Consider the following 57671-nt stretch of genomic DNA (forward strand, 5'->3'; position numbering starts at 1 on the left):
TAACGCCGAAGTTCAGCCGCCAGAACGGAGCGCAGCGGAGTGATGGTCGGCTGCAACTTCATGTTATGCCGCATCTGCCTGCTACTCAACGACTGAGCGATTTGTGTGCGCTTTTACAACATTCGTTGTGTGCTTGAGCAAGTCTAGACCGCCCGGCAGGCCGTGCCCCGGAATGACGAACTGTGCTTCCGGGTAGTGTTGTTGAATCCGCTCAATGGAGGTGGGCCATTCAGCCAGATCGGCATCGGCCACGTTCCCCGCAGACGTGCGTGACAACTCATAAATCGCACAACCACCATAGAGCACACTCGCAGACGGGACGTACACAACTAAGTTGTCGGTCGAATGCGCAGCACCAGGATAGAAGAGTTCTACTGGACCGAAGCGCACTGCGTCCCCGCTCGATGAGAGTCCTTCTAGAGAGTGCGTGGGAATCTCGTTCCCCTCTACCTCGGCTAGCCGGCGTGTCGACGGTGATGCGTACGTTGCCACCCCAGCCGCCCGAAGGACATCAACGCCGCCGACGCGGTCGTCATGAAAGTGCGTGGAGACTGCACGCGTTACAGGAAGTCCAATTTGCTTCTCAATCTCCGCGAGAAGTGCCGCTGTGTTTTTCGCACCCCACGCTGTATCAATCAAAAGCAACTCATCACCATCACGGACAATGAGACCATTGGACGGGTAGACTGCGCCATCAAACGACTGCGTTGCGATATGCGACCAAACACCATCGGCAATCTGGTAAAGCCGGACCTCCCCGACCGGAATTTCGCTGACTGTCGGATACTCACCGCTAGAATCTACGGAAAAAGCGAGCGGACTCGCAATAGCCATGATAGACGCGGTCAAATAGACCAATAACTTACTCAAAAGTTTGAACATCAAAACTCCATGGGGGTGAGTGCGGCATAACGCCGAAGTTCAGCCGCCAGAACGGAGCGCAGCGGAGTGATGGTCGGCTGCAACTTCATGTTATGCCGCATCTGCCTGCTACTCAACGACTGAGCGATTTGTGTGCGCTTTTACAACATTCGTTGTGTGCTTGAGCAAGTCTAGACCGCCCGGCAGGCCGTGCCCCGGAATGACGAACTGTGCTTCCGGGTAGTGTTGTTGAATCCGCTCAATGGAGGTGGGCCATTCAGCCAGATCGGCATCGGCCACGTTCCCCGCAGACGTGCGTGACAACTCATAAATCGCACAACCACCATAGAGCACACTCGCAGACGGGACGTACACAACTAAGTTGTCGGTCGAATGCGCAGCACCAGGATAGAAGAGTTCTACTGGACCGAAGCGCACTGCGTCCCCGCTCGATGAGAGTCCTTCTAGAGAGTGCGTGGGAATCTCGTTCCCCTCTACCTCGGCTAGCCGGCGTGTCGACGGTGATGCGTACGTTGCCACCCCAGCCGCCCGAAGGACATCAACGCCGCCGACGCGGTCGTCATGAAAGTGCGTGGAGACTGCACGCGTTACAGGAAGTCCAATTTGCTTCTCAATCTCCGCGAGAAGTGCCGCTGTGTTTTTCGCACCCCACGCTGTATCAATCAAAAGCAACTCATCACCATCACGGACAATGAGACCATTGGACGGGTAGACTGCGCCATCAAACGACTGCGTTGCGATATGCGACCAAACACCATCGGCAATCTGGTAAAGCCGGACCTCCCCGACCGGAATTTCGCTGACTGTCGGATACTCACCGCTAGAATCTACGGAAAAAGCGAGCGGACTCGCAATAGCCATGATAGACGCGGTCAAATAGACCAATAACTTACTCAAAAGTTTGAACATCAAAACTCCATGGGGGTGAGTGCGGCATAACTTTGTTTTAGGGCGACTGCCCTGCTGCGTAACATCGTTGCTGCTGCGTAACATCGTTGCTGCTCCATAACATCAAACATCGACCCACGGCGTAACGCGCTTGCTGCTTGGATGCCCGAGGCATAGACTGTACAAAAAAACAGTCATAACAAGCCATGAAAACCGCCACTGCGCCGTTACCACCGCTGCGTTCGGTCAAGGTTCTGGACCAGTTGCGTGAGCGCATACGCTACTTGCATTACAGTTTACGAACCGAACAGGCTTATGTCCACTGGGTTCGTGCCTTCATCCGTTTCCACGGTGTGCGTCACCCGGCAACCTTGGGCAGCAGCGAAGTCGAGGCATTTCTGTCCTGGCTGGCGAACGAGCGCAAGGTTTCGGTCTCCACGCATCGTCAGGCATTGGCGGCCTTGCTGTTCTTCTACGGCAAGGTGCTGTGCACGGATCTGCCCTGGCTTCAGGAGATCGGAAGACCTCGGCCGTCGCGGCGCTTGCCGGTGGTGCTGACCCCGGATGAAGTGGTTCGCATCCTCGGTTTTCTGGAAGGCGAGCATCGTTTGTTCGCCCAGCTTCTGTATGGAACGGGCATGCGGATCAGTGAGGGTTTGCAACTGCGGGTCAAGGATCTGGATTTCGATCACGGCACGATCATCGTGCGGGAGGGCAAGGGCTCCAAGGATCGGGCCTTGATGTTACCCGAGAGCTTGGCACCCAGCCTGCGCGAGCAGCTGTCGCGTGCACGGGCATGGTGGCTGAAGGACCAGGCCGAGGGCCGCAGCGGCGTTGCGCTTCCCGACGCCCTTGAGCGGAAGTATCCGCGCGCCGGGCATTGTCGTTTTCAGAAGGCGACTGCACCAGTTCACTGGGCTGGCCGCCGTGTGTGCATAGAACTTCTGACCGGGAACGGTCAGAAGTTCTATGCACGAAGCGCCGCGAGAGATCGGAATTGCTCAGAACTCTTGTGCACGGCGCGACAAAGCCGGAACCGCCGAAAATTCCGGCGATCAACCGGCAAGCTGCTTGATGCGCTCGGCCAGGCGGCCGAAAGCCTCGTTCACGTATTCCAGCACCTTGGGTTCTGCGCCCTGCGTGCGCAGCGAGTCTTTGAAGGCTTCCAGGTCGGACAGCCATTGCCGATGCAGGCGGCCCAGCTCGTCGAGCTGAGGCCGGAAGTCTTGGAGACTGCCGCTCGCACGAAACGCCTGGTAGCCACGCTCAAGCGTGGCCGCCGTGGTCAGCAGTTGCGCGCCCATTTGCTTGTGCTGTTCGGAGAACTCGGCCATGCCGTCATAGGGCCGCGAAGCCTTGCGGCGCTCGGCTTCGGATGCCTCTTCCATGATGCGGGCGTAGCGGTAGAACCCTGGGAACTCGCGGGACAGCGCCATGAGCTGCTGATCGGATGTGCCGACCCAAATCCTGTGCAGGTCAGGCCCGTACCCCATCATGCGATTGATGATGGCATGGGCCTCGCTGACACCCTGGGCGGCAAGCTGCTGCATGTGTTGGTCGATCTTCGCGGCCAGTCGGCGGAATTCGTTCATGCTCATGTCCGTCACAAAAGGCGCGTTGATTGCCCTTGCGCCGTGAGAAGTGCCACCGCCTTCTTATCGAAGGAAACGAAGGTTTCCCCGCCAAGCCAGTTGCCTTCGTAGGCAATGACGCCATCGGCAAAGTCTCCGCCCGCGTCGAGCACCAGCAAGCCAGCCTCCACGGCAGGCCGGTTCACTTCCACATTCGCGGCGGCCAGTAGTGCCCGGATCGCGCTGGCCGCGTCGGCTTGCTGGAAGCCGTAGACACGCAGCAGCACCCAAACAAATTCGCATAGGCACGGCAGCGCGACCGCGATCAACTCGGCGTCGGTCAAGACTGCGGCGGCAACGTCCGCTTGTGCGGGATCGTCACGCACAACCGCACGCACAAGGACGTTGGTATCGACTGCGACCTTCATTGCTTACCTGCCCAGCCTTGCGCCGCCGCCTCGTTGATTTCTTCGATGGTGGCAACCTTCTGCGTCTTGCCCGCGAGCAGGCCGACAAAGCTGGCTATCGTCCCTGCGGGCCGTGCCGCCTTGAGCACGCCCCGACCGTCTGGCAACAAGTCCAGCTCGATCTTGTCGCCTGGCCTGATGCCGAGGTGTTGCAGTACGTCCTTCCGAAACGTCACTTGTCCCCGTGCGGTAACGGTCAATGTGGTCATGGTGGTTTGCCCTCGCAATCAAGGTTGATGCTTCACATAGTAATGCAAAAATGCCTTACCGTCAATGTCCGTCAAACGATCATTAGTCGGCCATGCCGGACACTGTCCAGCAAAGTTATTGCACAACGGGTTGTCGGACATTAAGATAGGCGGACGGAATGACGGACAAGAGAGGCGGCAAATGGCACTGATCGGCTATGCGCGGGTATCGACGGCGGAACAGGACACCGCCTTGCAGACGGATGCGCTACGCAAGGCAGGCTGCGAGCGCGTTTTCGAGGACACGGCTTCCGGGGCCAAGGCCGACCGCCCCGGCTTGGCTGATGCGCTGGCCTACCTGCGCGACGGCGACGTGCTGGCCGTCTGGCGGCTGGATCGGCTCGGGCGCTCTATGCCGCACCTAATCGAAACGATAGGCGCGCTGGAAGCGCGAGGCGTCGGCTTCCGTTCTCTGACGGAAGCCATCGACACCACCACGCCAGGCGGGCGGCTCATCTTCCACGTGTTCGGCGCGCTGGGCCAGTTCGAGCGCGACTTGATCCGCGAGCGCACCAAGGCCGGGTTGACTGCCGCCGCCGCTCGTGGGAGGAAGGGCGGGCGAAAGCCGGTTGTCACCGCCGACAAGTTGCAGCGAGCGCGGGAGCACATCGCCAACGGGCTTAATGTCCGAGAGGCCGCTACACGGCTCAAGGTGAGCAAGACGGCCCTGTACACCGCGCTGCAATCCACCAGTGCAGCCGACTCCTGATATTCCGTGCAGTCGTCTTCTGAAAATGACATAATTCCTATTTAATCTGCGCTAGAATGAGGCATGTTTAACCGAATCTGACGTTTTCCCTGCAAATGCCAAAATACTATGCCTATCTCCGGGTTTCGCGTGACGGCCAAGACCCGGAAAACCAAAAATACGGTTTGCTCGAATACGCGAACGCCAAAGGCTTCGCGCCGCTACAGATCGAGGAAGAAATTGCCAGCAGAGCAAAGGACTGGCGCAAGCGCAAGCTCGGAGCAATCATCGAAAAGGCCGAGCGTGGCGACGTGCTACTGACGCCGGAGATTACGCGCATTGCCGGTTCCGCCCTCGCCGCCTTGGAAATTCTCAAAGCGGCGAGCGAGCGCGGCCTAATCGTCCATGTGACCAAACAGAAGATCATCATGGACGGCAGCCTACAAAGCGACATCATGGCAACCGTGCTTGGCTTGGCTGCACAGATCGAGCGGCATTTCATTCAGGCACGTACCACCGAGGCGCTACAAGTCGCCAGAGAGCGCGGCAAGACGCTCGGGCGACCCAAGGGCAGCAAATCGAGCGCCTTGAAGCTGGACAGCCGTATTGATGAAGTACAGGCATACGTGAACCTTGGCTTGCCGCAAAGTCGCGCAGCCGAGTTGTTAGGCGTCAGCCCTCACACCTTGCGCCTGTTCATCAAACGCCGGAACATCAAACCCACAAACACTAGACCAACCATCACCATGCCGGGGAGGGAACAACATGCCTAAGAAGGAGTCGCCTCAGAAAACGGAAAATAAAGCACGCTAAGGCGTAGTTCCCTCGGGCTACACCGCGTCCGCACTGCGCGGTTCTTTCTTCCCTTGCAGTGACGCAATCAGCGGGCAGGAAACGTTCCCCTTCCGCGCATGGCAGGCGCACACCAAATCAGACAGCACGGCCTCCATGCGCGCCAGGTCAGCCATCCTCTCGCGCACGTCCTTGAGCTTGTGCTCGGCCAGGCTGCTGGCTTCCTCGCAATGGGTGCCATCCTCCAGCCGCAGCAGCTCGGCGATCTCATCCAGGCTGAAGCCCAACCGCTGGGCTGATTTCACGAAGCGCACCCGCGTTACATCCGTCTCGCCATAGCGGCGAATGCTGCCGTAAGGCTTGTCCGGTTCCGGGAGCAAGCCCTTGCGCTGATAGAACCGGATGGTCTCCACATTGACCCCGGCCGTCCTGGCGAAAACGCCAATGGTCAGGTTCTCCAAATTGTTTTCCATATCGCTTGACTCCGTACATAACTACGGAAGTAAGCTTAAGCTATCCAATTCAGATTCGAAAGGACAAACGTATGTCTGAACCTCAAAACGGGCGCGGCGCGCTCTTCACTGGCGGGCTGGCCGCCATCCTCGCCTCGGCTTGCTGCCTCGGGCCGCTGGTTCTGATCGCCTTGGGGTTCAGCGGCGCTTGGATCGGCAACTTGACGGTGTTGGAACCCTATCGCCCCATCTTTATCGGCGTGGCGCTGGTGGCGTTGTTCTTCGCCTGGCGGCGCATCTACCGGCCGTCAGCCGCCTGCAAACCGGGTGAGGTTTGCGCGATTCCCCAAGTGCGAGCTACTTACAAGCTCATTTTCTGGGGCGTGGCCGTGCTGGTTTTGGTCGCGCTCGGATTTCCCTACGTCGTGCCATTTTTCTATTGATCACAGGAGTTCACCATGAAAAAGCTGCTTTCCGCCCTTGCCCTCGCTGCCGTTGTTGCCCCCGTGTGGGCCGCCACCCAGACCGTTACGCTGTCCGTACCGGGCATGACCTGCTCGGCCTGTCCGATCACTGTCAAGAAGGCGATTTCCAAGGTCGATGGCGTCAGTAAAGTTGACGTGACCTTCGAGACGCGCGAAGCGGTGGTCACCTTCGATGATGCCAAGACCAGCGTGCAGAAACTGACCAAGGCTACCGAGGATGCGGGCTACCCATCATCAGTCAAGAACTGATCATGAAAGACCCGAAGACACTGCTGCGGGTCAGCATCATTGGCACAACCCTCGTGGCGCTGTGTTGCTTCACCCCTGTTCTGGTCATTTTGCTCGGTGTGGTCGGCTTGTCCGCGCTGACCGGCTATCTGGACTATGTGCTGCTGCCTGCGCTGGCGATTTTCATCGGCTTGACCATCTACGCCATCCAACGAAAACGCCAAGCCGATGCCTGCTGCACACCGAAATTCAATGGAGTAAAAAAATGACCGAAATCACCGTGAATGGCATGACCTGCACATCCTGCGCCACCCATGTCAAAGATGCTTTGGAAAAGATTCCCGGCGTGAATGCCGCTGTGGTGTCCTATCCAGAAAGCCGCGCGCAAGTCATGGCAGACACCGCCGTGAGCCACAACCAACTGCTGGCCGCCATCGCCGCATTGGGTTATCAAGGCTCGATCCGGGTTGGTGATTTCAAAGATGAACCAAAAATCCGTGATGCACTTGAGGGCGCCGGTTTGCATATCGCCATCATTGGCAGCGGCGGGGCCGCGATGGCGGCGGCGCTGAAGGCCGTCGAGCAAGGCGCGACGGTCACGCTGATCGAACGCGGCACCATCGGCGGCACCTGCGTCAATATCGGCTGTGTGCCGTCCAAGATCATGATCCGCGCTGCCCATATTGCCCATCTGCGCCGGGAAAGTCCGTTCGACGGCGGTATTGCGGCAACTGTGCCTGCGATTGACCGCAGCAAACTGCTGGCCCAGCAGCAGGCCCGTGTCGATGAACTGCGGCACGCCAAATACGAAGGCATCCTGGACGGCAATCCAGCCATCACCGTTTTGCACGGTGAAGCGCGTTTCAAGGACGACCAGAGCCTGGTCGTCCGTTTGAACGAGGGTGGCGAGCGCGAGGTAACGTTCGACCGCTGCCTGGTCGCCACCGGTGCCAGTCCGGCCGTGCCGCCGATTCCGGGCCTGAAAGAGTCACCCTACTGGACTTCCACCGAAGCGCTTGTCAGCGACACCATTCCCGCACGCCTGGCCGTGATCGGTTCGTCGGTGGTGGCGTTGGAACTGGCGCAAGCCTTTGCCCGGCTCGGCAGCCAGGTCACGATCCTGGCACGCAGCACCTTGTTCTTCCGGGAAGACCCGGCCATCGGCGAGGCCGTGACAGCCGCTTTCCGCGCCGAGGGCATCGAGGTGCTGGAGCACACGCAAGCCAGCCAGGTCGCCCATGTGAACGGCGAATTCGTGCTGACCACCGGACACGGTGAATTGCGCGCTGACAAGTTGCTGGTTGCCACCGGTCGGGCACCGAATACGCGCAGCCTCGCGCTGGACGCGGCGGGGGTCACTGTCAATGCGCAAGGGGCCATCGTTATCGACCAAGGCATGCGCACGAGCAACCCGAACATCTACGCGGCCGGCGACTGCACCGACCAGCCGCAGTTCGTCTACGTGGCAGCGGCCGCCGGCACCCGTGCCGCGATCAACATGACCGGCGGCGACGCAGCCCTCAATCTGACCGCGATGCCGGCAGTGGTGTTCACCGACCCGCAAGTCGCCACCGTGGGCTACAGCGAGGCGGAAGCGCACCACGATGGCATCGAGACCGACAGTCGCACGCTGACACTCGACAACGTTCCGCGAGCGCTTGCCAACTTCGACACACGCGGCTTCATCAAGCTGGTCATCGAGGAAGGTAGCGGACGGCTCATCGGCGTGCAGGCGGTGGCCCCGGAAGCGGGCGAACTGATCCAGACGGCGGTGCTCGCCATCCGCAACCGCATGACGGTGCAGGAACTGGCCGACCAGTTGTTCCCCTACCTGACAATGGTCGAGGGGTTGAAGCTTGCGGCGCAGACCTTCAACAAGGACGTGAAGCAGCTTTCCTGCTGCGCTGGATAAAAAAAGGAGGTTTTCAATGAGCGCCTACACCGTGTCCCGGCTGGCCCTTGATGCCGGGGTGAGCGTGCATATCGTGCGCGACTACCTGCTGCGCGGATTGCTGCGTCCGGTGGCGTGCACCCCGGGCGGCTATGGCCTGTTCGATGATGCCGCCTTGCAACGGCTGTGCTTCGTGCGGGCGGCCTTCGAGGCGGGCATCGGCCTGGACGCGCTGGCGCGGCTGTGCCGGGCGCTGGATGCTGCGGACGGCGATGAAGCGGCCGCGCAGCTTGCCGTTCTGCGCCAGTTCGTCGAGCGTCGGCGCGAAGCGTTGGCCGATCTGGAGGTGCAGTTGGCCACCATACCGACCGAGCCGGCACAGCACGCGGAGAGTCTGCCATGAACAGCCCCGAGCGCTTGCCGTCCGAGACGCACAAACCGATCACCGGCTACCTGTGGGGCGCGCTGGCCGTGCTCACCTGTCCCTGCCATTTGCCGATTCTCGCCATTGTGCTGGCCGGCACGACGGCCGGCGCGTTCATCGGAGAGTACTGGGGTATCGCAGCCCTCACGCTGACCGGTTTGTTCGTCCTGTCTGTGACACGACTGCTGCGGGCCTTCAAAGATCGATCATGAGCGCTTCCCATTGAGACAAACCACGCTGTCGCTACGTTGCCTCATGCCGGCATCAAATTCGGCTGAGTAGCTTCTCGCCATCTGGACGTAGCTCACCCTTGGGTGAAACATGCCGATACAGGGTCTGCCGCGTGACGCCAAGTTCCTGGCACAGGTCGCCGACCTTGGTCTCTGGCTGACCCATTGCCGCCATCGCCAGCCGCAGCTTGGCGGCGGTCATCTTGAACGGCCGGCCGCCTTTCCGCCCGCGCGCGCGGGCCGAGGCTAGGCCGGCAATCGTGCGCTCCGCGATCAACTCGCGCTCGAACTCGGCCAGGGCGGCGAAGATGCCAAAGACCAGCTTGCCGGCGGCGGTCGTGGTGTCGATGGCCGCGCCGTGCCCGGTTAATACCTTCAAGCCGATGCCGCGCCCAGTCAGGTCGTGCACGGTGTTGATGAGATGTCGCAGGTCGCGTCCGAGCCGATCCAGTTTCCACACGACCAGTGTGTCGCCAGTTCGCAACGCCTTCAGGCAGCTCGTCAAGCCGGGCCGATCCTCGCGCATGCCGGATGCCTGGTCCTCGTAAAGATGTACTGGATCGACCCCGGCGGCAATCAGCGCGTCGCGCTGCAAATCGGTAGCCTGGGAGCCGTCCGCCTTCGATACCCGCATGTAGCCTATCAGCATGTCGTACCTGTCACATATACGTTCGATTATGTGACAGTTTGCATCGGGAAGCTCTGCACGTCAAAATTTGTCACTTAACCCGTCATTCTGTCTAAGGCATGCAAAGGGTAGGCTAGGCTCATAATGTGACAGAAATTCCGGGGGGATGCCTTCCTTCGCGAAGGTGGCGCGCAACTGTTCCAAGGAAGCGGGGTCGCGCCGACCATAGGAAGCCAACGCGAACAGCGAGCGTGCCGTCTCGGGGTTGTGTCGTGCTTCAATGATGGCCTCATCAATGGCCTGGATTGCACGCTGCCAGTGATCGACGGGTTCGGGCTTCGGCGCTTTCGCCGGCAGGCCACTGGTGAACCCGGTTTGGGGCTCGGACCAGAATAGCTTTGCGTGCTCGCCTGGCGGGCTTATATCCCTCACCTCAATCAAGCTGATTGCCGTTGCCGCCGCCTCCAGCATCTGCAACCGTACTGCCGGGTTCAGGGTTTCATACGGTCGCCACAGACTTTGCCCAGCACGCAGCGGATGCCCGCAGCATTCCCAGATTTGGCGGAGATACCCCGCGTAGGTGCCGCACGTCGAAAGCGGGGTGTTCAGCTCATCGAGCAGCGTGCGTAGCAGCCTAAACCACAATCCGGCGTGGATGCGTCGGCGCGGCAACTCCACGTGGCCGGTCGTCAGTGCCTGCCAGGTACGCTGGTCCATCGCCGCAATCGCGTCGCTGGCAGTGCGCGGTTCGGCGTCGGCGTTCTCCCAGCCGAGAAACCGCCCTGGCACGCCCCAATAGGATTCCAGCCAGCAGCCATGCAGTGGGCAGCTCAGCATCAGGGGCAGCTTCCACGCGAGCAGTACGGCTTGGTTCTCCGGATCGTTCAGGCAGAGCGGACAGGCGCGGTGTATCGGTTGGGTGGGCAGCCAGGCACGCCAGCTCGTGATGGATCGCGTCTTACGGCGGAGTCTCGGCAGCAGTACCGAGAGCTGGAACGCATAGGTTTCCAATGCGGCTGGAATCTGATCATCAAGGCTGTCCAGTAGCCAAGGCACCCAGCCGGCGAAACTCATGCAGCGCAGCCGATCCAGCTCGATACCGCTCCGCTGGGAGAGCATCGCCAGCAGCGCCAGTGGTGGCGCGGTGTCCAGGTCATCAACCTGGCCGTGACCAAGATCGTGCTCCAGCAGCTCGGACACTTCCATGTGATAGCAAAGGGCCACGCGGTTGAGCCACGAAGACAGGGCTTCGGCTTCCCTGGGTGCCGGATGCAGTGGCCAGCGTGGCGCTGGCTTCACATCAGTTCCCGCTCGAATTGCCGCCGCCGCTCGCTGGGACCGGTGTAATCGGCCATGCTGAGCGTGCGGTGGTTGATCGCTTCCTCACCACTCTCCACGGCGGCCACGGCCGCCGCCATCAAAAGGTGCGCCAGCTCGCCAATAGTGCCCTCGCTGCGCGTGAGCAGGTAGCGAGCCATGTCCAGCGTGGCAATCGACGAAGGTCGCCGCAGCGGGAGCGAAGCCGCGAAGCTGGCCAGCAGTGAACAGCAATCGTCGTTGGCCTCCCACACCGGCAGCATCATCGGCTCGAAGCGATTTTCCAACTGGTCATCCGAGCGGATGGCCAGGTAGGCGTCGCGTGTGCCCACACCGACCAGCGGGATGCGCAATTCGTTGCCGAGGAAGCGCAGCAGGTTGAGGAATTCCCGGCGGTTGACGCTGTTGCCGGCCAGGACGTTGTGCAGCTCGTCGATCACCAGCAAACGCACACCGAGCTTGCGCAGCAGTGTCAGCGCCAGTTGCTCTATTTCCGGCAGCCGTGGGCGCGGTCGCAATGGTGCTCCCATCGCCGCGAGCAGCGCGACGTAGAAGCGGATCACCGATGGCTCGGACGGCATCTGCACGACCAATACCGGGATGTGCTCCTGGTCGGCGTCGGAGCTGGCCGGGTGGGCGCGGCGGAACTTCTCGACGATCATCGACTTGCCGTTGTTGGTTGGACCGACCAACAGCAGGTTGGGCATGCGTTGTTTGTTTGGCCACGTATACAGGGCTTCCAGCCGGTTCAACGCCTCGACTGCTCGCGGATAGCCGATCCAGCGGTCGGCGCGAAGGCGATGGATGCGCTCGTCCGCCGGGAGACGGGCCAAGCCCTGGGCCGCCGGCAGCAGGTGGGACAGGTCGATGATGGGATATTCGTCCACGGCTACCACTCCTCAATCTGGTCGAACGGTTTGGCAGGTGGCTGGTTGTCCGCCTGCGGGTCTGCCATGTCCGTGTCCGCTGGTGGCGTGGTTTTGACAGGTTGTTCCGTTGACTTGAGATGCTGGCGTCGATCCGCGTCGCGCCGCGCCTTGCGCGTGGCTTTCTGCGCAGTGGTCACGATTTCGCGCATCTGCCCGATCATGCGGAACAGCGCCGACTCATCCACCTGTTCGCGCCCTTGCTGCCGCAATTTCGCCAGCGCCTGCCGTTGTTCCCAGAGGGTGACAGCCGGGTGCGACAAGGTACGGTATGGAATTTCCAGATAGTGCTGCCCCTCCGGCTCCAGCACCCAAATGCGGCTGATGTCGCGTGGGTCGCGCCGGATCAGGAACGCAGGCAGGCGGTCGCGCCGAGCTATCCACGGCTTGAGCGCATCGGCGTAGTAGTGGATGTGGTCGATGACGAAGCCAGTGCGGGTCAGGGTGCGGCGGAGGACGGGCAGGAAATCGACCAGAAAAGCCGTGGTGCGAGTGATGACGGTTGGAACGCCGGTACGCGCGACAGCTTCGGCCCAGCGTGCGGCCGGCGGTTGGAGCAGGCCGTTGTGCACGGAGCCGTGATAGGTGCCAACCGCCAATGCGAGCCAGCGTTCCAGCTCGCGCAGTGTCAGGGCGGCCATCTTCTCGGAGGCGTATTCCCCGCGCTGGTCAGGGTTGGAGAAGGTCGTCCCCGGCAATTCGTCGTGGATCATTTGCATCGCCGTGCCGATGATCCGTTCCACGATGCCGCCATAGTGCGGCTGCCCGAGAGGCCGATAGTCCAACCGGATGCCATGCTGCTCGCAGCCACGGCGTAGCGCCTCGCTCTTGAATTCGGCCGCGTTGTCCAGGTAGAGCAGCGCGGGCTTGCCGCTCATCGGCCAGTCCATTTCCACGTCCAACCTTTCCAACCAAGGGCGCTTGTCGCAACCGGCGTGTGCGAGGCACAGGCCGACCGAGACGGCAGATGGCGCTTCTAACGTGACCACCATGCCAACCACGCAGCGGGTGAACACGTCGATGGCGAGGGTCAGGTACGGACGGCCAATCGGTTGCCGGTCGCGCTCGTCCACCACGATCAGGTCGATGACTGTGTGGTCGATCTGTACCTGCTCCAGCGGTGCGGAGACTGGCGGAGGAACACCGCCAACACCTTGCAGGATGCGGGACGCATCCTGGCCTTCCCGAAGTCGAGTGGTCTTGAGTGGATCAAGGCTGGCGATCCGCAACGCGACCGTGTTGCGCGCCGGCATCCGCAGCTTTTGCAGCTTGCACACCCGCGCAACTTCACGGTGGAACGCCGCCAAGCTGCGCTTCTGCTTGGTCAGGAAGCGCTTTTGCAGTAGCTCGCGGATGATTCGTTCGACCGACTCCGGCAAGCGGCCTTTACCTTTGCCACCGCTCGACTGTCCAAGAGCCAAATCAGTGACCAGCCCCGAACCTTGCCGGGCACGGCGGATCAGGACGTAGACCTGCCGCCGGGACAGACCCAGCGCCTGGGCTGCTGCGTCGGCCGCTTCATGCCCGACCGTCTCCGACTGCGCCAACGGCCCAATGATCTCCGCGCGGCAGCGAGCACGCTCCCATGCCTGTTCTGACAGGGTGGCTACGCCGCGCTCGGCAATCGGTACGGTATCGGTCGCCATGCTCGCCTCGCTTTGGTGCACACGAGTATTGAGCATAGACGAGTTTCGTGCAGAGGAGTCCTGATATCGGGCTGTCAGGAGCCGTATGCACAGCAGGCTTCATGTCTCGTTGATTGGTGCAGTCGTCTTCTGAAAATGACAAGCACAGCGGCGGCTGACAGCCTGTCGCAAAACAAATGTTTTACGACACCTCCTTGAGGTTGCCGCGTTTACATCATTACCTGAACAGGTATAAAATTCCGTCATGACAAACAAAGAAAAACCGCTCGAATGGATCGCGAGCAGCCACAAGGATTTGATGGCGTTGCCGTCCGACGTGCGTCGCCGTTTCGGTTACGCGCTCTCGTTGGCGCAGATAGGCGATCAGGATGACGCAGCAAAGGTGCTCAAGGGGTTCGGTGGTGCCGGCGTGCTGGAGGTCGTCGAAGACGATGCCGGCGGCACCTATCGAGCGGTATACACGGTCAAGTTTGCGGAAGCGGTGTTCGTCCTGCACTGCTTCCAGAAGAAGAGCAAGAGCGGAATCGCCACGCCAAAGGCCGACATGGACATCATCCGCGCTCGGCTGAAGGTGGCCGAGGTATTGGCACAGGAGCTACGAAATGCAAAAACGAATCATTGAAGGCGTCGAGGTTCAGCGCAGCTCGGGCAACGTCTTTGCCGACCTTGGACTGCCTGACGCTGAAAAGCTCAAGATCAAGACCGGCCTGGTGGTCGAGATCAGGAGGGCCATGCGCGCCCTTGGGCTGACTCAACAAGCGGCGGCCAAACGCATGGGCATCCCGCAACCGAAGGTGTCGGGCATGATGCGCGGCGACTTCACCAATCTATCCGAACGCAAGCTGATGGATTGTCTGAATCGCCTCGGCTACGACATCGAAATCAAGGTACGGCCAGCAGCCGAGCCGATCGGGCATCTAACGCTCGCAACCGCTTAATCGGAGCTCTCCTGATGGCAGCCCGCATCACCGACGACGAATGGGACGAACTGACTCCCGAGAATTTCGATACCACGGCACTGCTGCGTGCAGTCGATGCCGTGGACGTGCTGCGCGGCGATTTGAATGACAGCGCAGACGGCGCACCTCCGCAACTGCGCACCGACCTGTTGAAGCTGCATCAACTGGCAATGGCCGCGTTCAACGAGGGATCACGCAGCCGAGTGGCTGAGCTATTTGATCTCGCCGTGGATCTTCAGGATCAGGTTGATCATCTGATGACCTCGCTGGAACAAGTGCAAGAAACCCTGTCCCGGTTGACGGCGCTCTACCCAGAAAGCCTGTCCTGAATGTTCTTGGAGACAACCACATCATGAGCCGCAGCCGCCGCAAAACGCCCATCGTTGGGCACACGACCTGCCGTAGCGAGCGCGAGGACAAGAAACTCTGGCATCAGCGCTGGCGAACCCACGAGCGCACCGCGCTGGCCAGCGCGTCGCCGGAAGCTCTATGCGCCCATCTGCCTCTACTGGAAAACCAGGTCAGCAACGTCTGGTCGATGGGTAAGGATGGCCGCTCCTACTGGCCCATCAAGCGCCAGGCCGCCACGGCGGATCGCATTGCCAACCACAAGGGACGCAATCCGCAAGAGCGCGCCTCCCTGAAAAAGCGTCTGCTGCGCAAGTGGATGAGCAAATGAACCTGTCCACCATCGAGGCGCTGGCTATCGCTTGGGCGCGAATCGCTGAAGAAGCAGAACTCCCAGCCGGCTACGAGGGCACGGCGACGCCAGAGGCGCATCGGGCCTGCGAGGTGATCCAGGAGCGGATTCGAGAGCACGTCGTCGCCACCAATGACATGCGGCTGTTCGGCCTGCTGCACCTGCTTGGGCAGGCGTCGCTGCGCATGGAGCAAGCGCTGTGGCCGGAAGAATATGCGCGGATGACCCGCGAGGTCGAGGAAGCTCTCCGAGAGGCCGACGACCCCAACGCCAAGTCGTACACCCACGAAGAAGTCATGCAGGCGATGCAGGAACGCATCGACCGAGCGCGAGACAAAGCCATGTTGATCGGCTGACGGAAATTTCGGCGGTTCCGGCTGATCCAAGAATCTTGGCGTGACCTTACCTCCGCTCTACCGCTGGGTGCCAGCCTCGGCGCACGCCTAACCACCCAACTCAGAAAGGAAAATAAGTTGGTAAAACGCATTCCCGTATCCGAGCTTCGTCTCGGCATGTACATCCACAAGCTCGCCGGCTCTTGGGTTCGACACCCATTCTGGCGCGGCAGCTTCCTGCTGACCGAGCCTCAGGATCTCTCTGCCATTCGAGAATGTGGCGTCGGGGAGGTCTGGGTCGACTTGGCCAAAAGCCAAGTCGACCCAGAGAGCCCAGAGAGCCCAGAGAGCCCAGAGAGCCCAGAGAGCCCAGAGAGCCCAGAGAGCCCAGAGAGCCCAGAGCCCAGAGCCCAGAGCCCAGAGCCCAGAGCCCAGAGCCCAGAGCCCAGAGCCCAGAGCCCAGAGAATTGTCGGAGGAGCAATCTCTGCCGTCTAGTCCACTAAGCAAGAAAAGTGACGGCGCAACCTCAATGGAGAGCGAAATGTGTTATGCACGGAAACTCTGTCTTGCGGCCAAGTCCCAAGTCATGGACATGTTCCAGGAAGCCCGGCTTGGCAAGGCCGTCGACCCAAGCACGACGTTGCCGCTGGTCGGAGAAATCGCTGCCTCGGTGCTGCGCCAACCTCATGCCCTCATCAGCGTCGCACGCATCAAAACGCACGACGATTACACCTACCTGCACTCGGTTGCCGTCTGCGCCCTGATGCTATCGCTGGCCCGGCATCTCGATCTAGACGAGGAGCAAACGCGCCTGGCTGGCATCGGCGGACTGATGCACGACCTAGGCAAGGCCGCGATGCCGCTGGAAGTGCTTAACAAACCAGGCAAGCTCACCGATGCCGAGTTCGCCATCATGAAGCGCCACCCTGTGGAGGGCGCAAAGATGCTGCGCGCAGGCGGGGCCGAGCCCGGGGTGGTGGACATTGCCCTGCACCATCACGAGAAGATCGACGGAACCGGCTACCCGGATCGCTTGGCCGGTGACGCCATTTCACTCCTGGCCCGCATGGGCGCAATCTGCGACGTCTATGATGCCGTGACGTCGGAGCGAGCCTACAAAAAGCCGTGGGACCCGTCCGCGGCGATGCGGCAGATGGCCAAGTGGGAGGGCCATTTCGACAAACGCATCTTCCACGCCTTCGTCAAGGCCGTGGGCATCTACCCCGTCGGCTCCTTGGTTCGCCTGTCCTCTCAGCGTCTGGCCGTTGTCGTTGAGCCGGGAATGGAATCACTGCTGACTCCCAAGGTTCGCGTGTTCTTCTCGCTACGCTCGAGAGAGCCGATCCCGATGCAGACCATCGACCTGGCGGCCACGAGTTGCAAGGACAGTATCACTGGCCCCGAAGACCCGACGCTCTGGAACTTCAAGAACCTCGACGACTTGTGGATGGAATAGCCCCCACAAAACGACGGCCCCGTGAGGGAGCCGTTGAACATCGTCGAGCGATGCCCGTCCAGGGAGGGATGGCCGAGCTCGATTCTCCAGAAGGTAGCTGGTGACACGAGTGTTGAGCCCACCCAACTAGGGTGACGGAAATTTCTGGGGTTCCGGCTTACATCCCCAAGATGAATCCTGTGCAAATGGGCTTGAGCTTTGATGAAACCGTCGCTGAAGCTGCTTTCGGCGGTAGCGAGAGCTGGTGCTCGCTTGAATATACCCATGATGCCTATAAGGCGATGCTTGACACTGCCGCTGCCCGATTGCATGACGTACCCGCCGAAGTCCGACCGCTGTTCGAGCAGAGCATCGAATCATGTCTTCAAGCATTGCTTCAGGAAAAGCGCTGCGGTACCGACACCGTTCAAACTGGCTCGTTTATGTGGCGATCGGCATTGCCTGTGTCCATGGATCAATGGGCGGATTTGTCATTCCTTGCAGACGCTGGTGGCGTGAATGGTTGCCGTTTCAAGCAGCGCCGCGCACCGCGCTCGCAAACCTTGGGCATCCATGTTCCTGGCGTCGGCTCAATAGTCGTGCAGGCCTGGCTGAAAAGCGCTGAACAGCGTTGCTGGTGTGAGTTCGTACCGTGGGAGTCGAGTTTCTTTCGGACCAGTCATCGTGACGTTGTCCACCTGCATAAGCTTGACTCTCACCGCTGGGATGGTGCTGTTTGCCCTGCAGCGTTCGCAGAGGCGGGCGACAAGGTCCCGACTGTTCCAACGGTGAAGGTTAATGGCCGACAATTTGTGATCATGGGCGCTTCATATTCCCGTGAGTTTCGGGATAGCCATGGTTGGACGTTCGTTCGGCATTGTGACTGGCCGATGCAGACTTACAGCTATGCGGAGCTGTGCAAATTGTGGGATGCAGGTGTCCTGGAGCGAGGCGATTGCCGCGGCCTAATGGCCAAGGTGCAGGGTGAGCTGTGTGTAATGGCTGAGATGGTCATGCTCTACGACGATAAAGTCTTACCGTAAGCAGAGCGAAGCCCGGTCGGCGGCTACCGGTTCCGGGCTTCTACCAGAAAAGAACTCGTCTAGGAGCGTCTGGGTTCGGACATGATAACGACTGCAACCAGCTACCTCAACCAACCCTACTACGCGAGATGGGAACGTGGTGCGCGTTTCTACGAGCTGCGGATCCTCGTCGATCTGATCGGTCACACCGTGGCAATGCGGAACTGGGGTATCTGCGGAGAGCACGGTGTCGGTGAAATACGAACCGTATTAACCTCGGATGAGGCCTGCACAAAACTGATACACAGGGTGAGTCGGCAGCTGCACAAGCGTCGCTATCTACCTGTGTACAATGGCGGGAACGCGTAATGATCGAGATGAAGATGGCCGATATGGCAGCGGACGATGATAAGCCACTCAAGAGAGGGCGAAAGGGGCATGTAGTACCCTACGTACAGACCGACATGTTCCAGGCGAACATTGTCGAGTGGCCAGTTAAGGATGACCTGGCCAGCATGGAGTTCCCGCTTTTCAGCTTGTCGACCAAACCTGATACAAGCGTACGTGAGTACAGCCAGCCCGGTACGAACAAGCGTGTACGCATCATCCCGCCAGTGATCGGTGCCGCCACCGTTTTCGACAAAGACCTGTTGCTGTTCCTCGGATCGCAGATCATCGAGGCCCGTAAAGCTGGGATGCCAATTTCCAAGCGGGTTAAGTTCGACACATACGATTTTTTGACGGGTACATCCCGCGATCCTGGTGGAAACGCCTATTCGAACGTCCTGGACATGCTTCGGCGATTAAAAGGGACGCAGCTCGAAACCAATATCGTTACTGGTGGTCAAGAGCAGACGAAAGGGTTTGGCTGGATCGAGGACTACACCGTCACCAAGACCGCATCCAATGGCAAAGGCGTGTTGGAGTGCGAAGTCGTGCTGTCAGAGTGGATCTACAACGCCTTCCTGCATTTTGAAGTGATGAGCATTGATCGGCGCTACTTTGGGCTACGAATGCCTCTTGAACGGCGGTTGTATGAACTCGCTCGTAAACACTTGGGTAGCAAGATGATTTGGGCCGCGGACATTGTTGCGCTGCAGCAAAAATGTGGCTCAAAACAGAGCCTCACTCATTACAGAGCTGAGATCCGCAAGATCATTCAGCGTGACCTGTTGCCGGACTATCACATGGGGTTGGATACCAGTGTGAAGCCTCATCGAATCGTGTTCTACACGCGCGATGAGCAATCGCTACTCGAGGAGCTCGCGTCCAAAGGCGAAATGGACTGGTTCGCTGCGCTCGAAAAGCGCGACATGGAGAGTTGAATGCCGGCGCGATCAAGGTTTGAGCAACACGGTCATTTGAACGGGGAATGTAAAGACTAGGCTATTCGAGAATTAGCTGGACTGCAGCACGGACGCTATGCGGCAGCGCAGGCGCAGGCTCAAGATTGGCCAAGATCGATTTGCCCTGGCCGAGTCCACCTCCCCTGCTCTTCTCAAGCGTCATCATCTTCTAGGCAATCGCCTTGTGGCTGAAATCACCACCACCTGGCTGCTCTGATGAGTTGCCTTGGCAGCGGCTGCTGCAGCTGAACGCCTGAGCAAACAGCAACACCGAGAAAAAATAGCCGAGTCGTCGTATATCGCCGACAAATAGTGTTGCATGCGTACGTACATACGTATAGTGTGTGTAAGGAGACCCACCGAGTTGTGCCTGGCGGCTACCAGGCTAACCAAGCGTCTAGGAGCAATATCATGAAGCGCATTTCGTTATGGTCCGTTGATCGCGACGATACCCTCCACATCGATGATGAAATCGAAAAACTGGAAGAAGCCCATTCTGTAATGATCTCCGCGAATCGTGCCCTAGTAGAGGGCGATGATTTGAGCCTTACTCGTTTGGGATTCGATAGTGACCACATCGACGATCTGAAAGTACGTCATTCCGAGGGTAAACCAGGCTTTCCTGCTTATGTTTTGCGCAACCTCCAGGACACTATCCAACAGCTGTCCGACTTGAAGCGTGGCGCCAATGACGGCCGCGGTGCGAGGTTGGTTGAGCAGCAGTAAGGGGCGATGCGTACGCATTGTACGTGCGTACGTATCTATAAATAAGCAAACGGTTTATCATTGTCGCGACTTCAATCCATATGGGGGCCTGTTCATGGCATCACGTAAAGACGCTGCGCCAGCACCTTCGCAACCCAAGCGGAGCGCCAAAACGATCACCATGCGCGACGACTACCATGAGCGCCTTCGCAAGCAGGCATTCGAACAAAACACTGCTATGTCATTCCTGATCGAGCAGGCACTTGAGATGATGTGGGGCATCGAGTCAACTCCGCCCACTAAGTAACCCCTCAAAGCGGGTTCGCAACGAGCCCTGCTTATCGCCTCTTTGCCATAAATCCCCATCCCCTCCCCCTTTCAGATGCTCTAAGCCTTCGCCTTGCTGCGACGTAGGCGCCTGCGCGAGTGCGTGGGCCGCTCATATCGTTGCTACTAGCAACACTATCGGCCAACAGGTTCAGGTATTTTGATTAAAAAACTCAAATAACCTGAATTCCACGGTTTACAAGAGGAATTCAGGATTTATACTGAATGCAACAGCAAAACGGAGAAGTGCTATGAACTCGAATGTGGAAATGGTCGAAGATGTTGCAACCTACGTGGATTTCAATGAGTTGTTTTTCACACCTCGTTTCGCCGCGGACTGCTTTGGCCTTACGACTCGGCGCCTGAAAGACATCGAAGAATCGAACAACATCGAGATCCGTCGTGTGCCACGCGGAACCGTGACCTCTCGGGTTTATACGCCATCAGACCTTTTCGATTTGGCAGCACTTCGCCGTGAGCTTGGTCACTTGAAGGGCTTGGCGCGCCAGGTGGTCATGTCCACCTACATCTCGAAGGGTGGCACCAACAAAACCACCACAGCGGTCGGCCAGGCCATTACCTGTTCTCTCGCCGGTTTGCGCGTTCTTTTGGTCGACAATGATCCCCAGGGTGATACGTCGAGCATGCTCGGCTACGATCCGGACGCTACTCCAGAAGATCTGCAGGAGCTTGGAATCCCTGCTGACCGCATCGTTGATGGTCACCTCGGCCACTTGATCAGCCCAATGCTTCGTATGCGTTCGTTTCAACCCAAAACGCTTGATGAAGTCATCAAGAAACCCTTTGGTGAAAATGGCCCCCACCTGATCCCAGCCGACGCATCCCTAGAAGACCTGGGCGTGGCGTTGGACGCAGCCAATAATTCGGATATGTGGTACGCGAAGTGGGTTGAAGATGGTAAAGCCGGCAAGATTTCAGGCTGCGACCTATCGCAATACGACGTCATCATTTTTGATAACGCCCCCGCAGGCTCGCGCCTGACCAAAAACTCGGTAGCGGCAAGTGATCTGCTTATGAGCCCAGTCCGAATGGACAAATTCTCCTTCAAGGCGATCTTGCGACTGCATGACTGGTGCGCTGGTTTCGCACGCGAATACGGTTTCGCCCCTGAACTGGTAGCTGTGCCGACCATGTTTGCCAAGGGGCGTCCTCGGATGTTGAACAACCTGTACAGGCTGAACCAGCTTTTCCCAGGCCGCGTAACAGAGGAAAAGATTTATCACTCTGCTGACTATGTGAACTCCCTCGATGACGGTGTCCCCCTGATGTTTTGGAAGGGTGCTAACCGGGACACCATCGAAAACGCTCGCGCAGTGCATGCCGAGGTTCTGGAAAAGATCCGCCGTGTTGCTGCTCAGCCCCAAGAGTGAGTGTTGCTAGTAGCAACAGGGATCATTTTTTCAAAGGTGTTGCTACTAGCAACACGCAACGATTTTGTTGCTAGTAGCAACAGCAGATTGGAGTGTTGCTAGTAGCAACACAGGAGGGTGATTAATGAAATCCACCGACTACCCAGGCAAGCCAAGCACGGCAATGGCATCACTGCGCAAGCCTACGGAAATGCCGCCAACCACAGGTAGCCGTGGTAGCAGGGCGGCGATGCTCCAGCAGGCCATGGGATCTGTGCAAGAGGCTGATCACACGCAACTCATTGCTCAAGGCGCTAAAGAAGGTCAACTGATACTCAAAGACGAATGGCTCGAGGAGGTCCTGGTTGAGCTGATCGATCCCTCTCCGTATCAGCCAAGGATGTTCTTCGATCAAGCAAAGCTTGAAGAGCTCGCTGGCTCGATTGACTCTGTGGGCCTGGGTAAACCGATTACAATCCGGCCTGTAGGGGAGCGTTTCGAGCTTATCGGCGGTGAGTGCCGGTGGCGGGCTCACAAAATGCTGGGTCGCGACAAAATCATGGCTCATGTAAAGCCAATGTCAGACGACATGGCGATGCTTTTGGCAATCACCGACAACCTCCAAAATGAGCTAACGGATTACGAAAAAGCTGTGAGCTATCAACGATATATGCTGAAAGGCGCTGATAAAAGCCAGCGGGCATTGGCTCGACGCCTTGGTGTAGATCACACAGTCGTGAACCGCTGCCTTGACCTAATTCAGCTGCCCGAACAGATCAAGGAAATTCTGAACACCAAGCCCCACTTGATTACAGCGAACTATGCGAAAAAGTTTGTGGAGCATTCAAAGGCGGATGTGAACATCGTCCATCGCATTGTGATTCAGATGGCCGAGAAGGGGACTGGCCAGGAGGCCGCGCTTCGCATGATTGGGCAGAAGCTTGCTGCTTGCAGTGGTCCTAAGTCCACGATAACAGAACCTCGGAAGCTGCAAGGAGTTGGCTCAGTTCGTTTGAATGGGCGCAAGTTGGAATTCAAAATTGATAAGGAAGTGGACCCTCAGAAAATCATGGATAAGCTCGCAGCTTTCCTTGATTCGATTGATGCCTCTGAATTTGCGACACAGGGCACGCGAAATTGAGCATGGCCAAGCCCGCCCCGATCGGGGTGGGTTCAATCAGCTAACGGAGCGAAATGCATGGGAATGCCTAGTGAACCACATCACGTCAGGTACGTTCTGAGCCTGGCTAGGCAATGTCCGTTTCCAGACTGGCTCTTGCTAGAGCTGCCAAGCGGCGAGTGGGGTGCATTCTGGCAAGCAGGGCTTGATGGAACATGGGCAACCGCTGTGTGGGAGGGCGATTTTACCGCGTGCTCTTTGGTGCATGCTGATAGACAAGTGGTGCTGAGCCACATGGAAAAGTACCAGACAAAGTAACACGGGCCAGCGTGGCACACTCGCATCCGTTTCGTTGAATGCGTACGTACGTACGTGTATAATGTTCTTGTGTTAGACATCCTGCAGGGGAGGCGGCTACCTCCCCTGCAGGTCCACCAGTCTAGGAGCAAGAGCATGAATGGTTTCTCTGCCGTCCGATCCTACCCAAGCAGTGCCCCAGAGCATCAGCGCGCACTTACACCAACGCCATTGAGCCAATTTGTAACCCCATATGCTGCAGTTCTCCAGCAAATGTCGGAGGAGGGCGTTCATCGCCTGTTCACAGCCCCTTTGGCAAGTGAGGTTATCCGACTCAGCGCCAAGGCTCGTACTCACGGCATGCTGTCACTGGACGATGCTGCTGATGTCATCAGCACCTGGAAACAAAAGGCCGTGTCTCAAGGTTCGACGGGCGATAACAGCGATAAAGTCGTGTTGTCGCTGTTTGACAAAAGCGGGCAATGGTCGGCCCCTTGGGCTGAGGCCGGCTACCAGGTATACCGGTTTGATATTCAAGACAACCCAGAGCTAGGAGACGTCAGCAAATTCGACGTTGAGTTCTTCATGGAGTACTTCGGTGACTTCGAAGGGGCAGAGGTGTATGCGATCATCGCAGCTTGTCCTTGCACCGATTTTGCGAACTCGGGGGCTAAGCACTTTGCAGCCAAGGATCTCGATGGGCGCACTGCTGCGTCAATCGAGCTGGTTCATCAGACTCTGCGACTGGTCGAGTACTATCGGCCGTCGATCTGGGCGATTGAAAATCCAGTAGGTCGAATCGAGAAGCTAGCTGGTCTGCCACCATGGCGCCTCAGCTTCAACCCCTGCGATCTTGGCGAACCGTACACGAAGAAAACCCTTATCTGGGGCCGCTTCAACGCAGACTTGCCCGTTGCACCGGTCTATCCAACCGAAGGCTCAAAAATGCACACACAGTACGGTGGGAGCAGCCTGGCCACGAAGAATGCTCGTAGCGTGACACCAGAAGGATTTGCTTACGCCTTTTTCATGGCCAACAACGCTTATCACCATCCAGCCTTGGAAATCACCGGGAAATATGACCGCATCGATCCGCGGCTCCTATCGCTGGCCATTGATAACGGTCTGAAACTTCAGGATCTCTCCAACCTCTTGGACGATGCCTACTACGACTGCGATGACGATGCCGTGACCAAGCTGTTGAGTGATCTTCTGGGGGAAAAGTCCTTTTCGGTGGTCGAGTCCACCGGGCAATTGGCAATGCTGATCTAGAAGGACGCCTGATCCACCTGATGCGCCGGGCGGATCTTTTTAGTGTTGCTAGTAGCAACAGCCGAATGTTGCTACTAGCAACAGCCTGAATGGCTGGTTTACAGAGGGCGAAAGGCTAGGGCACAGGCCTTATCATGTGTGCTATATTCCGTATTCAGGCCATTATACGGAATTTGCAAAATGTCACTTGAAACCTTCAATCACGACGAATTGCTCCAGGAAGTGAAATTGATCCTGGATGGCTCTCATCCCACCTACAAAGGCAGAGATGGTGCCGGCCGGTTCCTGCGGCGCGTAGGCCGAGACTACAACTCGGAAGAGTTTGCCAAAGACCTCGACCAGCACCGGGACGATTACGCCAAGCGGTTCGGACTGGACACACCCCAAATCGAATGGATCGCGCAACAGGTGCGGGCTGGGTCTGAAACCCCGGATCGTCCTCGCCGACGTATGCGCTGAGATGGACATTGCAACCATTCCGAAACCCATGAAGGAGGTGCATCGTGCTTCTACCTTTTGAGCTTGACCCGCAGATCATTCATCACATCATCTACAGCCAGGCCGGTTCCATCGGCAAGGCTGTGATCGAGTTGATCATGAACTCGGTTGACGCAAAGGCCACCACGGTGAGGCTCACCATGACCAAGGCTGGATTCGATTGCGTCGACGACGGTACTGGTTTTGCGAGCCGTGAGGATGTTTTGCGGTACTTCGGCCGATTCGGCACGCCGCATCAGGAAGGCGATGCGACTTACGGGCGGTTCCGTTTGGGTCGCGGCCAAATCATGGCGCATGCCAGAACTGAGTGGGTATCCAATCGCTGGTCGATGCAGGTTGATACTCGGGTCATGGGGTACAGCTACGAGCTTGAGGATCTCCAGGAACCGTTTAAAGGGTGCAGTATCACCGGCACCTGGTACGAAGCCCTCAACGACCTTGAGCTGATGTCCGCGGTGCAGGAGATACGCGATTTGGTTCGTTACACGCCCATTAGCGTTGAGCTGAATGGGCGTGTCATTACGCGCAATCCGGCCAATGAAAAATGGGATTTCGAGGACGACTGGGCTTACTACCGGGCCAAAGAAGAAGGCCCCGTCTCGATCTACAACCAAGGTGTGCTGATTCGACATGATTCGTCTCATGTCTGGGGAGCTGGAGGCCTGATCGTCTCGAAGAAGGCGATCAACCTCAACGTTTCCCGCACAGAAATCCTGCGCAAAACCTGCCCCGTATGGAAACCGATCGCCAAAGAGTTCAGGCGCCTAGCCGAGGCTGTATCGGCAAAGCTGGGGGATCACCGGAAGACTGAGGCCCGTCGGGAAAAATCGGCGCGATCGTTGCTCAGCGGTGACGAGAATATCTGTGAAGTATTTGCAAAGGAGGAGGTGATCACACTACTCCCGGGCAAGCGGCACATAACGCTGATGGAATTTCGACTCAAGGCATTCAACTGGCACAAGGGAACATACACCCTGATCGAGCATGGGGACGATATTCCCAAGGGCGAGGCTATTGCTCGAGAAGGTCTGATTCAAATTGTCCACCCTAAGACCTTGGAGCGCTTCGGATGCCACAATCACATCGATTTCGAGGAAGCGCTCGATCGCGCCCTTTGCAACGTCAGTGAGGCAGCACAGGCCTTTGAAGACCGCGGCGAGCGTGCTCCATGGTTCTGGCGTGGAAAAGCGCTCGATGCGCCAGCTCTGGCCGCATATTCCACGTTCCGAAATGCCTTCATCGAAAGAACGCAGATCGTTGACGACCGCATAACGCTGGACAAGGAGACGCGCAGAGCGTGGACAGCGCTGCGGTGGTGCCTCCAGCACTATGCGGGCGCATGTATTGGGGCAGAACGTTACAGGGATGGAACCCTTCGCCACGGCGAAAAGCGGATGCAAATCCTGCTGGGTGAATCGAACACTGCCGAGGCTTGGACGGATGGGCGAACCTACCTGGCCATCGGTTGCGATATTGTCAAACGGCTCAATAGCAAGCCATTAGAGACAGTGGCTTACATTTTCGGCTTGGTCGAACACGAAGTCGCTCACCAGGGCGACAGCATCGCATGTGGCCATGACGAGGCCTTCTATCAGCGTTACCACGATATCTCGATCCGAATGGCCCCCGAGCGTCAGCGGTTCATGCACAAATGGCTCATGAAATACACCATGAGCTTGGAGCGTGAAGGGCAGAAAAGCCGGGGCAGGGCATGGAGCGAGCGATATCTCGTCGACCGAGTAGGCAGCGGCCGTATGAAGCGCGGACTTTCCCCTGTCATTGAGGACATGTCGGCAGATCCTGTTGTCACCGAAGCCGTTCCAGAGCAAAGCATGGCGTTGCTGAACATCATCAACGCTTCATTGGTTCAGACAGGTGCATGCCCGGAGCCGCCGAACTGGGAGGCGGTTCGCGAGCAGGCTCGCATCGATCAACAGGCTGTTACTGAGCGTGCGCGTGAGGCGCATGAAAAACGAAAAGCGGAAGACGCCGAGTTGGAGCGCTACATCAACAGCGTGGAAGACGACGCCGCCGCCGATCTGCAAAAACTCCTCGCACTCGAAGCGACAGAATTCCCCCAGGGCGTCCTGGCTTATCTGGTCAGTTGCGTGGTGATCTTGCCCAGTCCCAGTGGACACCCCGTTAAGCGATAAACTGCAACGAGGTGAATCATGGCAAGACAAGCAACCCCAATGAAACAGACCCGCACCCGCCATTCCCAAGCCTACAAGGACGAAGCGCTGGCTTTGGCCGAGCGCATTGGCGTCAGCAAGGCTGCCGAACAGCTCGGCCTGCATGCTTCCCAGCTCTACGGCTGCGGGCTTCCTTCGTAGCGTGACGGACGAGGACATGGGTGAGTGCCCAGTTGTGGTGATCGATGAAGCCTCGATGCTGGACAACGTGACGTTCTACAAGCTCACCCAGAAGCTACCAGCGGGAACGCACCTGGTTCTTGTGGGTGACCCGTTCCAGCTGCCTCCCATCGGCGCCGGGTTGGTCTTCCACGTTCTTTGCCAGCTATCAGCCATTCCAGTCACCCGTTTGATCGAGGTTAAGCGGCAGGCCAAGGGATCTGAGATCCCCGTTGCAGCAAGCGCCATCCGAGAAGGCAAATGGCCCGCTTTCAGCGCGCTAGAGAGTGCAGAGGTTGTCTTCATCCCATGTGCAGAGTCGGAAATCAGCTCTGAAACGATGCGTCTCTATGAAATGGACAGGGGCAACTCTCAGATCCTGGCCGCTACTCGGTCGAGCCCATATGCAGGGGTTGAGACGATCAACCGACTGTGCCACCTGCGCTATGCGGCAGGTGCTCGTCAGCTTGAGGTGATCAATGATGAGTCGGGCGTTCTCGAACAAACAGGGTTTTGTGAGGGCGATCTGCTTATCTACACTGCCAACGATTGGAACAGGAACCTACAAAACGGTCGGCTAGGTCGGTTGGTGACCGTCTTTGATGAGCCAGTCAAGGTCAATACTGGCACTGAGGAGAGACCGTTGTGGCGTTCAGCGCTCGCCCGAGCTGAATTTGAGGGTGCTCAGCACTACCTGTTCGACTCCGACGTTGACCTCATTCAGCACGCCTATGCGATCACCGTTCACAAGAGCCAAGGCTCTCAGTTCCGACGTGTCATCATTCCCGTGGTGAAGTCCAAGGTGCTTGATCGCACTTTCGCTTACACAGCGCTGACCAGAGCCCAGATCCAGGTCATATTTGTTGGCGACGTTGATGCTGTTAAAGAGGCGGTTGCTCTGCCTCCACGCGCATTTTCCCGTCAAGTGGGTCTCAAGGCCATGCTTGAAGATGCCCTGCTGTCGTTGTGCCAAGCTGCCTAACAAGCGAATCATTGCAGCTTTTGCACAAGAGCAGGCAGGGCCTAGGTGAACACGTCCATCGATCTGCTGTTGTTCAGCTGTCAACGCTTCGCCATACCTCCACATCGGGTCTTGCGACAGCAGGTAGGGGCGGAATTTTCTGGAGAATTCTGGGTTTAAAGCTAGCCTTGATCGCAATAGGCCACTTTTTCAGGTGATTGATGCGTGTTGAGCAGTTGAAGGTCAAGAATTTCAGGGGCATCAAGCATCTCGAATGGAACATGATGGAGCAGTCAATCTGCTGTCTGATCGGCGTAGGCGACAGTGCCAAGACCACCGTTTTAGATGCAGTGGAGGCAGCGCTTTCTCCTCGGTGGATGACTTTCAACGAGGCTGACTTCCACCATGCCAATACCGCTGAGGACATCGAGGTCGAGGTCACAATCGGCGAGTTGTCGCGTGCGTTACTTTCAGATGGTCGTTTCGGTTTGTATCTGCGCGGCCTTTCTCCAAATGGCCGGCTCAACGATGAGCCTGAGGATGCGGACGAGCCCGTTCTCACGGTGAGGCTCTCGGTCGACGCGACCATGGAGCCGGTCTGGTCTTTGGTTTGCGATAGGTACCCGGTTCCCAGGGTGCTTTCGAATAGGGACAGGGCAATGTTCTGTCTCGTCCGTCTCGCTGGGGACGAAGCGCGGCATCTCACCTGGGCCCAAGGATCAGTCCTTTCGAAAATGACCGAAGCGAACGATGAGACTGCTCAGATGCTGGCTCATGCTTATCGCTCCGCTCGCCAGAGCGCGAATCTTGGTGCGATCACGGAGCTGGCGCAGGCAGCTGCGTCTGCGGAAACCGCCGCTCGTTCTCTTGGCGCTTACATCAATGAGGCCTACTGCCCGGATTTGGAATTGGGGCGGGGAGGATTTAACTCGGGGTCGATTGCATTGCACGATGGTTCCGTACCGCTGCGGCTGGCAGGGCTCGGAACCCGGCGATTAGCGACATTGGCTATACAGCGTTCGGCGATAAGTGAAGGGGCGATTGTCCTAGTAGACGAGCTGGAACAAGGCCTTGAACCTCATCGCGTTCTTGGGGCCATGGCGCAGTTGAAGAAATGGCAGAAGGAAGCTGAAGGCGATCAGCTCGCAAAAGGACAGATCTTGATGACCACACATTCGGATGTGGTTCTCGCTGAGCTGCCGCCACCCTCCTTATTCATCGTATCTCGGTCACCGGCTGCTATCGCTGACATTAAGCATGCCTCATCGAATGGAGACATATCCCGCGTCCTGAAGGGTGCCCCACGAGCACTATTCGCTCGGCGAATCCTCCTTTGCGAGGGCGCGACAGAATTGGGCTTGATGCTCGGCTTGCGGGAGCATTACCCAGACCGGCACGATGGCGTCCCTATCGAGCAATTAGGTGCAGCCATCGTCGATGGTGGCGGATCTGCAGGGCCACCGTTGGCTCTTGCCCTACGCGCCCTTGGGTACCAGGTTGGTCTGTTTCGGGACTCGGATCGGAAGCTCGATACTCATTTTGTCACCAAACTCAAATCCCAAGGTGTAAACGTCATTGAGTACGGTGGCGAGCTTAATACAGAGAGAGCAGTTTTCCTGTCGGCGTCGAACGATCAGGTTGATGGCCTGCTGGATTTGGCAGCAGGATTTGTGAGTGAGCCGACGCTCAATGATCACCTTGCAAAAGAATTTCCAGGGGTGGATACCTCAGATAGCTTCAATGACTGGGATTTGGCGATCGACCTCACCGAATATCGTAAGCGTCTGAGTAATCTGGCTGCAGCGAAGAGCTGGTTCAAGACTGCTGAGCGTGGCCGGGCGATCTCCTTTCTGGTTACGGGTATCGTGGCCGGCTCACCTGCTTCCCCGCTAGGGGGTTGCCTCAACTCTGTCGAGCAGTGGCTATATGGTGACGCCTGAGTCCATCCTGGCGCTCAGCCGCAGGGCTGTAGTTGCTCCAGCCGGCCATGGTAAGACGGAGCTGATTGCTAAAGTTGCAGGGCTGGGCCGCAGGACTTTAGTACTCACCCATACGCATGCGGGCGTACATGCCATTAGGTCGCGCCTGAAGCGAATGCATGTGCCCAGTGAGTCGGTGGTGGTGGATACCATTGCTTCGTGGGCGCGGAGGTACGTTCAGGCCTTTCCTAATCGCTCAGGGAGGCAGGCGCTACATCCCACGAAGCCCAACTGGGACGATGTATATCTCGGTGCAGTATCAATCCTGCAAAGCCCTGTGGTTCAGGAGGTCATCAAGGCTTCCTATGACCGGGTGCTTATCGACGAATACCAGGATTGCGAGCAGCACCAGCATTCCATTGCCATGTGGCTGTCGTGCATCGTCCCTACCGTGGTGTTTGGGGATCCGATGCAGGGGATTTTTGAGTTTGTTGAGACCAAAATTTCTTGGAACACCACTGTTGCAACCAGCTTTACTCCAGCATTCGATCTCGTCGTGCCTCACCGCTGGGCAAGTGCGAATGTGGAGCTAGGGCGATGGATTGCTGAGACTCGGCAGAAGCTAATGATCGGCCACCCGATTGACCTTCGAGATGGGCCTGTCACCTATATCCAGAGCAACGATGCCTTTGACATGTCGTTGTTTTTCGATGGGTTCGATACGAGGTCGGGTACCACAGCAGCCATCAACTGTTGGCGTAAGACATGTGATCAGTTGGCCAAAAGCACCAAAGGTGCCTTTCAAGCGATCGAAGAGATAGCTGCACGACGTCTTATGGACTTCGCAGATATCTGGGATATGCCTGGGTCAACGCCCCAGGCACGTGCCGAAGCGCTAAGGTCATTGGTCGATGACGCGATTACCCGTGCGGCTCCTAGCCCTGGAAAGCCTTCTGATCCAGTGCTCGACATCGAGATCTATGCTGCATGGGCGAAACTCTCGGTCGGTGGCTCTGCTATCAACGCCTTGGACGTTCTAAAGCTGGAAAGGGGCCATCCTCTTTCAAGGACGTTTCGTGGTGAGCTTATCGCAGATACGAGGCGTGCTTTGAATGAGCTTGTCGAGGGACGGCATCAAAGCCTTGTCACGGCCTCTGAAGCGGTTAGGCAGCGCCTCAGCCTGACAGGAAGGGCTCCAGTCGCTAGAACGATCTCAACCCCTCTGCTCTTGAAGGGGTTGGAGTTTGACCACGTGCTGATTCCTGATGCTTCGCACTACACCACCCAGAGGTTTGCCGCTGCGAAGCTGTTCTACGTGGCTATTTCGAGAGCTAAACACACGCTCACGATATCCAGTAAATCGCCGATTTTACAGTTCCCGCTGCCTAACCTTTAGGTAGATATTAAGTCTGTAGAGGCGAGTTGCTTCAGGGAATAGTCTGCGAGGCCACTTCCAATCCATAGTACGGCGCAAGATGAAGCTCGATACGCGTTTCTGTTACTCTCACCATCCTTTCGGCAGGGACGCGGACGAGACCTTGCTCCTTAGCGACCTGTCATCCCGCATTGCTAGGTAGTACGCTCGATGGCCATCAAGAAATCCGAACTCTATTCCTCCCTGTGGAAATCCTGCGACGAGCTGCGCGGCGGGATGGATGCGTCGCAGTACAAGGACTATGTCCTGGTGCTGCTTTTCATGAAATACGTGTCGGACAGGTACGCTGGTAATCCACATTCGCTGATCGAGGTGCCGGAAGGCGGAAGCTTTGCCGACATGGTGGCGCTCAAGGGCGACAAGGAGATCGGCGACAAGATCAACCAGATTATCGCCCGCTTGGCTGAGGCCAATAACCTCACCGGCGTCATTGACGTTGCCGACTTCAACGACCAAGAGAAGCTCGGGAAGGGTAAGGAAATGGTCGACCGCCTGTCCAACTTGGTCAGCATTTTCAACACGCCGGGGCTGGATTTTCGCAGCAACCGCGCCCAAGGCGATGACATCCTCGGCGATGCCTACGAATACCTCATGCGCCACTTCGCCACCGAGTCCGGCAAGAGCAAGGGGCAGTTCTACACCCCAGCCGAGGTGTCGCGGATTATGGCTCAGGTCATCGGTCTGGCGAGTGCTACCGACAGCAAGCAGAGCATTTACGACCCAACTTGCGGCTCAGGCTCGCTGTTGCTCAAGGCTCACGACGAAGCCAAAAGCACCACAGGTCTCGACTTGGCTATCTACGGCCAGGAGATGGACAACGCAACCAGCGCCTTGGCCAAGATGAACATGATCCTGCACGACTGCCCAACGGCGGAAATTTGGAAGGACAACACCCTGTCCGCACCGCATTTCAAAGACCCAATGGGTAAGCTCAAGCTGTTCGACTTTATCGTCGCCAACCCGCCGTTCTCCACCAAGGCCTGGAGCAATGGCTTCAACCCGGCAGAGGATGAGTACAACCGCTTCAGCTACGGCATTCCGCCTGAGAAGAACGGCGACTACGCCTTCCTCCTGCACATGCTTACCTCGCTGAAGAGCACCGGTAAGGCGGCAGTGATTCTGCCCCACGGCGTACTGTTCCGGGGCGGTGCCGAGGCCGCCATCCGCAAGCGCATCCTCCAGCAGGGTTACATCAAGGGCATCATCGGCCTGCCGGCCAACCTGTTCTATGGCACCGGTATTCCTGCGTGCATCATCGTGCTGGACAAAGAGGGCTGTGCCGGGCGCAAAGGCTTGTTCCTGATCGACGCCAGCAAGGGCTTTATCAAGGACGGCAACAAGAACCGGCTGCGTGAGCAGGACATCCACAAGATCGTCGATACCTTCACCCAGCAGATTGAGGTGGAGAAATTCGCGCGCCTGGTGCCAATGGCCGAGATCGAAGCCAACGACTTCAACCTGAATATCCCGCGCTATATCGACACCCGCGAAGCAGAGGATCTTCAGGATATCGAGGCCCACCTGCACGGCGGTATCCCCGAACCTGATATCGACGCCCTGTATGCCTACTGGCAGGTGATGCCTAACCTGCGTAGCGCGCTGTTCGAGCCCCTGCGCCCCGGTTACCTCAGCCTTAAAGTCGCTATCAGCGAGATCAAGCCGACCATCTTCAGCCACCCCGAGTTCGAAGCCTTTCGCCAGACGGTGGCGGGCCTGTTCGAGGCCTGGCGTGCCGAACACCGACCGAACCTTGCCGGCATTACCATTGGCGATCAGCCCAAGGCGCTACTCAAAGAGTTGGCCGAAGATCTGTTGCATCGCTTCGAGGACGCGCCGCTGCTGGATGCCTACGACGTCTACCAGCACCTCCAGGACTACTGGTACGCCACCTTGCAGGATGATGTGTACCAACTGGTGATCGATGGCTGGAAGCCGCTAATTGCCAGTGGTTTAAGCCAGGGCGAACCCAATACCGACCTGCTGCCGCCCGAGCTGGTCGTACGCCGCTATTACGCTGCCGAAGCTGCCGCCATCACCGAACTGGAAGCCAAACGCGACGCTACCAGCCGCGAACTGGAAGAGCTGGACGAAGAACAGGGTTGCGAGGATGGCCCGCTGTCCGAAGGTAAGACCAACAAGGGCAAGCTCACCGCCGCCAGCGTCAAGGCACGCCTGAAAGCCATCAAGCACGAGTTGGATGTCGATGAAGAACGCCAAGCGCTGGAAAATTGCCTGGCACTGATTGAGCGCGAGGCCGAAGCCAGCAAAAAGATCAAAGCCGCGCAGAAGCTGCTGGATGCCAAGGTACTGGCCCACTTCGCCAACTTGAGCGAAGCCGAGCTGAAAACCCTGGTGATCGACGACAAATGGCTGGCCACCCTGCAAGCCGATGTGCAGACCGAACTGGATCGGGTGTCCCAGGCCTTGAGTGGCCGCATACGACAATTGGCCGAGCGCTATGACACACCGCTGCCGGCACTGAATGCCGAGGTGGAGGCGCTGGAGACCAAGGTGAATGCACATCTGATGAAGATGGGGTTTTCTGTATGAGTGTGGAGATTACACCGGGGTACAAACAGACTGAGCTGGGTATAGTTCCTGAAGACTGGCAAATTCAGTCGCTCCCTGAAGCCCTTCAGTTCATATCCGGAAAGGCCCATGAGCAATTCATTAATGAGGCAGGGCCTTATGTGGTTGTCAATTCAAAATTCATCTCAACGGAAGGTGGCGTAAGAAAATACTCATCTGAAAACTTTTGCCCAGCTAAGCGCGGCGATGTACTAATGGTGATGAGCGACCTACCAAACGGTCGTGCTCTTGCAAAATGCTACTTAGTCAAAGAGGACAAGACGTACGCCGTTAACCAGCGCGTGTGCATTTTTAGACCCGTCAAAGGCTCTTCCGAGTACTTTTATTATCTTCTCAATAGAAATAATTACTTCATGCAGTTTGACGATGGAGTGCAGCAAACTCACTTGCTAAATCCCATGATCTTAAACTGCCAATTAAAAGTACCTCCTGAGCCTGAGCAGTACAGAATTGGTCAAGCTCTGGCGGATATTGATTCCCTGATTAGCAGCCTGGATCAACTGATCACTAAAAAGAGCGGCATCCAGCAAGCCGCCATGCAGCAGCTTCTCACAGGCCAACGCCGCCTGCCGGGATTTAGTGGGGAGTGGCCGATGATGCGACTGGGGGGGCATATGACATTTTTGAATAATGGCACGAACTCACGCGCTGAGCTATCCACTGAAGGTGATATTCACTACCTGCACTACGGCGATATTCATGGCAGCCAGCACCTACTATTGAATCCTGCAATAACATCTATGCCCTGTCTGTCACGAGAAAAAGCAAAACGCTTAGATCGCTTGCAGAATGGCGATTTGGTATTTGCTGATGCGTCAGAGGACTTGGATAGTGTTGGAAAATCTGTCGAAATTCAGCTGCCTGAGAATATGCAACTTGTTTCAGGCCTACACACTATTGCAGTGCGCTTTGACAAAAAAATAATTGCGGATGGTTTTAAAGCTTATTTGCAGTTCATCCCGACCTTTCGCTCGCACTTACGTCAGCTAGCAGCCGGCACCAAAGTCTATGCCACCAATCGTGCTCATATCGCTAGTGCTGAGCTAAAAATTCCGGGGACAGAAGAGCAAGCTGCCATTGCAAACATCCTCGCCGATATGGGAACCGAACTCGCCGTCCTCGAAGCGCGGCGTAATAAGGCCCGTCAACTCAAGCAGGGAATGATGCAAGAGCTACTCACAGGCCGTATACGCTTGCTCTAACCGAGAGAATTAAAAGTGCGCATACCCAAAAGAAAAATGGAAGTCTTTTTTAATAAGACATACGAGAGCAACATCATTCAGTCAGCGCGGAGACTGATATTTACGCATTGTTCAGAGGCCATGGAAGAGACAGGGCGCTATTATGCTGACCTCGTCTACAATAAAGGCGGCACTGGGATATTAATTAAATTTGAGCAGAAATTCTTCATTCTAACGGCGCAGCATGTCATAGACGCCCACTATGAGAAGCCACAAAATGAGTCACCATTCTTCACTCACATATTTTCCAAGCGCGGCTTTAGCGAAATTTATGACCTTGGCTTCCCTATTCGCGGCTGGCGGGTTGGCGAGCTTGTAGAAGAAAGCAGTGAGTACGTTGAAGTTGACGACATCGTTCTAGTGGAATTAGGCGACATTTATAGATACCCAGACCATTTTATTGACTTAGATTCACGCCATGCCCCTCAAGGGATAGAAACTCGAAAACTATATGAGGGAATGTTTCTTGTCGCATCAGGCTATCCAATCAATGATAACCTTATCGACTACCCTTATAACGATAACTTCAATTGCACCACAGTTCTTAAAAAGAAAATTCGACTGGGCATATGCACTAAGCTCGGCAAATCTTACTGCCTTAAGTTCCCTGATGGAGCATCACACGACGCTCTCAACGGAATGAGCGGTGGAATCGTAAGCAATGTCATGCCCAAAGCCAATCAGATCGAGTGGGTAGGCATGATCCAAAAGGGCGGCGGCGGCTTGCTCCACTTTTACCCTTCAAGCTGGATAATCCCTGCAATTAAGAGATTCCGTGAGTCAAGTTATTACGCCATAGATCCTGCTGAGGCTCTATCAGACCCGCACTTCCAATCCGAACCGGAAGTAATTGAAGGGCGAAGAGATTTTTACCAAGATATAAAGTCTCTAACTCTTCGACTCTTGAAAGCCCCCCAATTTTCCGAAAAAACGCTAGAGCCCAGATAATAATGAATACCGTCGGCCAGATCGAAAAGAAGACCCAGCAACGCGTGGCCAAGCTTTTTCAGCAGGCGCTGGGTTATGAGCACCTGGGCGATTGGGCCGAGCGCCCGAACAACGCCAATATCGAAGCAGAGCTGCTGCGTGGCTGGCTGCTGGAGCAAGGTATAGAAGTGAACCTGGCCAGCCGCGCCATCTTCGAGTTGAACAAGGCTGCCAACGATGCCAGCAAGGGCCTGTATGAGCGCAATAAAGCGGTGTACGAAATGCTGCGCTATGGCGTGAAGATCAGGCCCGAGGTTAGTGAAAACACCCAGACCGTCTGGCTGATCGACTGGAAGCATCCTGAGCGCAACCACTTCGCCATTGCCGAAGAGGTCACCGTCAAAGGCGCTGATGCCAAGGCCAATACCAAGCGCCCGGATATCGTGCTCTATGTAAATGGTATTGCCCTCGGCGTATTGGAACTCAAGCGCTCCAAGGTGGCAGTGAACGAGGGCATCCGGCAGAACCTGGATAACCAGAAAGCTGAATTTATCCAGCCGTTCTTCTCCACCCAGCAATTCGTGATGGCGGGCAACGACACTCAGGGCCTGCGCTACGGCACCATCCAGACCGGCGAGAAGTACTACCTCACCTGGAAAGAGGAAAACGCGGACAGCGCGACTGCTGACAATCTGCTGGATCGGCACCTACTTCAGCTGTGTAACAAGACGCGCTTTCTTGAGTTGATCCACGACTACATTGTCTTCGACAGCGGGGTGAAGAAGCTCTGCCGGCACAACCAGTACTTCGGTATCCGCGAGGCGCAGCGCTACCTGCGTCGGCGCGAGGGCGGGATCATCTGGCACACCCAGGGCTCGGGTAAGTCCCTGACCATGGTCTGGCTGACCAAGTGGATTCGGGAAAACATCCAGGATTCGAGGGTGCTGATCATCACCGACCGCACTGAGCTGGATGAACAGATCGAGAAGGTGTTTACCGGCGTCAATGAGCAGATCGTGCGCACCACCAGCGGTGCCGATCTGATCGACAAGCTCAACCAGCCATCGCCTTGGCTGCTGTGTTCGCTGATCCATAAGTTCGGCACCCGCGAGGATGCCGATGTAGAAGACTTTGTGGAGGAGCTCCGCAAGGGCCTGCCGCCAGACTTCCGCGCCAAGGGCGACCTCTATGTGTTCGTCGACGAGTGCCACCGCACCCAGTCCGGTGAGCTGCACAAGGCGATGAAGGCCATCCTGCCCAATGCTGTATTTATCGGTTTCACCGGCACGCCGCTGCTGAAGGCCGACAAGCAGAAAAGCATCGAGGTGTTTGGTCGCTACATCCACACCTACAAATTCGACGAGGCGGTGTCCGATGGCGTGGTGCTCGATCTGCGCTATGAAGCCCGCGACATCGACCAGAACATCACCTCGCAACAGAAGATCGATCAGTGGTTCGAGGCCAAGACCAAGGGTCTGAACGACCTGGCCAAGGCCCAGCTCAAGCAGCGCTGGGGCACCATGCAGAAAGTGCTGTCGAGCCAGTCGCGTCTGGAGAAGATCGTCGCCGACATCCTCCTCGATATGGCCACCAAGCACCGCCTGGCCGATGGCCGGGGCAATGCGATGCTGGTCACCAGCAGCATCTTCGAGGCCTGCAAGTGCTATGAGCTGTTCTGCAAGGCCGGCATGGGCGATAAGTGCGCCATCGTCACCAGCTACAAGCCTTCGCCTGCTGACATCAAGGGTGAAGCCACTGGCGAAGGACTGACCGAGAAGCTGCGTCAGTACGCCATCTACAACCAGATGCTCGGCGACAAAGATCCGGAGACCTTCGAGAAAGAGGTCAAACAGCGCTTCATCAAAGAGCCGGGCCAGATGCGCCTGCTCATCGTGGTGGACAAGCTGCTGACCGGTTTCGACGCGCCTTCAGCGACCTACCTCTACATCGACAAGCAGATGCGCGACCACGGCTTGTTCCAAGCCATCTGCCGGGTCAACCGCCTGGACGGTGAAGACAAGCAGTACGGTTACATCATCGACTACAAGGACTTGTTCAAGCAGCTGGAAGGCGCCATCGGCGACTACACCAGCGGCGCACTGGATGGTTACGACAAGGCCGATGTGGCAGGCCTGCTGGAAGACCGGCTGAGCAAAGCTCAGGAAGACCTGGAGGAAGCCCGCGAGACAATCAAGGCCCTGTGCGAACCGGTGGAGAGGCCCAAGGACACGCCAGCCTATATTCGCTTCTTCTGCGGCACCGACTCAGGTAACGCCGAGGTGCTCAAAGCCAACGAACCGAAGCGCCTGAACCTGTACAAGATGACCTCAGCACTGATTCGCTGCTTCGGCAATCTGGCCAACGAGTTGGAAGAAGCCGGGTATAGCGCCAGGGAAATCAGCGAGATCAAGGATGAGGTTGATCACTTCACCAAGGTGCGCGACGAGGTGAAGCTGGCCAGTGGCGATTACATCGACCTGAAGGCCTATGAGCCGGACATGCGCTTTCTGATCGACACCTACATCCGCGCCGATGACAGCGAGAAGATCTCCGCCTTCGACGATATGTCGCTGATCGAGCTGATCGTCGAGCGTGGTGTCGATGCGGTGGACGCGCTGCCCAAGGGCATCCGCGAAAGCCAGGAAGCCGTGGCCGAGACCATCGAGAACAACGTGCGCAAGCTGATCATCGACGAGTCGCCGATCAACCCGAAGTACTACGAGACCATGTCTTCGCTTCTCGATGCGCTGATCGCCAAGCGCAAGGAAGACGCCATCAGCTATCAGGAGTATCTGGATGAGGTGGTGAAGCTGGCTCAGCAGGTCAAGAATCCGACCAGCTCGACCAACTATCCTGGCTCGATCAATAGCGCTGCCCGCAAGGCGCTGTATGACAACCTCGGGCAGAACGCCGGCCTGGCACTGGCTGTAGATGCGGCTGTGCTAGATAGCCGGCAGGACGACTGGCGCGGCAATGCCATGAAGATCAAACGCGTGCGCCTGGCGATCAAGCATGTGCTGGATCAGTGGGGCAAAGACGCCGCTGAGGCCTTGGGCGCCTATTCAGCAGGCCAGGACAACGAACGGCTGGATGCCTTGCTGGAACTGGTCAAGCATCAGCATGAGTATTGAGTCCCGCAATATCACGGTTAGCGGTTTGACCGTGGAGGTCGTGCGCAAGCCGATCAAGAACCTGCACCTGGGCGTTTATCCGCCGCAAGGACGTGTGCGTGTGGCCGCGCCGCTGGCGGTAGATGACGAAGCCGTGCGCCTGGCGGTGGTGGGCAAGCTGGGCTGGATCAAGCGCCAGCGTGCGAAGTTTCAGGCTCAGCCCCGGCAGTCCCAGCGGCGTATGGTTAGCGGCGAGAGCCATTATTTTCTAGGGCAGCGGTATCGGCTCAGGGTCATAGAGGAGTACGGCATGCCCCGGCTAGCGCTCAGAGGGAAGGCTTCTATGCTTTTGACTGTGCGCCCTAATACGACACCAGAGGAAAAGCAGAAAATTCTCCATGCCTTTTATCGCTCAGAAATGAAAAAGCTAATTCCAGAGCTATTGGAAAAGTGGCAGCCAGTCCTAGGTGTTACGGTCAGCGCTTACGGCATCAAACGCATGAAAACCAAATGGGGTACATGCAACATCGAAGCGCGGCGCATTTGGCTAAATCTGGAACTGGCGAAAAAGCCAGTGCAATGCCTGGAGTACATCCTTGTGCACGAGCTGATGCATTTGCTGGAGCGTCATCACAACGATCGGTTTACCGGGCTGCTTGATCAGTATCTACCGCAATGGCGAATGTTGCGTGACGCGCTGAACGGATCGGTCTTGGCGGACTTTTAGGAAAAAGCTGAAGAATATTTCTCAGGTTGAGTGCAGTAAGGAGTCAATGTTGCCCATATCTCGATAGTTTTTTCGACTTTGGCTTCGGATCAGTATCATGGGTGGCTTTGAAAATAATCAGAAGCGCAGTGTCCAAGATTATTTACCTGCTCTGTATTTGGTGGCTACGGAGCGTTTACGTTGGCCACGACCATCTCTGCAAAATCGACCAGATTCGAGAAATCTCCTCCATCCCGGCGGTTGATCCAAAGCCGCTTATTCCGTTCGCCCTAGCTCCATCACTCAGTGTTTTTGAAGAGAGCAAATGTCCCTGAATCCAATTGAGACGCTACGCCCTGTATCAGAAAGTCCTTGAGGGAAGTAATAGTTGCAAATCACGTAGTGACTTCCAGTTCTTGTGTGGGCGACGTGTCGGGGGAGGTCTACGCTGATTTCGGTAACCGAAGAGGTCGATATAAGTGCCCCGTCTTCGAAGCGGGACTTTGTGTCACAGAAAATGTAGGCAAATATTAAATCGTCACTCTGTAGTTGAGCGTTGACCAGATAGCCAGTGATAGGGACTGGGTACTGGAATTGCTGGGCTTCATAGACAATGCGTGGAAGTTTCATTAAGTATTTTCTAAGGCGAATTTTAAGGCGAGTTTGTCCACTCTGCGTAAGCGGAGAGAAATACCATTCGGGGGCTAGATGGTTATTAGCAGGCTAGGTCGAAAGCCAGTCAGTTCTTGTGGATACCCTCGGGCATTAGAAACGAACCGGATGCCCCCAATTGCTTCATCGACTGAGTGGTGAGTGTGTCCAAATACCCATAAGTCAATTTTGCAGTCAAGAAACTCTGGCCAGTGGTTTGCGTAAGCCGCATCGAGATCGCCAGGACGGTGATCAGCAGGGAAGAACCGCATCAGAGGGGGCATATGGGTAACTACCACTGTTTTTCCGGAATAGGGCTTCCGCACCTCTTCTAAAAGCCACTCCTTAGATGCTTCTGCGATGGCCCTAGTGTCGTTGGGTAGCAGCCTCCGATATCTGGGTTCGTACCGTATAAATCGGTAGTCGTTCATCGCGGCATGCGCCTTCAGCATTGCTATGGTCTGCGCCCCTGTAGAGTTGAAATCAGTCCAACACGTACATCCCAGGAATCTGACGCCTTGATGCTCGAAGGCCTCGTTTTCCAGGAAATGGACTTCATCCCCTGCATCTGCTCGCAGATGGCGGTGGGCACTTTGCAAGGATGTCTGGTAGCTATCGTGGTTCCCTGCGATCAAGATGACAGGTGTCCCCGGTGGGAGATTTTCCTTCGCCCAGCGGGCTGCGCGTGCCTTTGTACAGGTGTCCCCAGCAAGAATCACCACATCTGTTTCAGGCGGTACCGATGGTGAAAACTCTTCAAATTCGACATGAAGGTCGGACAGGACGTGTAGGTTCATAAAGAGTATTTAGCTATATATTGATTCGTGGCTTGGAGCCTTGGGTGAGGCGGTTCGGCTGGCGGAGTGTATCATATAGTGACCTATAAGTCATCGTGCATGGTCATCTGGGTGTGGCCATATGCTCGCTTTTGCGAGCGCTAGAATTGTCTGATATCCACCAAGGGCTCGGGCGCGCGATTCGTATGTTGCGCGTTCAGCGAGGGCTTAGCCTTGAAGCGTTTGCCGACGTCTTGGAGCGACGGTTCTTGATCTCCGTCGAGCAAGGTCGCAAGTCGCTATCGCTGCGCAGCCTAGCGGCGATCTCAACTGTTTTGCAGGTAAGTCCGAGCACACTCTTGCTGCTAGCTCAGGCAGCAGAAGCCGGATCTGATCCACGTGTGACTCAGCGCCATGAAGCTCTCTTCCTGGATGCATTGATCGCGGACGGTATCGTCACGCTTCCGATCCCAGCAAGTGACGATTTGATTGGCGGGGTGCGCGCCAAGCGAACGGATGAACTTAAACAAAAGGTGCAAGAGTGCAAAGGACAGGGCATGACAAAGGCTGAAGCCGTCCGTTTCCTGAGAGTCGCAAGGACGACTGTCAGTCGATACTGGCAGTAGATGTCCACCCATGGGTGTTGATCGCATGTCCTGAGCGCTGAGCTCGTCTTCACCTTGTTCGGCATCTAATGCCAGGTGCGCTTCTAGCGCTTCTGCAAGCTCCCCGAGCGCGCTATCGAGACGTCGATCCTCACAGACGTCCCCGGACTTTGATCTATGGGCATTTGCAATGCCTAGGCAGTGTCAGTTATTCATGGGCCGTGTGATGATATCGGAGAAGGTTTATGTCTTATGGTGACGATCCTCAGCCCTGTGAAAAGGGTTCAGACGATGTAGGGTAGTCAGCGTGTCATGAACGGCTGGTTGAGAACCGGAGGGCTATTGAGCGCTACAACGAGCGCTGCGAGGAGGATGGGGTCTTCAGCGACGGTCTGAGCAGCTTTTGAGATCTGGGCGGCCAGACCATGGTGTGTTTCTGGGCATCTTCATCGTAGCCGTCGACCACTTGGGAGGCCAATCCTCGTGATGGTTTGCTTTCTCAAGGCCGGCGATGAGGCGTAATACCTTGAAGTCCGACGAACGGTCTCCAGCTCATTGACCGTTTCGTTTTTGTAAAGTTTTTGGGCCAAAAACCAATGATTCCTTACAGAAAATTTTACGAATTTTTTTAGTGTACTGCTAGGTATGCGTCTGTAGTCCCCGTATTGATTGGTTTTCACTCACTCACTCACTGGTTTTTTTGAGTTTTTGGTAGTCATTACCGTTCTGAAGTGTAGGTTTCTCAGAACCGTAAACATTAAAAGCGAAGCCATTGATGGCTTCGCTTTTTTGTTTACCGCACTACCGGTAAGCGTGTATGCAATATACATTTCCATATACGCAAGGATTGGATGAGCGATTGATGAAGCTGTCGAAGGTGCAAAAGCAACAGGCTATTGAGCAGATGCACGACCTAATGTTACGACTTCCACTGGCCGAGGAGGCAGATCGCATAGAGCAGTGCTGGACTGCAGCGGAAGACACCGTTGATTCGTACATCACTGCAGCTGAGGCGCGAGCTTCTGATTTACCACCTAGTGAGCAGCTGGGGGAGGCCTGTTTCAACCTGATTTCCCTAGTCGATCTGATTCGAGATGACGACAACATTCAGCTTGTCTCTGAGCTGCTGACACCTGAGTTCGGCGTCGAGTTGTTCGGCATATTGCCGAGGGTCAAGCGTCTCAGGGATGCGGCAATGGCGAAGCTGGCAGAGCTGGCCGAGCAGCAATCCAGGACAAAGGACGAAAGCCCATCAACCGATTTTGATCTGTTTTAGCTAACGAACGTCCACCAGGTCCCGTGGCGGTTAAATCAGTGGAAACGCCGGACAGCACGATAGCAACGTTCAGATGCCGAAAAGGTGGCGAGGGAACCCAGCTTCGCTAGGGAAGCCCATAGCGCCGAAGGTGCATCCAGGGATTGCCGGTTTGGAATCGATCAGCCGTGCGATTTCACGGATCCACTGACTTCCAGGCTCGATTCGTTGAAGTAGCAGCCAGATCACGGCGATAAGTCCGTATAGGCGCTTTAACGCATTTGCATCCAGGTTTAGGGCTTGGAAATAAGGGCTCTGTTGCGGTAAAGCAATGGGGTTGCTCGACGATTGGTTCCAGATCCGGGTGTGATGGGCACACCGATTGCGGAGGGTGTTCAGTTCTTTGAGCCAGCTGATGAATGCTCTGACATCTGTAAGGCCCAGCCTGGCAAGGACCCAGCCCTGAGGCTTGGCTTTGAGGAGTTGATAGTAGATGGACAGGGTACCGAAATCCCAGGCTTCGACAGCAACCCAAAACGGCACAGAGCGATTCTTTAACCGATGAGACTTGAAGTACTCCTCTTGGCATTCGTCCTGTTTCTTTTGCTGACGAGCCGTCCAACTGTCCCATTTGCTCATGCTGAAACCAGGATTGATGACCGTCCACTTAGGTTCGATGAAGGTCACCGAGGTATATGCCATTTCGCTGTTACGGCCCAGCTCGTGAGCTACGACGGTCTTCAGATGGACCTCGATCGACTCGATTGCATCAAGCATGAGTAAGCGGAGCGCTTTATCAAATCTGTAAAGCTCAACGGCCTTGTCGAATCGAGTTCTAGGCTGGAAATCTTCCATCCGAACTGGCTTTCTGGTCTGAGGGCAGATGAGCTTGTTACCCGCGTCATCACGGGCGAATCTGCGGGCTGGGTACCAGAAACCGCTCAAACGGTAATAGCCAAGGCGGGCGATTTCACGCTTGGTTGCGTCAACGTCGAGAATTTCCATGCCGCGAGCGGTCAGTAGCGTGACCAGGTCAGCGTAGGCTAGAAAAGGCTTCGGTGGGATGGGCTGGTTCAACTTCCATGTTCCAGAAACAAGAAGGCCTGACCGTAATGCCGGTCAAGCCGGCAACATAGGATCAGGCGCTGTTGAGATAATGTTGCCTGCAGTTGACAGGGGTGTCAACCACATCCGACAGCCTGTTCTGCAGCGTAGATCCTGATTGCCCGGGCGGGTGTGAGCGCGGTTTTGTGTCGCGGAGGACGGCTAGGCTGGCTTGACTACGGTAGAGCTCGGTTTGGTTCCAGGCTGGCAAGCGCGCCCTTTCTGGTCCTGGACTCAGGCTCATACGAATCTTTCTGGGAAATGTTTGAAGCCCCACCCCTGTGGTTTTGCTTCAGCCCACCTCCTTGATGATGCTTTGCTTTTAATTACATCTGACCTTCCAGAGTTGGTCCCAGCTGGTCATGTAACTGGGGCTTAGCAGAGCCCGGCGCATACCCCAGTCCGGCGTCAGCGGAACGGCAGCAGTGCGCAAGCAATCATGCCCCCACCGGCGATTGATCCGATCCATGGCAGCCATGAGCGCGTCGGAGCGCTCTGGCTGGCTCGGGCTGAAAAGGTCCTGAGTGAACTCCCCTCGCTTGCGCAGATCCATCAACAAGACTTCGGCCTTGCTGTACGCGAAGCCTGGCCGGTAGATCTGCTCGACCGCCTGCAGTGCGCTTTTGGTCAGCTGGCGTACATCATCGGTGGGGTAGGGCGGTACGCACGTTGCTGTGTTCGCATACTTCGGCCCATCGCCGTGAAAAGAAGTCTGAATGCCGATCCGCATAGCGCCGCACAGAGAGCGCTGCATGCGCAGTTTCTCCGCAGCACGGTGAATGTACGTAGCCAACGCCTCCTGCAGGCCTTTCAGCGTGTGTACCCGCTGTCCAAACATCTTGCTGGAGCAAATCGATTGCTTGGGCGCAACCGATTGCTCCAGGTCCATACAGGATTCGCCTTGAAGCTCACGTATCGTACGCTCGAGCACGACGCTGTATTTACGACCCATTGCCCGTGCGTCTGCTTGCGACAGCTCCCAGGCCGTACTGATCCCGTCGCGTGCCAGGTTATCGCGCATGCGACTACCGATACCCCAAACCTCATCGACAGGCATACGCCGGAGCAGCCATTCGACCGCCTCTGGTTTGCGCAGATCCACCACGCCGCCAGTCTTCTCTCGCCACACCTTTGAGGCGTGCTGAGCGGCTTTGGCCAAGGTTTTGGTATGCCCAATGCCGACACCCACTGGCAGCGCTGTCCATTGCAGGACACGGGCTTGAATGGCCCGGCCTACATCAATGATCGGCTCGGGTAAGCCTTCAAGACTGCAGAACAACTCATCAATGTAAAGGAAAGATGTCAACCCATGGACATGAGTGGAAGCGGCGCTAACTCTAGTTTTGCGCTGAATAAACCGTGTCCATAGATATCCACCTATGAAGTGCTTTCAGAGTCTAATTTGTCCATACCGAAATCTGCGGTCGACTGCGGACAGCAACTCTTCTGGCCTGATGGAATCATTCATGACAGGCAGCTATGAGCCAGCCGCGCGGTGGCCGGTGGCAACTCGGTGCATGGCGTGAAGCGAGCTAGGATTCAAACTATCCAAGGCAAGACCCGGGCCCTAGATGGTCACTAGGCCTAGGCGATGCTTGATGCGCTGGATAATACGTCGGTGAGAGGGCTACGTGATGGGGCGATTCTAGCCGTGTTGCTAGGCCTGCGCCGCGAAGAAGCTGCTCAACAGCACGTCAATCACATGGTAGAACGCAGAGGCATCCGGCACCTAACGGTCCAGGGCAAGGACCGCATGGTGATGCCTGATCGAGATAGAAAGTCTTGCGAAACTCCCGCAGGCAGTACACGTACTGTCAAATTAATTCTCGTTAATGGATGTGGTAAAGTCGAAGCGTCCTGATCTGATTTCATCTCGAAAATTGTCGCCGTATTTCTGTTCCCAAAACTTGATGTAGGGCGCTAGAACCATTCGCAACACCAGCCACCACAGCATGACCGCTGCATCACCCTTGAAGACGTGGGCAGGCACGTATCCATGGGACAGGTGGTTGCGCATGTCCCCATATACTTTATCCAATAGAATAGCCCGTAAATTTCCGAGCAGCGGCGCCCCCAGATCAGCAATCAGCAACTCTTCATCGAGCAGGGCCTTTAGACCGTCTCGCTCCTGAGAGTTGTCCGGGTATCGCTTTGAAGGCTCCTTCTCGAACTGCTTTAAGCGATAACGCAGGGAGTTCTCTAACTGGGGGATGAGATAATGGACTGCCGAAAGGTAATCGCCATTTAGTCCCGCCACCAGACCACGCGAAAAGAACTCCTGATGACCATCCGGTACTAGCGGGTTTCTCGCCAAGAAAGAGTCCAAGATCTCCTCATGAAAATAATATTTGCTCGCAATACCGTCCAAGGCGGGCAGGATTCTGGCATTGACCTCTAATGTATGATCGTTCCGTAGGCTCTGCATAGCCCAGTCATGGGCGGTATCTGCTTGCGCGTCCTCGCCTTCGGCAGCACTTGGCGTAACCGCGACTGTCATCCCCTCATGGTCGATATGAATCCCACCGAAATCAGCCAACAATGGATCCAAGCTCGATCCGACAGTATCTTTTAAGGTTTCAAGATCAGAAGGTTTTGATATGGCAAAAGCGAGTCGGAAGATCGAGTCATACACGTCTGTCCCTTCAGTAACCTTTTCTGCATGCTCGGCATATTCACGCAGACTTCCGAATGAATGAGAGAAAAGCCCCATCTCATGTTGGATATCACGTTGTGCCTCTCTCAATTCCTTGTAGAGTTCGTCTCGCTTAGACCGCGTACCCGGTATGCGCTCTAGGGCTTCGATGGCCTGCATGTAGCAGGACGCGGCGATAGAACCTTTATGCAGCCGCGCTTCCGCTTCGTGGCACTCGGCAATTAGCTGGAGGATTTGATGGGAGCGTGGTTTGTCCCCATGACAGCTTTTGAGTGATATCTCGAGAACTGAAACTGCAATCCGATACTGTTTACTATCAAAGAAATGTCGATGTGTTTCGAGCGCCTTGGCATAGAGGAAATCATCATCTTTTATACGGTATTCCCAGCAAAGCCTCAGCAGATTGACGTCAGAGCGCAACAGTTCGTCCGAAGCTAAAAGCTCATTCATGTAATCATATACAGCGCTACGGTCTGTCAATTGTCGTAGCGAAGCAACGAGCATTAGCGCGCGCTCAACTCTGGCAAATGCGGGAAAGTTTCGTCCGGCCTCAAACAGTCGCTTGGCAGACTGGATGTATGCGCTGACAGCAATCTTTGGCTGTTCCTTGTCACGCACTTCCAGCCATACTAAATCGCTGAGTCGAGCCCGCAACTCATGGTTTTTGATAAGAGGAGTGGCGTTAGCGAGCGCTTGCATTGCCTTGCTATTGAAGTCGCCGATACGCGCGCTTGTCTCTCGCTCGGTACGCCATAGGGGCCTGAAGGGGACCCTCTTGTCACTAGGGTGCAGCATCATCGTTGCCGCGCACTGTACGACGAACGCGGCAGGCTCAACAGCGAAATCAGCCAGCTTGACAGCCAGATCATGGCATTCGAGGATGTTCTCTGCCTCGAATCCGGTGAAGAACCGCTCGAACTCCTCCGAAGTTACTTCCTGTTGCTTCAAATCCATATTTCCTCCTAGGCGAGAACGATATCTCGGCCATTTGCTCAAAACTAACCGAACTGAAGTTGCTTGATGCGCTGGTAGTCTCGTAAAAATATCTCATGTAGCCTTGGGCCTTTCCTTCCTGGAGAAGGGCCAGTCGTGTACACCCACGACTGCCACCTCAAAGCTTCCTCGACCCGCGCGGATCCAATGAAATTATATTTGACGCAGGCAACTGCCGCTCAAGCTCAGCGATACGGTCATACAGCTCAATGATTTTCGCATCCGCTTCGCTCAATAAGCTTGCGAGTTGGTCGCGCTGCCGGGCAACTTGCTCAATCCGATCACGCAGGGCGCGGCTTTTCTGGCGGGCGAGAAGATTTACCTGGTTCAACGAAGGAAGTCGCTCCTCCACATGTTGTTCCACGTAGGTTTTTATCTCTGTGATGAGACTCGGGAAACGAGATTTCTTAAGCGCCGACGGATCGCTCCCGGCCTCTTTGGCCACGTTGTTCTGAGTGACCGGTGTCCCCTTCGGTAGAAGCTGTGGCCTATTGAGCTTCAGGCGCTCAAAAGCATCACGATACTGATCAGCTGCGCTGCGGCGGGCAGGGAGTTCAACGTCCATTTGCGCTCCCTACGACACGACGAAAGCTCTCTACGCTTCGCTGTTGGGCCATCAACGATTCCATTAGCGGACTCCCATCCTGAGCAGTAGCAAGCCGCTCTTTGAGTACATGTTCAAGATCATCTACCGCGCTCAATCGTTCTGAGTCATACAGCACATCAGGGCAAGGTTTTGCATCCACTGAATCACCGCCCCCGCAATGGGCAATGTTGTCAATTCCGCCGTACGGACAAGGCTCGCGACTCGAACAAACGCCAAGAATGATCGGGCGACAGGCGACTGCGCCTTTCTTTGCCAAACCAATCATTTTCTTCGCATCCTCTGGCGAAATCAGCCGAACAATCTCAGCCTTTCGTTTGTCTCCATGGGGACTGATAAAACGTTCACTCGTAAGCTGCTGCAACTCTCTCCCAAGCGTCTCGTACATTGTACGAACGTACAGAGTATGAGCCTTTTCCTCTAGACGCATCCGCGAGTGATTTTGTCCGTAGTAAAGGCTCATCGCTCGTGTGACGTGCTTGAGCTGGTACTGAAGCGAAGCATCACTTACGAGCCCGGAAGCTTGCATGTTCACTGCCCCAGTTCTACGCAACTGATGCCAAGCCAACGGCCATACAGCGCCCGCTTGATACTCCTCCGGCAATGAAGGGGTAGCCAGCCGGGCTAATTTCAAATCCTCAGTCGTGATACGCAAACGTTCTAAGTCAAAGAGCTTCCCGTACCGCCTCAAAAGGTCGGCATATGGCGGAATGCTCGGTCTCCGTGAGTGATTACCTTTATTGCGCAATGAGCTCCAGGGCTCGTAAGAAAAATCGGTCAGGTAGCGCCCGGCGAGAACTCTTGCAGCCTCATGAGGTGCGTGTAGTGAGCGAAAAAGAGAAATGACCTCCATCGCCTTCACGGCGACCGCCACAGATGGAGATGTGACCCAAAGGGCGTCGCTATCAGACAGCGTTTTTGTCGTCTGCCCACGCAACAAAAAAATGTCGCCGAAGCTCTTGTCGTGCTCAACGTCAAGGCACCCGGCTCGAAGATTCCATGCTTCCTCAACCCGCATGAAACTGAAGTTTAGGATGTAAGCTAACCCCGCGCCGGTGACCAGTTTCAGATAGCTAGTCAGCGCTGTTACTTGCAAGTCGCTACCTCGACCCACCCACCGTTCAAGTAGCTCAAAGACGCCGAAGCGTTTCGCGGTATCCGCAAACGCGCCGAGAAAACGAAGCCCCGTTTTAGTGCCTGACAACTGCATGTTATAGCCGCAAAAAGGCGGGGCATTTACGCACGCCGTTCTCTCCGAAACCCTCTGGTTATGTTCGTAAGCCGCGAAGCAGAACCGGTAACAAGCTTCAACCTGTTCTCGATGGGATAGGAAGTCATCAAGGCACTCTCGCAGCCTAGTCACTTGATAGCGCCAAATGCGTGGAGGAATGTAAGGTGTTTGAGCTGTATGGTGAGTTGGAAAAAGCGCAGCCAGGCGGGTTAGAGAGCCTGGATCCAGCAACGTAAACCCTACGGCATCTCTGGACGCGTAAAGCTCATGCATTAACGAAAGAAACTCGGTTTTTCTTGAGCTAGAAAGAAAGGCAGGTATCCGTTGGCATACGCGTGGAAAATGGCTTAGTTCGCTGGCAAGGATTCCTGCCTCTTCGCAAAGAACAAACAGCCGTCGCATCTGATCGAAACGCGTTTTAAGAGATCTGTAGCCACGAGCGCCGTACGGCCCGTATAGCCACCAGCCTGTGATGACTCGAAGCAAATTTGCGTTCGTTGAGCTGATTGGCGCCGCTGATTTTTTAGCTGGTCCATCACCAAAATTCAGGGTCACTGCCTTCTTGGCCCATGGATCAAGCCTCCAAATTGGATCGCCCCAGCGGCTTACGACGTCGCCCAGCGCATCAATTACGACTGGCCAATCAGGCGGCGGAGGCCAGCTCTCTGGACGGTAATTCGATGCCCCAGGAACGGCGAGAGGCGACTCGATAGAAAGCCCTAATGTCGAGAGCATACTCATAGGGAAAGCCCCGCTGTAACTTCCGCAAGTCGAATAAATCCGTCCCAAGCTGGGTGATAGTCCTCCTCAGCTATGCGAGCCAGTGCCTCTTCAACCCATAGCCGACGCACCTCGCTACTTTCATGAAAGAACCGTAGCTTCGCACTCAGACGCTCGACCGCAAGCATCGCTGGATGATCAGCCTCTTCAGATCTGTCCGTGCACGCCGGACGATACCTAACTAGCTCCAAGCTCTTGAGCATTCGCAAACTACTCAGAGACCAGACGTGATCCTCGCTTTCAATATCCCGATGATTGACGCAGAAAAGGCAACCCGCTGCATTAATACAATCGGGATCAGGTGCATTAGTTGGAGCATCCACGACCGATTCTGGAATCGGCGCCACACAAGTGCCTGGAGCAGGCGAGCAAACGACGGGATCTGTTTGCCGGTGAAATCGACTGATTTCAATCATAGCAATTTGCGGATTGGGCTCGGCGTAAACACGAATCAAAGTTTCAGCGGTGTGCTGTGCGATTTCTGCCACAAGTTCGGGGCGTTGCGACTCACGTAACAGCCAGTTGATACGCGCCCCCCGGAGCTTACGAGGCCGAACGAATTGAATACCGGAATATGTGCAGAGGCGCGTGATAGCTGTGAACTGGGGAGCTTCTAGAACGAGACGTCCCCCAAGACGGACGAGAGGGAAAAGAAGCCCCTCTAGATCGTCTGGAAACCACGTGTTTCGCCACTCGATGTAGCGTTCGAACCACTGCTTGTAGCTTGAGAACACTTCAAACAGCACTTCACCCTGACGGCGCTTTTTGTAAGACCTGACTTGGTAACCGTCAAGATGACTCGTGTAATGGTATTGGTCGATCCGAAGCTGATGCGCCTGTGACAAATTCATGCCAGTTTGTGCGATGAACATAAGCAGTTCGGCTTCAATTCGTAGGTTCACTGCCGGGTATCGAGTCTCGATTGAAACGTCAGAGTTCCGAAGTTCGCGGTTTCGAAGGATGTCCGCAATCTGGAATTTGGTCCGAGGTCGAATCACTCGTGACGCTTCCTTCTTTGTATCGCGCAGGCGGCACCAGATAGGTAGCGTGGAACCCGACCGCAATTCCACTTGGATGGGAAGTGGCCCCGTCACAACTTCATAGGTAAGGGCCATACAGAGGTCGGCAATGAATTGACCGAATAAAAAGCTATCTTCTAAGCTTTGCTTACCAGTACTCCCATTACCTGCCCTTCCGTTGCCTCTTGGTTTGCGAATTCGGGTGCTGTAGAGAAGCGTCGAGCTTCGACCCAGAACTCTGTCGAGCATTGTCGCGGTTAAACTTGCCGTGTCGTATAACGATCCGGCGGTTAGATATTCTTCCACGCGGTGACGCTGTAGAAGATGCTCAGCCCACCCCAGGTATGCTTCTGCGACCGAATCAACACTCAACGGACGCCCGCATTGATCCACCCACTGAAAAAACTTCCTCAACGCACCGATCTTGTTATTCGCCGAAAAGCGGCTTCCTCCGCCGGCAAGATCATCGGTCAAACAATCATGGAGCCCTTTCACAAGCTCTACCCGCTCCAGCAAGGGATCACCCAAAGCACCTGATGTGATTTCACTGCGTACAGTCTTCACTTTTGCCTTAGCACCACCGTTGTATAAAAGTGGTGCCATATCCCAGGGCGTCTCATTTTTCGCGTACTCAAGCGTTGGAAACGTCAGGTCTGAAAACGTCAGATTATTCATCGCTTGCTCCCTGCATTGAAGAAATCCCTGTAAACGCAGTCATGAAGCTGTTCGCAATGGCCTGCTTAGCAGGTGCGGCTTGCACAAATTTGATGTATTTGAAGGTGGTAGCCTCCGAATTTCGACCGTGAAGCAATGCATTGCTGACAGTCGCAATCACTATCGCCACATCAGTGCAATTTGCTAAAGCGAGCCTAGCTAACTCAGTTCCAAAGGTGCATCGGGATTGGTGGAAGCGAAACTTCCTGAGCGTTTTGATGCCCGACGCGATGCCTAATTTTCTAAGCGATGACATCTCAACGTTTATGGCCGAAGATTGATCACTGTTGCGACGTCCAAAAGGGTTTCCGAAACGTGTCAAGAACACCAAGTCTTGATGCTCGCCAGCAGCAAGTGCCTCGCGAGTCAACCTGCGAAGACCCTTGGCGTACTCCAAGACTTCTGAACACAAAGCTTCGGGAATCCATACCTGGCCAGTTACTCCAAATTTGGTATGCACGGGCGGGGACGCACCTGGCCCTACGGATAGCAGAAGCAGACCTTTAGCAGACGGATCATGTAGGGCACGCTCCAACGTATCGATACGAAGGTCACAGATCGTTCCCAGTCGCATACCCGTGAAGAAACCTAAAGCCAACATCAGGTAAAGCTCGGGTGAGGCGCTCTGTTTTGCGAAATCAAGAATGGTGTCTCGATCAACCGCAGAGACTGGAAATAGCCCACCTTCCAAAGTGACCCCAATGCGTTTTCGGTTTGGAATACCAAGATCGGTGGTGGTGCCAGCTAGCGTCCGCTCGAAGCCGACCTGGTCAAAGTATTTGATGAAATAGCGCTTGTCTTTCCACAGCGGCAATAACGGGCTTAGAAGGCCACGCCTCCTAACCCACCTGTAGAAACTGATGCAATTACGCATGTATTCGGAGGCCGTGGCGGGACTGATATGACCAGCATCGCGAGCCTTGATAAGCGCCCCACGGTACTGAACAAGACATCGATCAGCCTTTCGAGACGGAAACTCAAACCACTGAAGCCCGCGACTCTCCAAAAACTTCGCGTAGTTCAACAGCCCATTCAGGTTGCTAGAAACGGTCTTAAGGAGTGCCTCACCATTGGTGACTCTCTCCATAGCCCAGAGATTGGCTTCTCTCCAAGGCAAGCCGTCTTCCCAGAATATTTGTGGTAGACCTTCGATCACTACACGGGAGCTATTCAGCGAGTAGGTAATCAGGCGGTCTTTGACAGAAAGGTCATGCGGACTGAAGTGAATGTGTTCGACGGTAGGCAAGTGGAATCTCTGTAAGAGTAAGCGTCAATGTCCATGGGGACAAGATCTACGTTTGGGCGTCCACAGTATGCAACTTATTCTTATCAATTGAGTACCGCTCCCATTGGGGCACCAGTGAGGCGATGGCCACGCCAACGCGGTGACTCAATTCGCCATACAGGGTGTAATTGCTACTGAAAACTGCGACGTCGTTCTGTTCGAGGAAGCCGCGCACCTTGAAATACGGATCGCCCATCTTCAAACCGAGGGCTTTAGCCTCGTTCGTACGAGCCACAATGCAGCCATCCGAGTTGCTTAAGACAACGACCGGGCGCTGCCGGAGCTCGGGTCTAAAAATTCGCTCACAGCTGCAGTAGAACGAGTTGACGTCCACCAGGGCGAAGATAGGTCGGGAGCTGTCAGCACACATGCTTGGTCAGGTCCCAGGTTACGACCCCAAACACATCAATCGAGCCGTACTGATCAGGGGTGATGGTCTTATAGTTGGGGTGGGCCGATTCTAGTAGCCAACGATCATCGGGGGCCTTGGCCAGCCGTTTCACCAGCGGCTGGTTATCCACGTAGGCCAAAACGATCTGGCCAGTTCTCGCCGCGATCGATCGGTCTACAATTAAAACACCGCCGTCGTAGATTCCCGCGTCACGCATGCTTTCGCCCTGGACACGCACAATCCATACGTGCGGCGCCCGAATATTCAGCAACTCATCCAGGGAGATCGGCGGCTCGTAGTAATCAGCTGCAGGGCTTGGAAAGCCACCTGCAGCCGTTCCGGCGAGAACCGAAATGAGCTGGCTTGAGTCTCGAAGGGGCTGAAGAGATACGACATTCATAGTGGCACCGATTTGATACTGTTTGCATATACAGTAATCCAGCAATTGCTGCACGACTAGCGTCGGTTAGACAAATGGCGTCTCCTGCAGCTGACAGTTCCCGAGATTTCCGCCTATAGTGCCCTAACAGATATATGTTTTAGCAGTGGAAAAGCTATGCAAGTTCTCGAGAAAGAAAGGCTGTTACAGATCTATGAAGAGGAGATAGAGGCCGCGTATGCCGAGCTCCTTGATGCGTTTATGAACATGCTGACGCTTGGGGTAGGGGATCCCAGGTCTATGGCTGGTCGATGCGGCGCACGAGTTGCTGCAGCGCACAAGCGGTGCAAGCGAGGGTTAGTATTTTCCGAGCTGGTGGTTGCTCGTGATGCGGGCTTAGATATAACCCCTACGGTTGCTGAGCATGTGTGTGAACGGCTGATCGGCCGTGGGGTAGATTTCCGAAAGGCGCTAACATTCTTTGGCACGCCTGGCCGTACTGCAGCGCAAAAATCTGACGTGGTCCAGGAAGACATGGCCAGTATTGAAGCGCAGCTGTCTCCGCAGGTGAGTTTGCTCATCTACGAGATGTCGGTGATCCGTGAGCGCCACAAGGAAGAGTATGGTGACCGAGTCGAGGCAGCGGTTAAAGAGCTCCAGGGCACTTCGGGGGCCTAATGCATAGATGTTTTAGATATCCTAAAACATATATGTTTTAGGCCATAAGCAGGCAACCGTCTCGCTAGGGGAGGACAGGCTTCGCACAATTCAGTCTCTTGCGGCGCTGGGCTACAGCTTGTCTGGAGCAGCCGGCGCGGCGTGCAATCTCCGCGTTACTTGTGGTTGGGAGAAGATGATCAAAATCCTCCAATTTTTGCCCTTGGCGTGGTTCGTAAATATCCACCTGCAATAGCCGTCGGCGGCGGCCAATTTCGTACGCAGTGACGCAGAATATTTTTGCCAGGGCTACATCCGACATAGTGCCCAAGAGCGGGTCATAGGGCTTGCTGATCGCTTTGTCGTCCGAAAATGGTGGAATGCCTTTGTTGGCCCGACGGATCTGGACTGCATTCGTAGTCGTGCCCGCCAGGTAGGCCACAATGCGGTCGTAGCATTGGCCAAGAAGCCAATCGTAGGGTTCGATCTTGGAGTATTTGGGCATCGCCGCTTCCAGGCTGGATGTTACCGTTTGAAGTGCTTGAAGAAGCGCACGGTAGCGCAGTGGGAGAAATAAAGCCTAACACATATATGTTTTAGCTTTACCGCCGCGCCACTGCCTTTGAAAAAAATATGTACATACGTACGTACGTATATTATTCTTTGCTCATTCTCACCAGGTAATCGGAGGCTGGAATGTACGACGCAGTGATCGCCAAAGAAGCGTGCTCCCTTGAGACACAGCGGTTTGTACCGGGGGAGGTTGTTTCGATTCACAGGGACGGCACAGCGGCTCGTAATGCCGCGGACAAAGCCAACAAGCGCAAAGGCGAGTACGGCCTTTTTGTGGCGGTTCACTCAGAGAGCCTGGTGAAGAAGGGGGACTTGCGCGAAGACCTGCTGAATCAACATGAGCTGAATGAGCGCCGTGAGTATGGCAAGCGACTGATGCGAGCAATCTTGTCCGATGAGCTTACCGGTAAACGAAACGTAATGGCTGACGACGCTGGATATCACCTGCAGCATTTAGGTATCACTTTGGAGGAGCTCAAAGAGTGGTACGAAGAAGAGGTTCGGGCAGAACATCTTGAGCAACAGATCCGCTCTCAGGAGCATGCACACTTGCGGGCAAGAGGGTTCGAGGCTCAAAAAGCTATCGACGAGATTCGTAACCAACCCTGCTTTGCTGTACCAGCCGTGCGTGGTATCCAGGCTGGGCAGGAGTATTTTCTCGCCCAGATTCCATACCCAATCCTGGCTCGCCTGTTTGTTTTCGACGAAGAGGAAGCCGTGCCTGCGGAATTGCGCGCTCAGCGTGCGCTGAACAAGAAACGGGCTGAATCCATCAGTGAATACATGCTCGACAACCGGGACACCTATGTACTGCCAGCGCTCACGGCGAGCGTCGACAAGGCTATGGCTTTTGAAGCGCTTGAAGGCATCGAGCAACTAGGCACGCTACACATTCCCATGAGCGCCACCATGCTGATCAATGACGGACAGCACCGGCGCCTGGCTATCGAAATGGCACTGCGCAACGATGAGACGCTGCGCCATGAAACGGCGCCGGTACAGATTCACTTTGACCAGGGCCTGCAGCGCTCTCAACAGATTTTTGCTGACATCAACAGCAAGGCGGTGAAGCCTTCTAGCGCGATCAACGCGCTGTATGATCATCGCAATCCTTACAACACCTGGCTCCAAAACCTCCTCACCCAGTTGCCTGCGATCAAGCGCAAGATTGACTTCGAGAACGGTACTCCGGGCATGCGTTCGTCCAAGCTCTGGAGCCTGATTGCGTTCAAAAAATTCGTGACGCTGCTCACGGGGCTCAGTGAGAAAACCATCACTGGCCTGAGTGATGATGAGCTAATGGACTGCGCCGATCTTGTGCGTGAGTTCCTCGAAGGTTGCGAGAAGTACATTCCGCAGTGGGGCAATATGGTATCCGGCAAGATCGCAGCCTCGGACGTTCGTGAGAATTTCGTCATCGGACACGCGGTCTTCCTGGAGGCGCTCGGGATGTTCGGTCGTGAAGCGCTGTTTTACGGTACGCATCTATCGCCTCAAGAGAAGAACGCCAAGGTCATTGACCCAGGCAAGGCCAAGTGGCATGTGTTGAGACCGCTCGAAGCGCTTCAACCGTCAAAGAGCGACGGCATGTGGGAGAATCGGTGTGTGGTAT

At 56.1% G+C, this 57671-nt stretch carries 55 protein-coding genes and 5 pseudogenes (1 of these 60 running past the window's edge); 39 read left to right on the forward strand and 21 right to left on the reverse strand.

Translation table 11 applies throughout. The features are described 5' to 3' along the window. Window positions 1-81: 81 nt before the first annotated feature. The gene (locus LU684_RS22630; RefSeq protein WP_003108247.1) at window positions 82-882 is read right to left on the reverse strand and encodes a subclass B1 metallo-beta-lactamase VIM-2; all 801 of its coding nucleotides are present in this window, start codon (window positions 880-882) and stop codon (window positions 82-84) included. 108 nt (window positions 883-990) lie between these two features. Beyond that, window positions 991-1791: a subclass B1 metallo-beta-lactamase VIM-2 gene (locus LU684_RS22635; RefSeq protein WP_003108247.1), complete on the reverse strand. Its 801-nt coding sequence runs from the start codon at window positions 1789-1791 to the stop codon at window positions 991-993. Between the two features lie 185 nt (window positions 1792-1976). Between LU684_RS22635 and intI1 the strand changes: the two are divergent. After that, a pseudogene (gene intI1, locus LU684_RS22640) lies at window positions 1977-2651 on the forward strand (class 1 integron integrase IntI1); the annotation flags it as partial. A 174-nt stretch (window positions 2652-2825) separates the two neighbouring features. Here intI1 and LU684_RS22645 read toward each other — a convergent pair. The 3 genes from LU684_RS22645 to LU684_RS22655 are packed head-to-tail and all read right to left on the reverse strand — an operon-like array spanning window position 2826 to window position 4017. Beyond that, window positions 2826-3362 (reverse strand): hypothetical protein, encoded by a 537-nt coding sequence (locus LU684_RS22645; RefSeq protein WP_003159187.1) that lies wholly within the window; start codon window positions 3360-3362, stop codon window positions 2826-2828. Window positions 3363-3373: 11 nt separating this feature from the next. Continuing rightward, window positions 3374-3769: a type II toxin-antitoxin system VapC family toxin gene (locus LU684_RS22650; RefSeq protein ID WP_003159186.1), complete on the reverse strand. Its 396-nt coding sequence runs from the start codon at window positions 3767-3769 to the stop codon at window positions 3374-3376. Then, entirely contained in the window at window positions 3766-4017 is a 252-nt protein-coding gene (locus LU684_RS22655; RefSeq protein ID WP_003108276.1) for an AbrB/MazE/SpoVT family DNA-binding domain-containing protein, read from the reverse strand. The genes LU684_RS22650 and LU684_RS22655 overlap by 4 nt, the downstream gene beginning before the upstream one ends. A 181-nt stretch (window positions 4018-4198) precedes the next feature. Here LU684_RS22655 and LU684_RS22660 point away from each other — a divergent pair, with 181 nt between their 5' ends. Next, window positions 4199-4765, forward strand: a complete 567-nt coding sequence (locus LU684_RS22660) for a recombinase family protein (RefSeq protein ID WP_003159185.1) — start codon at window positions 4199-4201, stop codon at window positions 4763-4765. A gap of 95 nt (window positions 4766-4860) precedes the next feature. Beyond that, on the forward strand, window positions 4861-5517 hold the full coding sequence (locus tag LU684_RS22665; protein ID WP_012196454.1) for a recombinase family protein: 657 nt from the start codon (window positions 4861-4863) through the stop codon (window positions 5515-5517). A 57-nt stretch (window positions 5518-5574) separates the two neighbouring features. Here LU684_RS22665 and merR read toward each other — a convergent pair whose 3' ends face one another. Continuing rightward, window positions 5575-6009, reverse strand: a complete 435-nt coding sequence (gene merR / locus LU684_RS22670; protein WP_000429838.1) for an Hg(II)-responsive transcriptional regulator — start codon at window positions 6007-6009, stop codon at window positions 5575-5577. Window positions 6010-6080: 71 nt separating this feature from the next. Here merR and merT point away from each other — a divergent pair, with 71 nt between their 5' ends. The 6 genes from merT to merE are packed head-to-tail and all read left to right on the forward strand — an operon-like array spanning window position 6081 to window position 9228. Continuing rightward, window positions 6081-6431: a mercuric ion transporter MerT gene (gene merT, locus LU684_RS22675; RefSeq protein WP_001294667.1), complete on the forward strand. Its 351-nt coding sequence runs from the start codon at window positions 6081-6083 to the stop codon at window positions 6429-6431. 15 nt (window positions 6432-6446) lie between these two features. Further along, window positions 6447-6722, forward strand: coding sequence for a mercury resistance system periplasmic binding protein MerP (merP, locus tag LU684_RS22680; protein WP_000735441.1), 276 nt, complete (start codon window positions 6447-6449; stop codon window positions 6720-6722). 2 nt (window positions 6723-6724) lie between these two features. Next, window positions 6725-6970, forward strand: coding sequence for a mercury resistance system transport protein MerF (gene merF / locus LU684_RS22685; protein WP_000654684.1), 246 nt, complete (start codon window positions 6725-6727; stop codon window positions 6968-6970). Continuing rightward, the gene (gene merA, locus LU684_RS22690; protein ID WP_000136268.1) at window positions 6967-8613 is read left to right on the forward strand and encodes a mercury(II) reductase; all 1647 of its coding nucleotides are present in this window, start codon (window positions 6967-6969) and stop codon (window positions 8611-8613) included. Before merF ends, merA begins: the two co-directional genes overlap by 4 nt. 16 nt (window positions 8614-8629) lie before the next feature. Then, window positions 8630-8995, forward strand: coding sequence for a mercury resistance co-regulator MerD (gene merD / locus LU684_RS22695; RefSeq protein ID WP_054890425.1), 366 nt, complete (start codon window positions 8630-8632; stop codon window positions 8993-8995). Next, a complete protein-coding gene (merE, locus tag LU684_RS22700; protein ID WP_001087809.1) occupies window positions 8992-9228 on the forward strand; it encodes a broad-spectrum mercury transporter MerE in 237 nt (78 codons plus the stop codon). Before merD ends, merE begins: the two co-directional genes overlap by 4 nt. A 52-nt stretch (window positions 9229-9280) precedes the next feature. Here the strand turns inward: merE and LU684_RS22705 are convergent, their stop codons facing one another. From LU684_RS22705 to LU684_RS22720, 4 genes are read right to left on the reverse strand one after another with little or no spacing between them, the layout of a single operon-like run. After that, window positions 9281-9895: a recombinase family protein gene (locus LU684_RS22705; RefSeq protein ID WP_000904941.1), complete on the reverse strand. Its 615-nt coding sequence runs from the start codon at window positions 9893-9895 to the stop codon at window positions 9281-9283. Window positions 9896-9955: 60 nt separating this feature from the next. Further along, window positions 9956-11149, reverse strand: a complete 1194-nt coding sequence (locus LU684_RS22710) for a TniQ family protein (protein ID WP_176601418.1) — start codon at window positions 11147-11149, stop codon at window positions 9956-9958. 20 nt (window positions 11150-11169) lie between these two features. Beyond that, window positions 11170-12078 (reverse strand): TniB family NTP-binding protein, encoded by a 909-nt coding sequence (locus LU684_RS22715; protein WP_013741668.1) that lies wholly within the window; start codon window positions 12076-12078, stop codon window positions 11170-11172. Between the two features lie 2 nt (window positions 12079-12080). Beyond that, on the reverse strand, window positions 12081-13763 hold the full coding sequence (locus tag LU684_RS22720; RefSeq protein WP_011494284.1) for a Mu transposase C-terminal domain-containing protein: 1683 nt from the start codon (window positions 13761-13763) through the stop codon (window positions 12081-12083). Between the two features lie 244 nt (window positions 13764-14007). On the opposite strand from LU684_RS22720, the gene LU684_RS22725 reads away from it, so the two are divergent. From LU684_RS22725 to LU684_RS22845, 24 genes and pseudogenes are all read left to right on the forward strand, one after another. Beyond that, on the forward strand, window positions 14008-14385 hold the full coding sequence (locus tag LU684_RS22725; protein WP_003151133.1) for a type II toxin-antitoxin system RelE/ParE family toxin: 378 nt from the start codon (window positions 14008-14010) through the stop codon (window positions 14383-14385). Continuing rightward, window positions 14366-14701 carry a helix-turn-helix domain-containing protein gene (locus LU684_RS22730; protein ID WP_001172026.1) on the forward strand — a complete coding sequence of 112 codons (336 nt, stop codon included), beginning with the start codon at window positions 14366-14368 and terminating at the stop codon, window positions 14699-14701. The genes LU684_RS22725 and LU684_RS22730 overlap by 20 nt, the downstream gene beginning before the upstream one ends. Before the next feature lie 14 nt (window positions 14702-14715). After that, the gene (locus LU684_RS22735; protein WP_000741275.1) at window positions 14716-15051 is read left to right on the forward strand and encodes a hypothetical protein; all 336 of its coding nucleotides are present in this window, start codon (window positions 14716-14718) and stop codon (window positions 15049-15051) included. 23 nt (window positions 15052-15074) lie between these two features. Beyond that, window positions 15075-15401, forward strand: a complete 327-nt coding sequence (locus LU684_RS22740; protein ID WP_000091614.1) for a hypothetical protein — start codon at window positions 15075-15077, stop codon at window positions 15399-15401. After that, a complete protein-coding gene (locus tag LU684_RS22745; protein WP_001054412.1) occupies window positions 15398-15778 on the forward strand; it encodes a hypothetical protein in 381 nt (126 codons plus the stop codon). The genes LU684_RS22740 and LU684_RS22745 overlap by 4 nt, the downstream gene beginning before the upstream one ends. Window positions 15779-15934: 156 nt before the next feature. Next, window positions 15935-17214, forward strand: a pseudogene (locus LU684_RS22755) (HD-GYP domain-containing protein). A 170-nt stretch (window positions 17215-17384) separates the two neighbouring features. Next, window positions 17385-18236 carry a hypothetical protein gene (locus LU684_RS22760; protein ID WP_134630299.1) on the forward strand — a complete coding sequence of 284 codons (852 nt, stop codon included), beginning with the start codon at window positions 17385-17387 and terminating at the stop codon, window positions 18234-18236. A 347-nt stretch (window positions 18237-18583) separates the two neighbouring features. After that, entirely contained in the window at window positions 18584-19540 is a 957-nt protein-coding gene (locus LU684_RS22765; RefSeq protein WP_134630297.1) for a replication initiator protein A, read from the forward strand. Window positions 19541-19972: 432 nt separating this feature from the next. Beyond that, the gene (locus tag LU684_RS22770) at window positions 19973-20287 is read left to right on the forward strand and encodes a hypothetical protein (protein ID WP_014003931.1); all 315 of its coding nucleotides are present in this window, start codon (window positions 19973-19975) and stop codon (window positions 20285-20287) included. Window positions 20288-20381: 94 nt separating this feature from the next. After that, window positions 20382-20573 carry a hypothetical protein gene (locus LU684_RS22775; protein ID WP_125854362.1) on the forward strand — a complete coding sequence of 64 codons (192 nt, stop codon included), beginning with the start codon at window positions 20382-20384 and terminating at the stop codon, window positions 20571-20573. A 271-nt stretch (window positions 20574-20844) separates the two neighbouring features. Then, window positions 20845-21984, forward strand: coding sequence for an AAA family ATPase (locus LU684_RS22780; RefSeq protein ID WP_126551113.1), 1140 nt, complete (start codon window positions 20845-20847; stop codon window positions 21982-21984). A 124-nt stretch (window positions 21985-22108) separates the two neighbouring features. Next, window positions 22109-23104: a ParB/RepB/Spo0J family partition protein gene (locus tag LU684_RS22785; RefSeq protein WP_134630296.1), complete on the forward strand. Its 996-nt coding sequence runs from the start codon at window positions 22109-22111 to the stop codon at window positions 23102-23104. 432 nt (window positions 23105-23536) lie between these two features. Further along, window positions 23537-24652 carry a DNA cytosine methyltransferase gene (locus tag LU684_RS22790; protein WP_232891633.1) on the forward strand — a complete coding sequence of 372 codons (1116 nt, stop codon included), beginning with the start codon at window positions 23537-23539 and terminating at the stop codon, window positions 24650-24652. A 180-nt stretch (window positions 24653-24832) separates the two neighbouring features. After that, window positions 24833-25111, forward strand: coding sequence for a hypothetical protein (locus LU684_RS22795; RefSeq protein ID WP_134630295.1), 279 nt, complete (start codon window positions 24833-24835; stop codon window positions 25109-25111). A 44-nt stretch (window positions 25112-25155) separates the two neighbouring features. Then, entirely contained in the window at window positions 25156-27303 is a 2148-nt protein-coding gene (locus LU684_RS22800) for an ATP-binding protein (protein ID WP_232891632.1), read from the forward strand. A gap of 18 nt (window positions 27304-27321) precedes the next feature. After that, a pseudogene (locus LU684_RS22805) lies at window positions 27322-27465 on the forward strand (IS3 family transposase); the annotation flags it as partial. Further along, the gene (locus tag LU684_RS22810) at window positions 27446-28483 is read left to right on the forward strand and encodes an ATP-dependent DNA helicase (RefSeq protein WP_232891631.1); all 1038 of its coding nucleotides are present in this window, start codon (window positions 27446-27448) and stop codon (window positions 28481-28483) included. The pseudogene LU684_RS22805 and the gene LU684_RS22810, both read left to right, overlap by 20 nt. 200 nt (window positions 28484-28683) lie before the next feature. Beyond that, entirely contained in the window at window positions 28684-30402 is a 1719-nt protein-coding gene (locus LU684_RS22815; protein ID WP_134630312.1) for an ATP-dependent nuclease, read from the forward strand. Next, the gene (locus LU684_RS22820) at window positions 30389-31777 is read left to right on the forward strand and encodes a UvrD-helicase domain-containing protein (RefSeq protein WP_134630313.1); all 1389 of its coding nucleotides are present in this window, start codon (window positions 30389-30391) and stop codon (window positions 31775-31777) included. The genes LU684_RS22815 and LU684_RS22820 overlap by 14 nt, the downstream gene beginning before the upstream one ends. Before the next feature lie 189 nt (window positions 31778-31966). Further along, window positions 31967-34366 (forward strand): type I restriction-modification system subunit M, encoded by a 2400-nt coding sequence (locus tag LU684_RS22825; protein ID WP_232895068.1) that lies wholly within the window; start codon window positions 31967-31969, stop codon window positions 34364-34366. Further along, window positions 34363-35607: a restriction endonuclease subunit S gene (locus LU684_RS22830; RefSeq protein WP_134630315.1), complete on the forward strand. Its 1245-nt coding sequence runs from the start codon at window positions 34363-34365 to the stop codon at window positions 35605-35607. Before LU684_RS22825 ends, LU684_RS22830 begins: the two co-directional genes overlap by 4 nt. 15 nt (window positions 35608-35622) lie before the next feature. Continuing rightward, the gene (locus LU684_RS22835; protein WP_134630316.1) at window positions 35623-36594 is read left to right on the forward strand and encodes a hypothetical protein; all 972 of its coding nucleotides are present in this window, start codon (window positions 35623-35625) and stop codon (window positions 36592-36594) included. A gap of 2 nt (window positions 36595-36596) precedes the next feature. Next, entirely contained in the window at window positions 36597-39704 is a 3108-nt protein-coding gene (locus LU684_RS22840; protein ID WP_134630317.1) for a type I restriction endonuclease subunit R, read from the forward strand. Further along, window positions 39694-40410 carry a M48 family metallopeptidase gene (locus tag LU684_RS22845; protein WP_134630318.1) on the forward strand — a complete coding sequence of 239 codons (717 nt, stop codon included), beginning with the start codon at window positions 39694-39696 and terminating at the stop codon, window positions 40408-40410. Before LU684_RS22840 ends, LU684_RS22845 begins: the two co-directional genes overlap by 11 nt. Window positions 40411-41093: 683 nt before the next feature. Here the strand turns inward: LU684_RS22845 and LU684_RS22850 are convergent. Then, window positions 41094-41837 (reverse strand): metallophosphoesterase, encoded by a 744-nt coding sequence (locus tag LU684_RS22850; protein ID WP_134630319.1) that lies wholly within the window; start codon window positions 41835-41837, stop codon window positions 41094-41096. 146 nt (window positions 41838-41983) lie between these two features. Between LU684_RS22850 and LU684_RS22855 the strand changes: the two genes are divergently transcribed. From LU684_RS22855 to LU684_RS22860, 3 genes are all read left to right on the forward strand, one after another. Further along, entirely contained in the window at window positions 41984-42442 is a 459-nt protein-coding gene (locus LU684_RS22855; RefSeq protein WP_134630320.1) for a helix-turn-helix domain-containing protein, read from the forward strand. Window positions 42443-42741: 299 nt separating this feature from the next. Then, window positions 42742-42828, forward strand: coding sequence for a type II toxin-antitoxin system CcdA family antitoxin (locus LU684_RS30810; RefSeq protein WP_134630336.1), 87 nt, complete (start codon window positions 42742-42744; stop codon window positions 42826-42828). Between the two features lie 455 nt (window positions 42829-43283). After that, complete coding sequence (locus tag LU684_RS22860; protein WP_134630321.1) at window positions 43284-43697, forward strand: hypothetical protein; 414 nt, start codon at window positions 43284-43286, stop codon at window positions 43695-43697. Window positions 43698-43766: 69 nt separating this feature from the next. On the opposite strand, the gene LU684_RS22865 is transcribed toward LU684_RS22860, so the two are convergent. Further along, the gene (locus LU684_RS22865) at window positions 43767-44753 is read right to left on the reverse strand and encodes an Abi family protein (RefSeq protein WP_232879606.1); all 987 of its coding nucleotides are present in this window, start codon (window positions 44751-44753) and stop codon (window positions 43767-43769) included. A gap of 349 nt (window positions 44754-45102) precedes the next feature. Beyond that, a complete protein-coding gene (locus tag LU684_RS22870; RefSeq protein WP_232895070.1) occupies window positions 45103-46086 on the reverse strand; it encodes a Y-family DNA polymerase in 984 nt (327 codons plus the stop codon). Window positions 46087-46266: 180 nt separating this feature from the next. Here LU684_RS22870 and LU684_RS22875 point away from each other — a divergent pair. Further along, a pseudogene (locus tag LU684_RS22875) lies at window positions 46267-46527 on the forward strand (tyrosine-type recombinase/integrase); the annotation flags it as partial. 72 nt (window positions 46528-46599) lie between these two features. Here LU684_RS22875 and LU684_RS22880 read toward each other — a convergent pair. The 7 genes and pseudogenes from LU684_RS22880 to LU684_RS22910 all read right to left on the reverse strand — a co-directional run bounded on the left by LU684_RS22880 (window position 46600) and on the right by LU684_RS22910 (window position 54850). Next, on the reverse strand, window positions 46600-48387 hold the full coding sequence (locus LU684_RS22880) for a DUF4209 domain-containing protein (RefSeq protein WP_060765400.1): 1788 nt from the start codon (window positions 48385-48387) through the stop codon (window positions 46600-46602). Between the two features lie 157 nt (window positions 48388-48544). After that, window positions 48545-48991, reverse strand: coding sequence for a hypothetical protein (locus LU684_RS22885; protein ID WP_019363905.1), 447 nt, complete (start codon window positions 48989-48991; stop codon window positions 48545-48547). Next, window positions 48981-50816: a hypothetical protein gene (locus LU684_RS22890; RefSeq protein ID WP_228379462.1), complete on the reverse strand. Its 1836-nt coding sequence runs from the start codon at window positions 50814-50816 to the stop codon at window positions 48981-48983. Before LU684_RS22890 ends, LU684_RS22885 begins: the two co-directional genes overlap by 11 nt. 182 nt (window positions 50817-50998) lie before the next feature. Continuing rightward, the gene (locus LU684_RS22895; protein WP_019363907.1) at window positions 50999-52735 is read right to left on the reverse strand and encodes a hypothetical protein; all 1737 of its coding nucleotides are present in this window, start codon (window positions 52733-52735) and stop codon (window positions 50999-51001) included. After that, window positions 52728-54020 carry a site-specific integrase gene (locus LU684_RS22900; RefSeq protein ID WP_019363908.1) on the reverse strand — a complete coding sequence of 431 codons (1293 nt, stop codon included), beginning with the start codon at window positions 54018-54020 and terminating at the stop codon, window positions 52728-52730. Before LU684_RS22900 ends, LU684_RS22895 begins: the two co-directional genes overlap by 8 nt. A gap of 76 nt (window positions 54021-54096) precedes the next feature. Then, window positions 54097-54429 (reverse strand): annotated as a pseudogene (locus LU684_RS22905) (Y-family DNA polymerase); the annotation flags it as partial. Next, window positions 54419-54850: a LexA family protein gene (locus LU684_RS22910; protein ID WP_121757937.1), complete on the reverse strand. Its 432-nt coding sequence runs from the start codon at window positions 54848-54850 to the stop codon at window positions 54419-54421. The pseudogene LU684_RS22905 and the gene LU684_RS22910, both read right to left, overlap by 11 nt. Before the next feature lie 156 nt (window positions 54851-55006). Here LU684_RS22910 and LU684_RS22915 point away from each other — a divergent pair, with 156 nt between their 5' ends. Then, complete coding sequence (locus LU684_RS22915) at window positions 55007-55507, forward strand: hypothetical protein (protein ID WP_134630322.1); 501 nt, start codon at window positions 55007-55009, stop codon at window positions 55505-55507. Between the two features lie 64 nt (window positions 55508-55571). On the opposite strand, the gene LU684_RS22920 is transcribed toward LU684_RS22915, so the two are convergent. Beyond that, window positions 55572-55991, reverse strand: a complete 420-nt coding sequence (locus tag LU684_RS22920) for an AsnC family protein (RefSeq protein WP_121757916.1) — start codon at window positions 55989-55991, stop codon at window positions 55572-55574. Between the two features lie 191 nt (window positions 55992-56182). On the opposite strand from LU684_RS22920, the gene LU684_RS22925 reads away from it, so the two are divergent. Continuing rightward, a protein-coding gene (locus tag LU684_RS22925; RefSeq protein WP_134630323.1) for a DNA sulfur modification protein DndB crosses the window boundary here: on the forward strand, window positions 56183-57671 show its 5' portion. The gene runs 119 nt beyond the window's last position; the window shows 1489 of its 1608 coding nt (coding positions 1-1489); the start codon lies at window positions 56183-56185; its stop codon lies beyond the right edge, outside the window.

Source organism: Pseudomonas sp. NMI542_15, assembly GCF_021283425.1.
In the GTDB taxonomy this organism is placed as follows: Bacteria; Pseudomonadota; Gammaproteobacteria; order Pseudomonadales; family Pseudomonadaceae; genus Aquipseudomonas; species Aquipseudomonas fortuita.

Bases quoted from the DNA above. Each gene is read 5' to 3' on its own strand.
- LU684_RS22630 (WP_003108247.1), bottom strand. From the start codon at position 882: ATGTTCAAACTTTTGAGTAAGTTATTGGTCTATTTGACCGCGTCTATC.
- LU684_RS22635 (WP_003108247.1), bottom strand. From the start codon at position 1,791: ATGTTCAAACTTTTGAGTAAGTTATTGGTCTATTTGACCGCGTCTATC.
- LU684_RS22645 (WP_003159187.1), bottom strand. From the start codon at position 3,362: ATGAACGAATTCCGCCGACTGGCCGCGAAGATCGACCAACACATGCAG.
- LU684_RS22650 (WP_003159186.1), bottom strand. From the start codon at position 3,769: ATGAAGGTCGCAGTCGATACCAACGTCCTTGTGCGTGCGGTTGTGCGT.
- LU684_RS22655 (WP_003108276.1), bottom strand. From the start codon at position 4,017: ATGACCACATTGACCGTTACCGCACGGGGACAAGTGACGTTTCGGAAG.
- LU684_RS22660 (WP_003159185.1), top strand. From the start codon at position 4,199: ATGGCACTGATCGGCTATGCGCGGGTATCGACGGCGGAACAGGACACC.
- LU684_RS22665 (WP_012196454.1), top strand. From the start codon at position 4,861: ATGCCAAAATACTATGCCTATCTCCGGGTTTCGCGTGACGGCCAAGAC.
- merR (WP_000429838.1), bottom strand. From the start codon at position 6,009: ATGGAAAACAATTTGGAGAACCTGACCATTGGCGTTTTCGCCAGGACG.
- merT (WP_001294667.1), top strand. From the start codon at position 6,081: ATGTCTGAACCTCAAAACGGGCGCGGCGCGCTCTTCACTGGCGGGCTG.
- merP (WP_000735441.1), top strand. From the start codon at position 6,447: ATGAAAAAGCTGCTTTCCGCCCTTGCCCTCGCTGCCGTTGTTGCCCCC.
- merF (WP_000654684.1), top strand. From the start codon at position 6,725: ATGAAAGACCCGAAGACACTGCTGCGGGTCAGCATCATTGGCACAACC.
- merA (WP_000136268.1), top strand. From the start codon at position 6,967: ATGACCGAAATCACCGTGAATGGCATGACCTGCACATCCTGCGCCACC.
- merD (WP_054890425.1), top strand. From the start codon at position 8,630: ATGAGCGCCTACACCGTGTCCCGGCTGGCCCTTGATGCCGGGGTGAGC.
- merE (WP_001087809.1), top strand. From the start codon at position 8,992: ATGAACAGCCCCGAGCGCTTGCCGTCCGAGACGCACAAACCGATCACC.
- LU684_RS22705 (WP_000904941.1), bottom strand. From the start codon at position 9,895: ATGCTGATAGGCTACATGCGGGTATCGAAGGCGGACGGCTCCCAGGCT.
- LU684_RS22720 (WP_011494284.1), bottom strand. From the start codon at position 13,763: ATGGCGACCGATACCGTACCGATTGCCGAGCGCGGCGTAGCCACCCTG.
- LU684_RS22725 (WP_003151133.1), top strand. From the start codon at position 14,008: ATGACAAACAAAGAAAAACCGCTCGAATGGATCGCGAGCAGCCACAAG.
- LU684_RS22730 (WP_001172026.1), top strand. From the start codon at position 14,366: ATGCAAAAACGAATCATTGAAGGCGTCGAGGTTCAGCGCAGCTCGGGC.
- LU684_RS22735 (WP_000741275.1), top strand. From the start codon at position 14,716: ATGGCAGCCCGCATCACCGACGACGAATGGGACGAACTGACTCCCGAG.
- LU684_RS22740 (WP_000091614.1), top strand. From the start codon at position 15,075: ATGAGCCGCAGCCGCCGCAAAACGCCCATCGTTGGGCACACGACCTGC.
- LU684_RS22745 (WP_001054412.1), top strand. From the start codon at position 15,398: ATGAACCTGTCCACCATCGAGGCGCTGGCTATCGCTTGGGCGCGAATC.
- LU684_RS22760 (WP_134630299.1), top strand. From the start codon at position 17,385: ATGAATCCTGTGCAAATGGGCTTGAGCTTTGATGAAACCGTCGCTGAA.
- LU684_RS22765 (WP_134630297.1), top strand. From the start codon at position 18,584: ATGATCGAGATGAAGATGGCCGATATGGCAGCGGACGATGATAAGCCA.
- LU684_RS22770 (WP_014003931.1), top strand. From the start codon at position 19,973: ATGAAGCGCATTTCGTTATGGTCCGTTGATCGCGACGATACCCTCCAC.
- LU684_RS22775 (WP_125854362.1), top strand. From the start codon at position 20,382: ATGGCATCACGTAAAGACGCTGCGCCAGCACCTTCGCAACCCAAGCGG.
- LU684_RS22780 (WP_126551113.1), top strand. From the start codon at position 20,845: ATGAACTCGAATGTGGAAATGGTCGAAGATGTTGCAACCTACGTGGAT.
- LU684_RS22785 (WP_134630296.1), top strand. From the start codon at position 22,109: ATGAAATCCACCGACTACCCAGGCAAGCCAAGCACGGCAATGGCATCA.
- LU684_RS22790 (WP_232891633.1), top strand. From the start codon at position 23,537: ATGAATGGTTTCTCTGCCGTCCGATCCTACCCAAGCAGTGCCCCAGAG.
- LU684_RS22795 (WP_134630295.1), top strand. From the start codon at position 24,833: ATGTCACTTGAAACCTTCAATCACGACGAATTGCTCCAGGAAGTGAAA.
- LU684_RS22810 (WP_232891631.1), top strand. From the start codon at position 27,446: ATGCTTCCCAGCTCTACGGCTGCGGGCTTCCTTCGTAGCGTGACGGAC.
- LU684_RS22815 (WP_134630312.1), top strand. From the start codon at position 28,684: ATGCGTGTTGAGCAGTTGAAGGTCAAGAATTTCAGGGGCATCAAGCAT.
- LU684_RS22820 (WP_134630313.1), top strand. From the start codon at position 30,389: ATGGTGACGCCTGAGTCCATCCTGGCGCTCAGCCGCAGGGCTGTAGTT.
- LU684_RS22825 (WP_232895068.1), top strand. From the start codon at position 31,967: ATGGCCATCAAGAAATCCGAACTCTATTCCTCCCTGTGGAAATCCTGC.
- LU684_RS22830 (WP_134630315.1), top strand. From the start codon at position 34,363: ATGAGTGTGGAGATTACACCGGGGTACAAACAGACTGAGCTGGGTATA.
- LU684_RS22840 (WP_134630317.1), top strand. From the start codon at position 36,597: ATGAATACCGTCGGCCAGATCGAAAAGAAGACCCAGCAACGCGTGGCC.
- LU684_RS22845 (WP_134630318.1), top strand. From the start codon at position 39,694: ATGAGTATTGAGTCCCGCAATATCACGGTTAGCGGTTTGACCGTGGAG.
- LU684_RS22850 (WP_134630319.1), bottom strand. From the start codon at position 41,837: ATGAACCTACACGTCCTGTCCGACCTTCATGTCGAATTTGAAGAGTTT.
- LU684_RS22860 (WP_134630321.1), top strand. From the start codon at position 43,284: ATGAAGCTGTCGAAGGTGCAAAAGCAACAGGCTATTGAGCAGATGCAC.
- LU684_RS22880 (WP_060765400.1), bottom strand. From the start codon at position 48,387: ATGGATTTGAAGCAACAGGAAGTAACTTCGGAGGAGTTCGAGCGGTTC.
- LU684_RS22885 (WP_019363905.1), bottom strand. From the start codon at position 48,991: ATGGACGTTGAACTCCCTGCCCGCCGCAGCGCAGCTGATCAGTATCGT.
- LU684_RS22895 (WP_019363907.1), bottom strand. From the start codon at position 52,735: ATGAATAATCTGACGTTTTCAGACCTGACGTTTCCAACGCTTGAGTAC.
- LU684_RS22910 (WP_121757937.1), bottom strand. From the start codon at position 54,850: ATGAATGTCGTATCTCTTCAGCCCCTTCGAGACTCAAGCCAGCTCATT.
- LU684_RS22915 (WP_134630322.1), top strand. From the start codon at position 55,007: ATGCAAGTTCTCGAGAAAGAAAGGCTGTTACAGATCTATGAAGAGGAG.
- LU684_RS22920 (WP_121757916.1), bottom strand. From the start codon at position 55,991: ATGCCCAAATACTCCAAGATCGAACCCTACGATTGGCTTCTTGGCCAA.